This window comes from Micromonospora sp. NPDC048169 (assembly GCF_040652815.1).
Taxonomy (GTDB): domain Bacteria; phylum Actinomycetota; class Actinomycetes; order Mycobacteriales; family Micromonosporaceae; genus Micromonospora.
This window is the reverse complement of sequence record NZ_JBEZMS010000005.1, coordinates 171,211-226,986: the sequence shown is the minus strand read 5'-3', so window position 1 is coordinate 226,986 and position 55,776 is coordinate 171,211. Positions and strand designations below refer to the sequence as shown.

The following is a 55,776-nucleotide window of genomic DNA, read 5'->3' as shown; positions in this document are numbered from 1 at the left end:
TGCGCTCCCGCGCGCCAAGCGCCTCCCACCGCTTCAGGTGCGAGCCGAGCCGCCGCCGGAGACTGCGTTCGTAGTGCGGATGCCAGCCGCGTTCGGCGTCGATGCCGGTGCCGGAGACGTAGATCAGGTGACTGACCCGCTCCGGGTGCTCGATCGCGTACCGCAGCGCCAGGTGCGCGCCCCACGAGTGGCCCAGCACCGCCGTTCGCGGTCCGGCCAGGTGTTCGCGTACCGCGTCGAGGTCGGCGACGAAACGGCCGATCGAGTACGGGCCACGCCGCTCGGAGCGCCCGCAACCACGCTGGTCCCACCGGATGACACGGGCGTGCTCGCCGAGCAGCCGGGCGACCGGGCCGAGGTGGTCCCAGACGCCGGGGCCGCCGTGACAGAGCACCAGCGGCGACCCGGCGCCGACCTGGTCGGCCCACAGGCGACAACCGTCTTCGGTACGCACGTCAGCAGTCATCGCCGCCAGTATGGCGAGTCGCGCGCCGACCGAGGCGGGCTTGCTGGGCTGACGCCGGTTACGGCTCTCTCATCCAGGTCTCCGGGTCGGTCACGAAGATGCCCTTGCCCTGGTGGCGCCGAATAACGCCGAGCGCCTCCAGGCGGACATAGACCATCTGGATGGTCGAGGTACCGACCTTGTAGTCCGCTGCCATCTGGGCGATCGACGGCAGCTTATCCTCTGGCTTGAGCCGCTTGCTCCGAACAGCAGCGATGATGTCGTCGGAGATGCGGATGTAGTCGGGTGTCGTAGGCATGGCGCTCCTTGCGTGGCACGCCAATTCGATCACGAAACGCCCACAGGCCACAACAATCAGTGGTTGACTTAAACGGCTAAGCCGTTAGTGTTGCTGTCGGGCCGTTCCTCGCGTGGCAACGGGTTCGGCTCATCCCCCTGTCGGGGCGGGTGCGCGTACCCGTCCCGACCCTCCGGACTGCTCCGCCTCCGTACCGCCGATCCGGGCTGCGGGGGCGGAGCGGGCGGGCCGTCCGCAGCCGGCGTGCGGACGGCCCGCCCTTCCACACCTGTCCCCCGCTCATGGAAGGACCGAAGTGACGTTGCACCGACCCGGCCGGCTCTACCTGACCGGCCTACCTTCCCGGCTCACCCCGCACGAGGTGCGCACCCACGCCTTCGACGCCCGCAGGCAGGGCGTCGACCCCGAGCAGGTACGCGAGTTCCAGGCCCTGGTCGCCGACGAGCTGACCGAACTGCACCGCCGGGTACGCCTGCTCGCGCAGGAGAACGACAGGCTGAAGCGCGCCCTGCGGGACTGGCAGACCATGCACGCCCGGGAGTGCCGCCCGCCCAACGACGGCCACTGGTAGCGGTGCGCCCGCAACCCGGCCACCTCCTGCAGGTCGACGGCCGCGCGTCGGTGCAGTTCGGCGGCGACCGGGCGCTGACGTTCCGGGTCGTGTCGGTCGGCCCCGAGGTGCCGCACACCGGCTGGATCTGGCTGACCGGCTACGTCCTGAACCGCCGTGGCGTCGTCACCGCGAAGCGGGAGATATTTGTGCAGCTCTCCGGACTGCGCCGAGCCGGCGAACCGTTGCTGCGCGATCAGTCCTGGGTGCCGGCGAACAGGGTCCAGGCGTCGATCTCGGTCGGTGCCAACGGTCGCGCCGGCAGATAGGAGGCCAGGTCGCGGAAGTCAGCGGTGGCGTTGTGGACGCACACCGCCAGCGAGAAGTGGAGCAGTTCCCGCACGACGTGCGCGTCGGGCGCGGTCACGTCGTCGAGCAGCGGGCTGCGCACGTCGAGCGCGAACACCACGTGGCAGGCACTCTGGTCGGCCTTCACGACGCAGTAGTAGCGCCCGGCCTCGGCCAGCCGGTTGCGGATGTTCGCCCACGCCATCGCCCCGGAGATGTCCGGCACGTCGGCGCCGGCCGCGCACGCCATCCGGAAGAACCAGCGGGCCGGGTCGTCTGGTGACACCGCGCCGTAGACAAGCACCAGGCCCCCACGGTGGAAGACGGCGAAGCCCTGCACGTCGGGGGTGAGGTCCAGGAAGTCCGGGGTCCAGACCCGGTCGTACTGCCGCTCGGCCAGGGAACGAACGAACTGCACGGTCCGGCCGGCGGCGTCGCGAGCGTCTACGCCCATGTGGTGTGGTCCTCCCCGGCGGATGGCGGATCCTCACGCTACGAAGCGCGACGGAGCCCGATCAAGGCGTGATCATCGAGTCTGGATGGTTGGTCCCGTGAACGGGACCGAAACCGCTCCGAGTCCCACGGATAGGACTACGGGACGGCTCGTCCGATCGGTCAGCATCCGGCCCCGCACCCGCCGGAGCGGGCGGCACCGGCCGAACGCGCCGTGCGCGCGGCTGCGCGCGTACACCGGTCGGGGTTGTTAGCGTGGATCGCGGACCGCCACGGCGGTCCGGCCACCCCTCGCCCGACGGCCCGCGCGTCCCGACGCCGCGGGACACGGTGCCGCGATCCGGCATGGAGGGGGTGCGATGACCGCGGTGCCGGAGGGGCCCGAACCGGCCGGCGGCCCGCCGGAGCCCGGCGTGCCGGCGGACGGCCGACGGCGGTGGGCCGGGCGGGCGCGGGCGTTCGGCGAGGCGGCGCGCGTACGGGCCCGGCGTTTCTGGGACGGCGCGCAGCCGACGCTGCGGCAGCTCTGGTGGACCGAGGAGCCGGTGACGCCGGTGACCACAGTCGACCGGCGCGTCCCGGAGCCGCTCGCGGTGCCGGCCCAGGGCGAGGTGTACGTGTTCCTGGTCCGGGCCACCTACACCTGGTCGTCGGACTCGGCGCGGCCGGAGCTGTTCGGCTGGTACGTGGACTACTTCCAGCGGCAGGCCACGCAGCGCCTGCACCGGCTCGCGGTCCGGTACGCGGTGGACGTGCCGCCGCACCGCCCGCGCGACCTGCACGCCGCGTTGACCGCCGCGCTCGCCGACGACGACCCGCCGCCCTGGACGTACGCGCACGGCGAGGTGACGTTCACCTGCGAGCCGGACGTCACAGTGCACCTGGACGAGCGGGTACGCCGGCTGCTCCAGCCGTACTGGGAGCAGCGCATCGCACTGGAGTGCGAGCGCGACCTGGCCCGCCGTCGCGCCGGGTACGCCGAGGAGCACGACCGGCGCGACCAGCGCGACCGGGCGGCGGACGCGCGCGGGACGCCCGGCGGGGCGGGCACCGGCCCGGGGCAGGGGCGGCGTGGCGCACAGCCGGACGGTCCGGTCGAGTCGTTCACCCCGCTGGAGCCGCTGCTCCCCCCGCCCGCGCCGCGTCCGGCCCCGGGACAGCGGTCGCGGGCGGACGGCCCGGAGCCGCCGGCGGTCTGAGCCCGCCAGTCAGGCCGGGACGGCGGCGTCGGATCGGGTCCCGGCGCCGGTCAGCAGGCGTTGGTGCTGGTCTGGTTGCGCTTGAGCCCGTCGGACCAGGTGACGCCCTGGACGACGGCCACCACGACGCTGCCGTCGTGGATCTGCTCGTAGTGCAGGTGCGGGCTGAGGTCGTACTTCGCCGAGGTCGCGCCGACCCGCCCGATGACGTCGCCGCGCTTGACGGTGTCGCCCTTCTCCACGGCCCGGGAGTTGAGGTGGGCGTACCGGGTGCGCCAGCCGTCGCCGTGCCCGATCACGATGGTGTTCCCGTAGCCGGAGGTGGTGGAGTAGTACGACTCCAGCACGGTGCCGGCGGCACTGGCGACCGTCCGGCGGTTGAGGTCGTCGGGGCTGCCGCTGGCGTCGTAGTGGTTCCAGTCGATGGCGTGGGCCGGGCTGTGCCCGTTCCAGTTGTTGCCCTGCCAGGTCTGGCCGCACAGGAACGGCATCCGGAAGCCCGGCCGGGCGGCCTGCGCGGGCTGCACGCCGAGCATCGCACCGGCGACGACGGCGACAGTGAGCACTGCGGGCACGCGCATCCGGGCCGCGGTGAACGTCAGGGACATCGACCTCTCCTCTTCATCGACAACGATGTAAATCGATGCTAGGGCAGCCGTCCCGCCGGGTAAATAGCTACAGAGATGAATGTCTTGGCAAAGGTTTCCTACATTCCGTCGCCCGGCGGCGTCGTTCGGCGGTGGCCGGGCCGGGAGCACGTACGGCACAATCGCGGGCGATGGAGGCGGCCGAGATCCTCACCGCGCTCGCCGACCTGGCCCCGGCCGGCGCCGAGCGGGCCTTCGACGTCTCCGGCGCCGGCCGGCCGCTCATCTGGCTGCCCGGGCCCGACCGCGCGCCGCGCGACGCCCGGCTGGACCGGCTGGCCGCCCTCGACGCGCTGCACCGCGACCAGCGGATCCTGCGCCGGGGTCTGGCCTTCGTCGTCGGCGGCGCCGACCTCGACGGCAGCCACCGGCGGGTCCGCGTGCCGTTACTGGCCCAGCCGGTACGCCTGGAGCGCACCAGCCGGACCTACCGGATCGTGCCGGCCGGTGACCTGGAACTGACCACGCTGATCGAGGATCGGGACCTCGCCGGCCGGCTGGAGGCCGCCCCCGGGCTGGCCGGATCCGGCTGGCTCGGTGCGCCCGGCACCAGGGCGTGGATCACCGCCGCCGCCGAGGCCGCCGGCCTGAAGCTCGCGACGGTGCAGGCGCGACCGCCCCGCCGCGTCGACGACGAGACACTTGTCGGCGTCGCCGCCGCCGCGCTCTTCACCACCCGCGACGTGCTGGGCGGCCGGCTACGCGACACGCTGCTCGCCTGGGCGGTCCGGCCCGGGCTGGCGGACACGGCCCTGAGTCGCCTCTACACCGGCCAGGGCGGCGAGACCGTCCCAGTCGGCGGCAACGTCCGAGGCGGCCGCCGCGGACGGCGCGCGGACGGCAGACGGCGCGCGGACGCCGGTGGCGTGGCCGGCGAGGCGGAGGTGCTGTCGCCGTTGCCGTTGAGTCCTGCCCAGCGTGACGTGGTGCGGCGTACCCGCGTCGAACCGGTGGTGGTCGTCTCGGGCGCACCGGGCAACGGCAAGAGCCACGCCCTGGTCGCCGCCGCGCTGGACGCCGTGGACCGGGGTGGGTCGGTGCTCGTGGCCACCCAGTCGGTGCACGCCGCCGACGTGCTCGGTGAACTGCTGCGCCGGCACAGCGGCCCCGCACCGGTGCTGTTCGGCGACGCCGAGCGCCGGGAGACGATCGCCGCCGATCTGGCCGGCGGCGCGGGCGCCGGGACCGACGACGCCACACTGCGGACCGCCGAGGCCGCCGTGGCGTCCGCCGCCGACCGGGTACGCGCCCTGTCGGACGCGATCACCGCCGCCCTCGACCAGGAACACCGGGCCGCCACGCTGCCCGACTGGCAGCCGCTGCTGCCCGCCCTGAGCCGGGACCTCCCCCACCTGTTCGACCCGGACACCGACCTGGACGCGGTCCACACCACGCTGGTGGCGTCGACGGCACCCGGTGACGGCTGGTGGCGGCGCTGGCGGCGGTCGCGGGCCGGGACACGGCTGCGCCGGCTCAGCGGCGGCGACGTACCCGCGGAACGGTTGCGAACAGCGGTGGAGGCGGCGGGCGCGGTACGGGCGGCGGCGCGGCTGGCGGCCACCGGCGGTACCGACCTGGCCGGCTCCTGGCGTGCCCTGGCCACCGCCGAGGCGGCGCTCGCCGAGGCCGTCGGCACGGCGATGCGCCACCGGGCGACGAGCGCCCACCGGTGGAGCGACGCGGCGCGGCGTGCCACGGGTGGCCTGGCCGCCGCGCTGCGGGCCGGACGCAACCGCCGCCGCGAACTGCTCGCCGGGCTGGACGCCCGGGCGCTGGTACGGGCGCTGCCGCTGTGGGTCGGCACGGTCACCGACGTCGAGGACCTGCTGCCCCCGATGCCGGGGATGTTCGACCTGGTGGTGCTCGACGAGGCCGCGCACATCGACCAGTTGCGGGCCGCGCCGGCGTTGGCCCGGGCCCGGCGGGCGCTGGTGGCCGGCGACCCCCGGCAGCTGCGGTTCGTGTCGTTCGTGGCCGACGTGGACGTGGCCGCCACCCTGCGCCGGCACGGTCTGGAACGCTTCGGCGACCGGCTCGACGTACGCCGGTCCAGCGCTTTCGACGTGGCCACCGGCGCCGCCCCGGTCACCTGGCTGGGCGAGCACCATCGGTCCGTGCCGCACCTGATCGGGTTCTCCGCGCGCCGGTTCTACGGCGACCGGCTGGAACTGGTCACCCGGCATCCGCGCAACGAGCGCGCCGACGTCATCGACGTGGTGACCGTCGAGGGTGCGAGCGTTGTCGACGGCGTCAACCAGGCCGAGGTCACCGCCGTCCTCGACCTGGTACGGCGACTCGCCGCCGATCCCCCGCCGGGCGGCATCGCGGTGGTCACCCCGTTCCGCGCGCAGGCGGACGCGGTGGAGGCGGCGCTGCTGGCCGCGTACGACGTCGACGAGATCGAGCGCCTCGGCCTGCGCTCGGGCACGGTGCACGCGTTCCAGGGCAGCGAGGCGGACGTGGTGATCGCCTCACTCGGGCTGGTGGACGGCGACCCGCCGGCACGGCACCGGTTCGCCGCCGGGCCGAACCTGTTCAACGTGCTCGTCACCCGGGCCCGGAGGCGGCTGACAGTGGTCACCTCGCTGCGTTCGCCGGAGGGCCTGGTGGGTGACTTCCTGGCCTACGCGGACCGGCCACCCGTCGCGCCGGAGGCGGTGCCGGTGACCGGCTGGACCGCCGAGCTGGCCGAGGAGCTGAGCCGGCTCGGGCTGCCGGTGCGGCCCGGATATCCGGTGGGCCGGTGGCGCGTCGACCTCTGCGTGGGCGGGGACGCCGACGCCGTCGGGGTGATCTGCGGGGTGCACCCGGACGGTGCGGCGGCGCACCTGGAACGGCAGCGCACGCTGATCCGGGCCGGGTGGCGGCTGCACGAGGCGTTCGCCAGCCGCTGGGCGGGCGACCCGATCCGGGCCGCCCTGGAGCTGGCGTCGGGCATCGGCGCCGCCGGGCCGGGCAGCGAAAGCGGCCCCGACGGGCCCGACGGGCCGGGCAGCGAAAGCGGCCCCGACGAGCCCGCCGGGCCCGGCACCGGCGGCACCGCGCGGGCCGGTGCTCAGCCGACCAGGGCGGCGTAGCGGCCGCGCCGGTCCAGCAGCGCGTCGTGGGTGCCGGATTCGACGATCCGGCCGTGGTCGAGGACGGCGATGCGGTCGGCGTCGCGGACGGTGGAGAGCCGGTGCGCGATGGTCACCACGGTGCGGCCCCGGGCCAGCTCGTCCAGCGCCCGCTGGACCGCGCGCTCGGTCTCGGTGTCCAGCGCGCTGGTCGCCTCGTCCAGCACCAGGATCCGCGGGTCGCGCAGCAGGGTCCGGGCGATCGCCAGGCGCTGCTGCTCGCCGCCGGAGAACCGGTGGCCGCGTGAGCCGACCATGGTGTCGTACCCGTCGGGCAGCGCGCTGATGAGGTCGTGGATGCGCGCGGCGCGGGCGGCGGCCTCGATGTCGGCGTCGGTGGCGTCGGGGCGGGCGTACCGGAGGTTGTGCCGCACGGTGCCGTGCAGCAGGTACGTCTCCTGGCTGACCACGCCCACGACGGCGGCCAGGTCGGCCGGGCGCAGGTCGCGCAGGTCGATCCCGTCGATGGTGACGCGGCCGGCGTCCGGGTCGTGCAGCCGGCTGATCAGCGCGGCGAGTGTGCTCTTGCCGGAGCCGGTCTCCCCCACCAGGGCGAGGCTGGTGCCGGCGGGGACGTCCAGGCTGACGCCGGCCAGGGCGGCGGTGTCGCTGCCCGGGTAGCTGAAGGTGACGTCCTCGACGCGCAGGTGGCCACGGGCGGTGGCCGGGTCCAGCGGGACCGGGCGATCCGGCTCGGCGACCTCGACGGGCAGGTCGAGGTATTCGAAGATGCGGGCGAACAGGGCCAGGGACGCGGTGAGCGTGACGCCGACGTTGAGCAGGCCCATCAGCGGCCGGAACAGGTTGCCCTGCAGCGCGGTGAACGCGACGAGCGTGCCGATGGTGAGCGTGCCGGCGGTGCCGGGCAGGCCGGCGCCCAGGTAGATCACCGCCGGGATGGCGGCGAAGACGATGCTCATGGCGGCCATCCGCCAGCGTCCGGCCAGCTCCGAGCGCAGTTCCAGGTCGACCAGGCGGGCCGAGGAGGTGGTGAACCGGTCGACCAGGGCGGGGCCGGTGCCGAGCGTCTTGGCCAGCCGCACGCCGCTTACCGACAGCCCCTCCTCGATGGTCACCGTGAGGTCGGCCAGTTCCCGCTGGCGCTGGGCGGTGATCTCCCGGCGCAGCCGGGCGACCCGGCGGGTGAGCCAGAGCGCGGGCGGCAGCACGACCGCCGAGACGAGCGTGAGGCGCCAGCTCAGCGCCAGCATCGCGATGGTGGTGGCGACCACCGTGGTGAGGTTGGCGGCGATCGAGGTGGCGGTGGAGGTGACCACCGACTGCATGCCGCCGATGTCGTTGGTGATGCGCGACTGGACCTCGCCGGTGCGGGTGCGCACGAAGAAGCCGATCGACTGCCGCTGGAGGTGGGCGAAGACGTCGGTGCGCAGCCGGTGCATGACCTCCTGGCCGACGCGGGTGGAGATCCAGGTCTGGACGACGCCGAGCACGGCGGTCACGGCGGCGACCGCGACCATGCCCGCGACCAGCCAGGCCAGCAGCGTCAGGTCACGCTCCGGCAGGGCCCTGTCGATCACGGTACGCAGCAGGAAAGGCGTCGCCATCGCGATGATCGAGGACGCCACGATGATCGCCACCACGGTGGCGAGCGGGCCTCGGTGGGCGGTGAACAGGCCGCCGATGCGGCGCAGGGACACGTCGCGGGCCTGGGCCTTCTCGGCCGGGGAGACGGTTCGGCCGTCGCGGCGGCCGTCGGGGATGCGATCCAAGGGTGCTCCTCGTGTGGGGGACGATGCTGCCACCAACAATGCTGAGGTTACCTCAACATGAGGGAACAACACGAAAGCCTGTTACCGTATTCCCCGTGAGCGGCAGCGACGAGAGCCTGGCCGAGACGTTCTGGGCGGTGACCCGCCGGCTGCGGCACCAGACCAAGCGCGCGCTGGAACCGTGGGAGATCAGCCCCGGGCAGGCGCGGGCACTCGGCGTGCTGATGCGCCACGGCGCGCTACGGCCCGGCGCGCTCGCCGAGCACCTGCGCATCGCCCCGCGTTCGGCCACCGAGGTGATCGACGGGTTGCAGGAACGTGGCCTGGTGCGGCGGCGGCCCGACCCGGGTGACAGGCGGGCCACGCTCGTCGAGCCGACCGCCGAGGGCGAGCGGGTGGGCGCGGCGATCCGGCAGGCGCGGGCCACCGAGGCGGAACGGTTCTTCGGCGCGCTCGCACCGGAGGACCGGGCCGAGCTGGCCCGCATCCTGCGCCTGCTGCGCGAGGAATAGATCCGCCGTTTTTCACCCGTTCCGGGTGAGACGACGGGCCCCGTTGCGGGGAATAGCGCCATCGGAAGGAGGGCCGATGGTCGACGCCACCGAAGAGTTCTTCCGGAGCCTGGGGCAGCGCAGGCAGCGCGGGCCGACAGCGCTGCACGAGGGCACCGTCCGGTTCGACATCGCCGGCGACGGCTCGGTCGACCACTGGCTGGTCTCCGTCGCCCGGGGCGAGGTCACGGCGACGCGGCAGGCCACCGGCGGAGACGCGGTCGTCCGGGCGGACCGGGCCGTCTTCGACCGGATCGCGCGAGGCGAGGCGTACTTCCTGACCACCGTCCTGCGCGGCGAGGCCGAGGTGGAGGGCAGCCCGCGGCTGTTCGCGACCGTACGCCGGCTGTTCCCCTCCCCGCCCGGCTCGCGCCCGGCACGACACCGGGGAGACGACGATGGGTGACGACCACGTCGGCATCTTCGACGGGACGACCTTCCTGGTCTGCGACCGGGCGGGCGACATCGTCCCGGCGGCCGACGCCACCCACGGCCTGTTCGCCCACGACACCCGTCTGCTGTCCCGGTGGCAGCTCACCATCGACGGCGAGCGGCTCAGCACGCTGTCCATCGACGACATCCAGTACTTCGAGAACCGGTTCTACCTGGTTCCGGGCAGTCAGGACGTCTACGTCAACAGCACGCTCGAGGTGCGCCGGACCCACCGGCTGGACAGCGGACTCCAGGAGGACCTGCTCCTGGTCAACAACGACCGGCGGCCCGTCGACCTGACCGTGCGGATCGAGGTGGACGCGGACTTCGCGGACCTCTTCGCGGTCAAGGAGGGCACGACGAACCGCGAGGGGCGGCACTACCGTCGGGTCGACGGCCCGCGACTCGTCCTGGGTTACCAGCGCGAACGCTACCGCCGCGAGACGATCGTGTCCGCGACGGCTCCGGCGGAGGTGGACGAGAACGGCCTGACGCTGCGCGTGCACATCGAACCGCACGGCCGGTGGCAGACCCGGCTGACGGCCGAGCCGGACCTCCCCCTGCCCCGCGGGCTGGAGCGGCTGCGCCTGCCGGGACGGGCCGCCGGCGCCGAGCGGAACAAGGCAGGCGAACTACGGGAGTGGCTGGACCGGGCGCCGCGCCTGGAGACCAGCTGGGGGCCGTTGCAGAACACCTACCGGCAGAGCCTCATCGACCTGGCCGCGCTGCGGTTCAGCCCGTTCCTCGCCGGGACCGGGTGCGTGCTGGCGGCCGGGTTGCCCTGGTTCATGTGCCTGTTCGGCCGGGACAGCATCCTCACCAGCCTCCAGGCGCTGCCGTTCGCGCCCGAACTCGCCGCCACCACGCTCACCGTGCTCGCCTTCCGTCAGGGCAGCCGGATCGACGACTTCCGGGAGGAGGAGCCGGGCCGGATCCTGCACGAGATGCGCTACGGCGAGCTGACCGTCTTCGACGAGACACCGCACAGCCCCTACTTCGGCAGCGCGGACGTCACTCCCCTGTTCCTCGTGCTGCTCGACGAGTACGAGCGGTGGACCGGCGACGCCGCCCTCGTACGCGCGGTGGAGCAGGAGGCACGGGCAGCGATCGACTGGATCGACCACTATGCCGACCGGGCCGGCAACGGGTACGTCTCCTACGAGCGTCGCAACACGGTGAACGGCCTGGAGAACCAGTGCTGGAAGGACTCGTGGGACAGCATCTCCTACCGCGACGGCCGGCTGCCGGGCTTCCCCCGCGCCACCTGCGAACTCCAGGGGTACGCGTACGACGCGAAGGTGCGCACCGCCCGGCTGGCCCGCGAGATCTGGCACGACCCGGCGTACGCGGACCGGCTGGAACGTGAGGCCGCCGACCTCAAGCGCCGCTTCAACCAGGACTTCTGGATCGACGACGGCGAGTACATGGCGCTGGCGCTGGACGGCGACGGCCGCCGGGTGGACGCCCTGTCGTCGAACATCGGCCACCTGCTGTGGAGCGGCATCGTCGAGGAGCCGAAGGCCGAGGCTCTGGTACGGCACCTGATGTCACCGGCGATGTTCAGCGGCTGGGGTGTCCGCACGCTGGCCGAGGGCGAGGCCCGCTACAACCCGGTCGGTTACCACGTCGGGACCATCTGGCCGTTCGACAACTCGTTCATCGCCTGGGGTCTGCGGCGCTACGGGTACGCCGACGAGGCGGCCCGCATCGCGGCCGGCATCCTGGACGCGGCGGCCTTCTACGACGGCCGGCTGCCGGAGGCGTTCGCCGGGCACGCCCGCTCGGAGACCCGGTATCCGATCCGGTATCCGACCGCGTGCAGCCCGCAGGCGTGGTCGGCCGGCGCGCCGCTGCTGCTCCTGCGGACGATGCTCGGCCTCCGGCCGGTCGGCGACGATCTCGTGGCCCGGCCCGCCCTGCCTGCTAACCTCGAGTACGTGGCGTTGCTCGACGTCCCCGGCCGCTGGGGACGCCTGGACGCCTTCGGCAGGAGCACCCCCGCCGGCGGCCTGAGCCGCTACGAGCTGGCGCCGCAGCAGCTCTCCGCACCGTGACGGGATCCCCATGCAGCGCATCGACTGGGCACACACAGCGGTCGTGGGCGTCCACTGGCAACACGAGGTGGTCAGCCCGGACGGCGTCTTCGGCCCGTTCTTCGCCGGCCAGGTGGCCCGGCACGGCGTGGCGGCGAACGCGGCCCGGGTCGCCGCCGCCGCGCGGGCGGCGGGCGGCCTGGTGGTCTTCACCCGCGTCGCCTACCGGCCCGGCCATCCGGACCTGATCACCAACACCCCGAGCTTCGCCATGATCGCCGAACGCGGGGCGTTCCTGGAGGGCGACCCGAAGACCCGGATCGTTGACGAGGTCGCGCGACAGCCCGGCGACATCGTGGTCACCGGCACCCGGCTCGGCGGATTCTCCGGCACCGAACTGGACCTGATCCTGCGCGCCCGGGGCGTGCGGACCGTGGTGTTCACCGGCGTCGCGACGAACCTGGCCGTCGCCGCCACCGCCTACCAGGCGGTCGACAACGGGTACCGCATCGTCACCGTCTCCGACGCGTGCACGGCGGCCACCGACGAGCTGCACGACACCTACCTGAGCACGCTGGGCCAGCTCGGCGAGGTGGCCACCACCGGCGAGATCGCCTGACCGGGAGCCGGGACCGTCAGCGCAGGCCGGCGCGAGCGCTCAGCGCAGGCCGGCGGCGATCGCGTCGACCAGCAGCGCGCCGAGCGTACGGGCCATCACGGCGCGGGCGGCGTCGACGTCGAGCCCCATCGAGTCGCGCATCATCGACCAGGCCGACCAGGTGCCGGCCACGGTGAGCGCGTCGAGCAACTGTTCCCGGCCCGGCCCGGCCTGCGCCAGCTCGGGGGCGAACACCGACTCGATCTCCTGCCGGACGCGGGCGACGGCCGCCTCCCGGTTGCGGCGCAACTGCGGGGAGAACGGCTCCCGCAGCGCCGACGCGCGGGCCGAGGGCGCCAGCACCTCCAGCAGCCGGGCGCGCTGGTCGCAGAACGCGGCGATCCGGGCGGTCAGCGGCAGCTCCGGCGGCACCGGCCGCCAGAGTGCGGCCTGCCGCTCGCCGACCCGCCGCCCGGTCGCGGCGAACAGCGTCTCCATGTCCTTGAAGTTGGTCCAGAGCGTGCGCAGCGACACCCCGGCCCGCTCGGCGATCCGTTCCCCGGTGGGCCGCAGGTCACCGGAGTCGATCAGGGCCAGGTGCGCCTCCACGATCGCCGCCCGGGTGCGCTCGGCCCGCGCCGCGCGGCCGTCCACCCGCTCCGGCGGGTCGGCCTCCACCTCGATCATGGGTACGGATCTCCTGTGCTCGGGTACCGGCGGCCACTCTACGTGCGTGCCGCCGGGCGACCGGCACCCGGCCGCCCGGCGGTACGCCTCACGCGGTGGGCACCGCGTCGGCGGGCGGAGCGGTCGGCGGTTCGGTGAACTCGGTGACCGCCCCGGCACCGTCGTCCGTGGTGTAGGCGGGACCGAAGTACTCCTGCACACCGTTGCTCACCTTGGTGAGCCGGACACCGCCGTAGCCGGCGTGCACGCCGTCGGCGTACCGGAAGGGGACCAGGCCGGGGCCGCGGAAGCCGCCCTTGCGCACGGCCTCGACCAGCTTCTCCCGGGTGGGGTCGGGCCCGGCGGCCAGCATCGCCTGGACGAACGTGTACGCCATCGAGTAGCCGTAGATCGCGTTGCCGTCGACCGGGTTACCCGCGTTGTACCTCTGGTGGATCTTGGTGAACTCCTGGATCCACGGGTTGGCGGTGTCGGCCACGTTCGGCAGGTAGTTGTCGGCGACCATGCCCTCGAGGATCACCTTCTTGTCGCCGAGCTGGGCGGCCAGCGTGGTGTAGTCGGCGCCCACGTTGGAGACCACCCACTGCGCCTTGAAGCCCTGCCCGGCGGCCTGGCCCATGGCGAGCGCGGTGAAGCCGGGGATGGTCGCCGCGATCACCACCTGGCAGCCGGCCGCGCGCAGCGCCCCGATGGCCGGGCCGACCTGCTGGTTGGTGGTGGTGTACGTCTGCTTCGCCGTCACCGGGCCGAGGATCTGCTCCACCCCGACGAGCGAGTCCCGCCCGAAGTCGTCGTTCTGCCCGAAGTGGCAGACCTTCGCGCCGGGGAACTCGCGCTTGACGTAGGCGGCGAGGATCTTGCCCTCGACCGTGTAGTCGGGCTGCCAGCCGAACGTCGTCGGATACTTGTCCGGCTGGTTCCAGTTGCGGCTGCCGGAGGCGACGAACAGGTCCGGCACCTTCTGCGTCTTGACGAACTCCAGCACGTTCGTGTGCGTCGGCGTGCCCAGGCCGCCGAGCAGCGCGAAGACCTTGTCGTCGAGCACCAGCTTGCGGACGACGTTCTCGGTGCTGGCCGGGTTGTAGCCGTCGTCCATGACCTTGTAGACGATCTTCCGGCCGTGCACCCCGCCCTTGCTGTTGACGTGCTCGAAGTACGCCTTGGTGGCGGCGGAGATCTTCGAGTAGCCGGGCGCGGCCGGTCCGGTGAGCGGTTGGTGGGTGCCGATGACGACCTCGGTGTCGGTGACGCCGGGGACGTTCTCGGCGGCCTGCTTCTCGTCGTCGGCGCAGGCGGGCAACGCGGCCAGCAGGGCCAGGCCTGCGGCGGCCGCGAGAACGCGACGGGTGGTGGGGCGCATGGTTCTCCAATCCGGTGCGGCGGTGCGAACGGTGGGTGGAACCGGTGAGGTCAGCGGTCCGGCGACCGGTGGGGGGCCCGGCGGCGGCGCAGCGCGGCGCGCAGCCGGGCGCGGGCGGCGCGGACGCCACCGGCGATGCCGCCCGGCGCGGCGAGCATGACGACGATGAGGACCAGGCCGAACACTGCGAGCGCGAGGTTGCCCTCCAGCCGCTGGGCCAGGCCGGCGGAGAGGCTGAGATGTTCGGTGAGCAGGCCGGGCAGATCCTGGAGCGCGACCAGCAGCACCGCTCCCCAGACCGCGCCGGCCAGGCTGCCCAGCCCGCCGATCACGATGGCCATGAGCAGGAAGAGCGAGAGGTCCAGCGGGAACTTGCCGGGCGCTACGGTGGCGGTGATCATGGCGTACGCGCCGCCGCCCAGACCGGCGCAGGCGGCGCTGACCACGAACGCGAGCACCTGCGTGCGGGCCACCGGGATGCCGGCGAGCCGGGCCGCGACCTCGTCGTCGCGTACCGCCCGCAGGGACCGGCCGAAGCGGCTGCGCACCAGGTTGGCCAGCAGCAGCATGGTGAGCAGCGCGGCGGCCAGCGCGATCCAGGCCAGCCAGCGTTCCGGCTGGAAGTAGGCGCCGAGCGCCGCCGGTGGCGTCTGCGCCGGGAACGGCAGGCCCTGTTCGCCGTTGAACACGCCGGTGAAGATCGTGGTGACCGCCGGGACGAGCGTCGCCACGGCCAGCGTGACGCCGGCCAGGTAGGGGCCGCGCAGCCGGGCCGCGGCCAGCCCGATCACCAGCCCGCCGAGCGCGGTCACCGCGACGGCCACGAGCAGCGACGCGGGCAGCGTCCACCAGCCGGACACGGCCCGCTCGTCCAGGGCCCGCTGGGTCAGCGCCACCGTGTAGGCGCCGGTGGCCATCAGCGCGCCGTGCCCGAGCGAGAGCTGGCCGTTGAGCCCGACCAGCACGGTGTGCCCGGCGGTGACGCAGAGGAACGCGCAGACGCGCGCCACCTGGAGGTTCTGGTACGGCGCGAGCTGGTTGGTGACCAGCACGACGAGCGTGCCGGCGAACACGGCCAGCGCCAGGTGACGCAGCAGCGTGGAGCCGCGCGCCTCGCGTCCGGCCGGTGCGCCGGGGAGCAGCCGCCGCAGCGGGGACGGTGCCGCGGGCGCGATCTCGGTGGGGGTGGTCGTCACACGTGCCTCGCTCTCGCCGCGGAGAAGAGCCCGCCGGGGCGGACCAGCAGGACTGCCAGCAGCAGCACCAGGACGGCCAGCGGGGTGGTGTCCGGTCCGAGGTAGCCGGTGACGTAGGACAGGATCAGCCCGACCAGCAGGCCGCCGACCACCGCGCCGACCGGGCTGTCCAGGCCGCCGACCACGGCGGCGGTGAACGCGACCACGAAGACCAGGTCCATGGCGTGCGAGTGCAGTCCGAGTCCGGTGGGGACGACGAGCATGCCGGCCAGCGCGCCCACCCCGGCCGCGAGCGCCCAGCCGAGCGTGAGCATCCGGCCGACGCTGACGCCGAGCAGCCGGGACACCTCGGGCGCGAACGCGGCGGCCCGCATCCGCAACCCGACCGGGGTACGGGTGAACAGCAGCGCGAGCGACGCCACCACCGTCAACGCCGCGCCGAGCACCCACAGGTCGTACGGGGACAGCGCGGCCACCCCGCCGATGGTGAGCGCGTCGGTGTCGAAGGGCGCCGGGGCGGGCCGGTAGTCGTTGCCGAAGACCATGCCGAGTACCGCCTGGATGACCAGCACCAGCCCGAGCGCGACGATCACCTGGTTCAGTGGCCCGCCCGGCCCGGCGAACCGCATCAGCAGCCGCTCCACCAGCGCGCCCAGGGCCAGCCCGGACAGGATCGCCGCGGCCAGGCCCAGCCAGTACGAGCCGGTGGCGGAGACGACCGCGTACCCGATGTAGGCGGTGGCCACCGCCATCGCGCCCTGGGCGAAGTTGACCACCCGGGCGGCCCGCCAGATGAGCACCAGCGCGAGCGCGAACGCCGCGTAGACCGCCCCGGTGGCGAGCCCGTCGAAGGTGAGGAACCAGAACCGCTGCATCCGCCACCCCTTCCTAGAATCCGAGGTACGCGTGCCGGAGCTGGTCGTCGTCGCGCAGCCGGGCGGCCGGCGCGGCAGTCACCACCCGCCCGAGCGACATCACGATGCCCTGGTCGGCGACGGACAGCGCGGAACGCACGTTCTGCTCGACGAGCAGCACGGTGAGCCCGCGTTCGTCGCGCAGCCGCCGTAGCAGCGCCATGATCTGCGCGGTGACCTTCGGCGCCAGCCCGAGCGACGGCTCGTCGAGCAGCAGCAGCCGGGGTCGCGCGATCAGCGCCCGGCCGATCGCGAGCATCTGCCGTTCCCCGCCGGAGAGCTGGTGCCCGGCGTGGTCGCGGCGGCGGGCCAGGGCGGGGAACAGCTCGTACACCTCGTCCTGCGCGCGCCGGGCGTCGGCCCGGTCGCGCCGCCACAGCCCGCCGAGGCGCAGGTTCTCCGCCACTGTGAGCTCGGTGACGACGCCGCGTCCCTCCGGCACGTGCGCCAGGCCGCGCCGGACCAGGTGTTCCACCCGGACACCACGCAGGTCCTCCCCCGCGTACCGGACCCGGCCGCCGGTGGGCCGCAGCAGACCCGAGAGGGTACGCAGCAACGTGGTCTTGCCCGCGCCGTTGGCGCCCAGCACGGCGGTGACCGTGCCGGCCGGAACGGCGAACGCCACGTCGCGCAGCACCGGCACCGGGCCGTAGCCGCAGCTGAGCGCCTCCACCTCCAGCACGGCGGTCACGTCGTGCTCCCCTCGGCCGGCACGTCGGCCCCGAGGTACGCCTCGGTGACCCGCGGGTCGTCGCGGATGCTCTCCGGGTCACCGGCGGCGATCACCTTGCCGAAGTCGAGCACCACCAGCTCGTGGCAGACGGACATGACCAGGTCCATGTGGTGCTCGACGAGCAGCACGGCACAGCCGTCGTCGCGTCCGGGCAGCGCGCGGACCAGGTCGGCCAGTTCGGCCACGTCGTCGGCGCCGAGGCCGCCGGCCGGTTCGTCGAGCAGCAGCAGCCGGGGCCGGGCGATCAGCGCGCGGGCCAGCGCGACGCGCTTGCGCACCGGGTACGGCAGGGTGGCCGGGGCGGCGTCGGCGTACTTCTCGATGCCCAGCTCGGCGAGCAGGTCCATGGCCAGGGCGCGCAGCCGGCGCTCGTCCCGGTCGCTGCGAGGCAGGCCGAACAGGGCGGCGGCGAACCCGGCGCGGGCGGTGTGGCTGGCTCCGGCGACCACGTTCTCCAGCACGGTCAGGCCGGCGAACAGGCCGACGCCCTGGAGTGTGCGGGCGATGCCGAGGCGGGTGAGGGCGTGCGGGCGGGGCCGGAACGGCCTGCCGTCCAGTGTGAGCGATCCGCCGGTCGGCCGGACGAACCCGCAGACCACGTTGAACAGCGTGGTCTTGCCGGCGCCGTTGGGCCCGATCACGCCGACGACCCGGCCGGGCGGCACCCGCAGCGAGACGTCGTCGAGGGCGGTCAGGCCGCCGAAGCGGACGCCGACGCGGTGCAGCGCCAGGCCCTGATCGTCGGTGGCTGTGCCCGGTGGGCTCATCGTCACCTCGTGGCGGTCGACGGAGCGCGGAAAACTAATTACACCGGGAGTGTACTTTTCTCTGCCGCCGCGTCAATGCCTTGATGATCACGGGCCTCACGTGCCCACTTCGCGCCTCCTACGTGCACTGTCGGTGCGATCATCCCGCCATGCGGTCGCGGGCACGCCGCAGGAACGTCTGTTCCGCCGCGTTGCCGGTGCCGGCGATCGCCGCGTCGTACGCGGCCCGCGCCCGCGCCGGACGGTCCAGCCGGCGCAGCAGGTCGGCCCGGATCGCGTGCCACACGTGGTAGCCGGCCAGGTCCAGGCGTTCCACTTCGGCCAGTCCGGCCGCCGCCCCGCGTACCTCGGCCAGCGCGACCGCCCGGTTCAGCGCCACCACCGGCCCGGGCGCGACGGCGGCCAGCTGGTCGTAGAGCGCGAGGATCTGCCGCCAGTCGGTGTCGGCGGCGGCGGGCGCGTCGGCGTGCACGGCGCCGATCGCGGCCTGGATCTGGTACGGGCCGGGCCGGTTCCGGCGCAGGCAGCGGCGGACCAGCTCCTGCCCTTCGGCGATCAGCTCCCGGTCCCACCGGCCGCGCTCCTGCTCGGCCAGCGACACCGGCACGCCGTCCGGGCCGGTCCGGGCGTCGCGGCGGGCCTCGGTGAGCAGCATCAGCGCGAGCAGGCCGAGCGCCTCCGGCTCGTCCGGCATGAGCGTGACCAGCAGCCGGCCCAGCCGGATCGCCTCGGCACCCAGCTCGGCGCGGCCCAGACGGTCCCCCGCGCTCGCCGTGTGCCCCTCGTTGAAGATCAGGTACACCACCGCGAGCACCCCGCGCAGCCGGTCCGGCAGGTCCGCGTCGCGCGGCACCCGGTACGGGATGCCGGCGTCGCGGATCTTCGCCTTGGCCCGGACCAGGCGCTGGGCCATCGTCGGCTCCGGCACCAGGAAGGCCCGCGCGATCTCGGCGGTGCTCAGGCCGCCGAGCAGGCGCAGCGTCAACGCCACCCGGGCGCCGGTGCCGAGCGCCGGGTGACAGCAGGTGAAGATCAGGCGCAGGCGGTCGTCGGGCACGGGCCCCTCCTCGGCGGGCGGGTCGGCGGCGTGCAACAGGGCGGCCTCGGCGTGCCGGGCGGCCCGGGTCGCCTCACGGCGCAACCTGTCGATCGCCCGGTTCCGGGCGGTGGTGATGATCCAGCCGGCCGGGCTGGCCGGCGGGCCGTCGGCGGCCCAGCGCGTCACCGCGATGGTGAACGCCTCCTGGACCGCCTCCTCGGCGAGGTCGATGTCGCCGAGGAGGCGGACCAGGACGGCTACCGCGCGGCCGTACTCGGCCCGGAAGACCCGTTCGACAGCGGTCATCCCTCGCCCTGGAACGGGCGGACCTCGATCGGCAGCGTGGTGGCGAGGGCGTAGCGGCGGCCCCAGTCCAGCGCGGCGTCCAGGTCGGGCGCCCGGATGATGGTGACGCCGCCCAGGTACTCCTTGCCCTCGGCGAACGGCCCGTCGGTCACCAGCACCTCGTCACCGGCCGGGCGCAGCACGGTGGCGGTCTGCGGGTCGTGCAGGCCGTTGCCGAACACCCAGCAGCCCGCCTCCCGCAGGTCCCGGCCGATGGCCTCGACCTCGCGCATCACCCCGGCCAGGAACTCCGGGTCCGGACGGCCCTGGCCGGCCGGCTGGTACATGCTGATCAGGTACTGCTTCATCGGTGTCTCCTCACCGCCGGGGACGGCCCCGCGCCGCCCCTTCACCCTCCACACGAACGGTGGGCGCCGGTTTCGACACGCCGGGCCGGGTGAATCCGGCCGGGAGCGGGGTACGCCGTCGCGTGCGCCGCCACCGGGTCGTCGTCGTGGGCGCCGGGTTCTCCGGCCTGGCCTGCGCGCTCGCCCTGGACGCCGCAGGCGCCGAGGTACGGGTGCTGGAGGCCCGGGACCGGGTGGGCGGACGGACGCTCAGCCGCCCGCTGCCCGGCGGCGGCTGGCTGGATCTCGGCGCGCAGTGGATCGGCCCGACCCAGGAGCGGATGTACGCGCTCGTCGCCGCGTACGGCCTGACCACGTTCCCCTCCCCCACGCGGGGCGCGGCGACGCTGCTGCTCGGCGGACGCCCGGCCACCGGCGAGCCACCGGGGCTGTCCGCGCTGCTTGACACGCTCGACGAGATGGCGGCCGGGCTCGACCCGGCCGCGCCGTGGCGGGCGGACGAGGCGGCCCGGTGGGACCGGATCACGTTCGGCGGCTGGCTCGACGCGAGCGCGGCCGACCCGGCCACCGCCGGGTACGCCGCACGGATGCTCGCCGGTGGGCTGCTGGCCGCCTCGGCGGACGAGGTCTCGCTGCTGCACATGCTGTTCTACCTGCGCAGCGGCGGCGGCACCCGTTCACTGTTGCGCATGGCCGGTGGCGCCCAGCAGGACCGCGTGGCAGGTGGTCCGGCCGCGCTGGCCGAGCGGATGGCCGCCGCGCTGCCGCCGGGGAGCCTGTGCCTGCGCGCCCCGGTGGACGGCGTCGCGCAGGACGGCGACGGCGTGCGGGTGCGCTCCGGCGGCGAGACTCACCGCGGCGACGCCGTGGTGGTCGCGCTGGCACCGACGCTGGCCGGGCGCATCCGGTACGACCCGCCGGTGCCGCCGCTGCGCGACGGGCTGACCCAGCGGATGCCGATGGGCGTGGCGCTCAAGGTGCACGCGCTCTACCCGGAGCCGTTCTGGCGGGCCGACGGCCGATCCGGCGTGTCCAGCACCGACACCGGGCCGCTCACCGAGACGGTGGACAACTCGCTGCCGGGAGCGCCGGGCGGGGTGCTCACCGCGTTCAGCTACGGCGCACAGGCCCGGGCGCTGCGCCGGCTAGCTGAGGACGCGCGCCGGGACGCGCTGTGCGACGCGCTCGCCGCGATCTTCGGCCCGGCCGCCGCGCGCCCCGACGACCTCGTCGAGTACGACTGGTCGGCAGACGAGTGGACGCGCGGCTGCTTCTGCGGCGTCCTGCCACCCGGCGCGTGGTGCGCGTACGGCCCGGAACTGCGCACGCCCGTGGGCCGGGTGCACTGGGCCGGCACCGAGACCGCGACCCGGTGGAGCGGCTACCTGGAGGGCGCGGTGACCGCCGGCGAGCGCGCCGCCACCGAGGCGCTCGCCCAGCTCGGCTGAGCGCCCTATTCAGTGAAATTCTTCGATGCAATCTATTGAAAAGTTTCTCCGCCCTGTGCCCTAATGACGACAGTTCCCTTCGTCATACTCCCGCCGCCGGAGCGCGGCAACCCCCAGGGAGGACAGATGCACAGATCGATCCGATCGGCGCTGCGCGTGGCCGGAGCCGCGCTGCTCGCCACCGTCACCGTCGCCGCGGCGGCCCTGTCCGGGACGGCTCCCGCCTCCGCCGCCCCGGCCGGACTACCCGGCATGGACGTCTCCAGCTACCAGGGCAACGTGAACTGGTCCGGGGCGTGGGCCAACGGCGCCCGGTTCGCCTACGTCAAGGCGACCGAGGGCACGTACTACACCAACCCGTACTTCGCCCAGCAGTACAACGGCTCGTACAACGTCGGGATGATCCGCGGCTCGTACCACTTCGCCCGCCCCGACACCACCAGCGGCGCCACCCAGGCCAACTACTTCGTCGACCACGGCGGCGGCTGGTCGAAGGACGGCCGGACGCTGCCCGGCGCGCTGGACATCGAGTACAACCCCTACGGCGCGACCTGCTACGGCCTGAGCCAGGCGTCGATGCGCAGCTGGATCGCCTCGTTCGTCAACCAGTACTACGCCCGCACCGGCCGGTGGGCCACCATCTACACGACCACCGACTGGTGGAGCACCTGCACCGGCAACACCTCGCAGTTCGCCGCAAACAACCCACTGTGGATCGCCCGCTACGCAAGCAGCGTCGGCACGCTGCCGGCGGGCTGGGGCACGTACTCGTTCTGGCAGTGGTCCTCCTCCGGGATCTTCCCCGGTGACCAGAACGTCTGGAACGGCTCACTCGACCGGCTGCGCGTGCTGGCCTGCAACGGACCCTGCTGAGCCCGGCCCGGGCGTGGCGGGCGGTGCCGGTCCCGCCACGCCCGGCGTACCGGAAGATCCGGCGCTCCCCTTCCGCGAGGAGGTTGCGATGTCCGTTCCCGTACCCCGGCGGACCGTGCTGCGCGGCGCGGTCCTGCTCGGCGCCGCCGCCGGCGTCGGCGCGCTGACCCAGATCGGCGCCGGTCCCGGCGCGCGGGCCGCCGCCACCCGGGTCGACCAGCCGACCATCGCCAACTGCGCGACCTGGGGCGCCCGCCCGCCCTCGTCGCCGGTGAGCGTGGTGTCGAGCCGGCCCAACAAGATCATCGTCCATCACACGGCGTTCCCGAACACCACCGACTACAGCCTGGCGCAGGCGTACCGGAACTCCCGCGACATCCAGGACCTGCACATGGACGGCAACGGCTGGCTCGACTCCGGGCAGCACTTCACAAACAGCCGGGGCGGCTACCTGACCGAGGGCCGGCACGGCAGCCTCTACGCGCTGCTGCACGGCCAGACCATGGTGCAGGGCGCGCACTGCGTCGGGCAGAACAGCCAGGCCATCGGCATCGAGAACGACGGCATCTACGTGGACGTGCAGCCGCCGCAGGCGCTCTGGAACAGCCTCGTCACGTTCTGCGCGTTCACCTGCCAGCAGTACGGCATCGCGCCCACCGAGATCTACGGGCACAAGGACTTCAACAACACGCAGTGCCCGGGGCTGCTGCACGACCGCCTCCCCGAGCTGCGCCGTACCGTCGCCGCTCGTCTCGGCGGCTGACCACGGGGGTACGCGGGGCGCCCGGGTGCGACGGGCGCCCCGCGTAGCCTGCTGCGTCAGTCCTGGCTTATATAAGCCTCTCCTGATATACATGGGTCGTGCACGCCTTCGACGTCCTCGGCGACCCGGTCCGCCGCCGGATCCTGGAGCTGCTCGCCGACGGCGAACAGCCCGCCGGCACGCTCGGCGAGACCGTGCGGCGCGAGTTCGGCATCAGCCAGCCCGCCGTCTCCCAGCACCTCAAGGTGCTGCGCGAACACGGCTTCACCACAGTGCGCGCCGAGGGCACCCGCCGCCTCTACGCCGTGGACCCCGCCCCGCTGCGCGACATCGACGCGTGGCTGGACGGGTTCCGCCGCTTCTGGACGCCGCCGCTGACGGCGCTCGCCACCGAGCTGGCCCGGGGCCGCCGCGAACGACGGCTGCGCGAGGACACCACCGACGAGAGGACCGACCCATGATGGACGTGACCGGACAGATCAGCGCCGTCGAGCGCCGCATCGGCGACCGTACGCTGCCCGCCGGGCAGGCGCGGGTGCTCACCATCGCCCAGACGTACGACGCACCGGTGGCCGACGTCTTCGACGCCTGCACCAATCCGGAACGGATACCCCGCTGGTTCCTGCCGATCTCCGGCGACCTGAGCCTCGGCGGCCGGTACCAGCTGGAGGGCAACGCCGGTGGCGTCGTCGAACGCTGCGACCCGCCGCACGGCTTCGCCGCCACCTGGGAGTTCGGCGGCGAGGTGAGCTGGATCGAGGTACGGCTGCGCGAAGCCGGCCCGGGGCGTACCCGGTTCGAGTTGGAACACGTCGCGCACGTCGACGACGACCGGTGGGCCGAGTACGGTCCGGGCGCGGTTGGCATCGGCTGGGACCTGGCGCTGCTCGGCCTGGCCTCCCACTTCGCCGCCGACGGCACGGGCGTCGACCCGGCCGCCGCGGCCGAGTGGATGGCCTCGCCCGACGGCCTGCGTTTCATCGCCGAGTCCAGCAGCGGCTGGACAGCGGCAAGCGTCGAGGCCGGTACCCCGGCCGAGGAGGCCCGAGCCGCGGCCGCCCGGGTCCAGGCCTTCTACACCGGCACCCCCACTCCCTGACGCCCTCCGGGTCACCCCCTCCTCGCCGATCTTGCACTTTGAGCCCTTTCGGTGTCCGCTCCGCGCGGATTGCCGGGCACCAAAGTGCAAGATCGGCGGAGGTGGTGGGGAGTTGGTGTTCACCCCGGGGCTCGGGCTGTTCGGGTCCGGCTTGCTGAGGTCGGCGGCCTCTCCGGTGGCACCGGTCGCGTCCCGCTGACCGAGTGCGCTCGCCCCAGTCCGGCGTGCTCGGCTCGTTGCCCCACCGCATTCGCGTCCCATGACACGCTTCACCGGTCGCCCTCGCCGGGGTTTTTAAGATCTTGGTAGGAAACGGCCCCCATAAGGGCCCTTTCCTGCCAAGATCTACCCGCGTCCCGGGATGCGGAACGGGCTTCTCTCGATGTGGAGTGTCGCGCTCCACAGGGGCAGGAAGCGGGGCTCCGGGCCAGCCGTGGCGACGGGCGACGCGCGCGGCGAGCCAGCGAGCCAGCGAGGCCGGTGCGGTGCGGCCGGTGCGGCGAGGGTGCCTGCGGTGGAGTCGGCCAGCGGTGACATCCACGGTGGCGGACTTGCGGCAACCTGCTCGGGTTCGCCCTGATGGAGGCACGCGCCCAGCTCGCCGGTCGAGGGGGCGAGGCCTGACCTCCGGGGGCGGGTGCGGGTAACGTGCTGCGGCGTGACCGCGTACTCGCACTGCTCGTTCTGCGGCGCGGCCTACCCGGCGGGCGCCGGGTGGCCGCGCGTCTGTCCGTCCTGCGGCGAGACGGTGTGGCGCAATCCGCTGCCGGTGGCGGTGGCGGTGCTGCCGGTACGCACGCCGGACGGGCTCGGCGTGGTGGTGGTACGCCGCGACATCGAACCGGCGCGTGGGCAGCTCGCGCTGCCGGGCGGCTTCATCGAGTACGGCGAGGAGTGGTCCGAGGCGCTCGTGCGTGAGCTGCGGGAGGAGACCGGGCTGCTGGCCGAGGCCGGCGAGGCGCGGCTGTTCGCGGTGCACGGCGCACCGGCGGGCGGCGCCATGATGGTCTTCGGCGTGCTGCCCGAACGGCCGGCCGGCGACCTGCCGCCGTCCGCGCCCACCGAGGAGGCCACCGAGTGGCTGGTGCTGACCGAGCCGGTCGAGCTGGCCTTCTCCACGCACACCCGGGTGCTGGCCGACTTCCTCGCCGGTCAACGCCCGCTCTGACCGGAACCCGGGCCGCCGGACGGACCGGCGGCCACCCTGGCGCGGTCAGCCGCGGGCCGGGACCGGCTGGGGTGAGAACGGCACGGCGGCCGGCACCTCGATCTCCGGCTCACCGGCCGGGTGCCGCCACAGCCCGCGCCGCCGCAGGATCGGCAGCACGCCCTCGCCGAACCAGTACGCCTCCTCCAGGTGCGGGTGGCCGGAGAGGATGAACTCGTCCAGGCCGAGCGCGTGGTACTCGGCGATCCGGTCGGCGACCTCGGTGTGACTGCCGACGAGTGCGGTGCCCGCGCCGCCGCGGACCAGCCCGAATCCGGCCCACAGGTTCGGCGAGACCTCCAGCCCGTCGCGGGAGCCGCCGTGCAGGTCGAGCATCCGCCGCTGCCCCTCGGACTCGCTGCGCCGCAGCCCCTCCTGCACCGCGCGCACGTCGGCCTCGGGGATGCCGTCGAGCAGCTTGCGCGCCTGGGCCCACGCCTCCTCGGCGGTGTCGCGGCTGATCACGTGCAGCCGGATGCCGTACCGCAGTTCGCGACCGGCCTCGGCGGCGAGCCCGCGGATCCAGTCCAGCTTGCCGGCCACCTGCGCGGGCGGTTCGCCCCAGGTCAGGTACACGTCGCTGTGCCGTACCGCCACCGGCCCGGCCGCGCCGGACGACCCGCCGAAGTAGACGGGCGGCACCGGGTCGGGCACCCGGCTGAGCCGGGCGCCCTCGACCCGCACGTGGGCGCCGTCGTGGTCGACCGTCTCACCGCGCCACAGCGCGCGCACCACGTGCAGGGACTCGTCGGTACGCGCGTAGCGGGCGTCCTTGTCCAGGAAGTCGCCGTACGCGCGCTGCTCGGCGGACTCGCCGCCGGTGACCACGTTGAGCAGCAGCCGCCCGCCGGACAGGCGCTGGAAGGTGGACGCCATCTGCGCGGCGAGGGTGGGTGAGAGCAGGCCGGGCCGGAACGCGACGAGGAACTTCAGCCGCTCGGTCACCTCGGTGAGCATGGCGGTGGTCAGCCAGGCGTCCTCGCACCAGGCGCCGGTGGGGGTGAGCGCCCCGGCGAAGCCGAGCTGCTCGGCGGTGCGGGCGATCTGCCCCAGGTACGCGACGCTCGCGGGTCGCGCGCCGCCGGCGGTGCCGACCGGTACGCCGTGGCCGCCGCCCACGATGTCCCGGCTGTCGCCGTAGGTCGGCAGGAACCAGTGGAAGCTGAGCGACATGGTGTACCTCCGGTGCGCGGGTCGGACGGGCCCCTCCTGAGTGGTGGGACGACCACGCCGACACCCTACCCATAAAACCTATCGGGTTGGTAGGTTGCTGTCGCCCGCCGACGGCCGGGTTCACCCTCCCCGAGGAGTCGCCATGCGTACCCCCAGATCGCGCCGCCGCCCGATGGCCGCGCTGCTCACCACCCTCGCGCTGCTCGCCGCGACGGCGCTGACGGCCTGCGGCGGCGAGGCGGCCGACGCCAGCGGCGGCGGCGACCGCCCACTGCGGATCGGCTACCAGCGCTTCGGCGGGCTCAGCCTGGTCAAGGCGCGCGGCGACGCGAAGAACGTCACCTGGTCGCTGTTCGAGAGCGGCCCGGCGCTGACCGAGGCGCTCAAGGCCGGCTCGATCGACATCGGTCAGGTCGGCGAGGCGCCGCCGGTGTTCGCCGCCGCCGGGAAGATCCCGTTCTCCGTGGTCGGCACCTCCGAGCCGATCCCGCAGGGCGAGGCGATTCTGGTCAAGGCGGACAGCCCGTATCGTGGATTCGCCGACCTACGCGGGCGCACCGTCGCGCTGAACAAGGGCTCCAACGTGCACTGGCTGCTGGTGAAGCTGCTGGAGGCCAACAAGATGACGCTCGCCGACATCAACGTCAAGTACCTCAAGCCCGCCGAGGGGCGGCCCGCGTTCGACAACGGGCAGGTCGACGCGTGGATCATCTGGGACCCCTACTTCGCGCTGGCCGAGCGACCGGGGGTACGGGTCCTCGCCGACGCCACCGGGCTGGCCGGCAACCGCGAGTATGTGCTGGCCGCGCCGGACGCGGTGCAGAACCGCACCGACGACGTGCGGGCGTTCCTGAACACGTACCGGCAGACCACCGACTGGGGCATCGCCCACCCGACCGAACGCGCCGCCGTCCTCGCCCCCGAGCTGAAGATCCCACTCGACGTGACCACCCGGGCGCTGGCCCGCAGCGCCAAGCCGCTCGCCCCGGTCACCCCGGAGATCGGCGCCGAGTTGCAGGCCATCGCGGACAGCTTCGTGGAGCTGAAGCTGGTACCCGGACCGGTCGACATCGCCGGGCGGGTGGACGGCCGGTTCAACGAGGCGTTCCAGTGAGCGGTCCGGCGCTGGCCGAGGCGACCGCTCCCGTCGTACCCGATCGGGCGACGCCGCGGCGGTCGCGGGCCCGCGCCTCGCGGCGGTGGCGGCGCGCGGTGAGCCCGGTCGTGCTTGTGCTCGCCTGGGAGGTCGCCGCGCGGACCGGGCTGCTCGCCCCGGAGAAGCTGCCCGCGCCGAGCGCGGTGCTGGCCACCGGCGCTCGGCTGGCCCGCGACGGGACGCTCGGCGTGCACCTGCTCGACTCGCTCACCCGCGCCGCGCTCGGCCTGCTCATCGGCGGCGGCCTGGCGCTGGTGCTCGGCGCGGCGGCGGGACTGCTGCGCCTCGGCGACGACCTGGTCGACCCGCCGGTGCAGATGGCCCGGATGCTGCCGCACCTGGGCCTGGTCCCGCTGCTGATCATCTGGGTGGGCATCGGCGAGTCGCTGAAGGTCACGCTCGTCGCGCTCGGCGCGTTCTTCCCGATCTACTTCAACACGTACGCCGGCATCCGCGACATCGACGAGCGGCTGGTGGAGGCGGCGCGTACCTGCGGCCTCGGCGCGGCGGCCCGGCTGCGGCACGTGGTGCTGCCCGGCGCACTGCCGGCGCTGTTCCTCGGGTTGCGGCTGGCCATCGGCGCGGCCTGGCTCAGCCTGGTCGTCGGCGAGCAGGTGAACGCGCAGACCGGCGTCGGGTTCCTGATGATGGAGGCGCGCGAGTTCAGCCAGACCGACGTGGTGGTGCTCGGCCTGCTCATCTACGCGCTGCTGGGCCTCGCCTCCGACCTGCTCATCCGGTACGCGGAGAGGAGGACGCTGGCGTGGCGACGCGGACTGCGCGCGACCTGACCGGGCCGGTGCTCACCGCACGGGCGGTGACCCGGTCCTTCGGCCCGGCGGTGGTGCTGGCCGGGGTGGACCTGACCATCGCCGCCGGGGAGACGGTGGCACTGCTCGGCGGCAGCGGCTCCGGCAAGAGCACGCTGCTGCGCGTGCTCGCCGGGCTCGACGGCGACGCGGGCGGCGAGCACGTGCTGCACGGCACCGCCGCCGTCGTGTTCCAGGAGCACCGGCTGCTGCCGTGGAAGCGGGTCGCCGGCAACGTGGCGCTCGGCCTGGCCGGGCCGGACGTGGGCGACCGGGTCGGCCACGCGCTGGCCGAGGTGGGCCTCGCCGACCGGGGCCGGGCCTGGCCGGCCGAGCTGTCCGGCGGGCAGGCGCAGCGGGTCGCGGTGGCGCGCGCGCTGGTCCGCGAACCCGACCTGCTGCTGCTGGACGAGCCGTTCGGCGCACTCGACGCGCTGACCCGGCTGCGCATGCAGGGGCTGCTGCGGCGGCTGCGCGCCCAGCACGGCTTCGCCGCGCTGCTGGTCACCCACGACGTGGAGGAGGCGCTGCTCCTGGCCGACCGTGTCCTGCTCCTCGACGACGGCGTGATCGCCGAGGAGATGCCGGTACGCCTCGGCCCGTCCCCGAGCCCCGACGACCCGGCCCTCGGCGCGCTGCGCCGCCACCTGCTCGACCGCCTCGGCGTACCCGCCGGCTGACCGCGATGGAGAACCGATGACCCGCTGGACGCCCGACCCCACCTTCTACCCCTCCCCCGCGCTCGCCGCCACCGCGCCGGCCGAGAAGCTCGCGTACGTCGCCGCGTTCGATCGCGCCGGGCAGCGCCCCGACGCCATCGCGGTGCTCGACACCGACCCGGACTCCGACTCGTACGGCCGGGTGGTGGGCTGGACCGAGCTGCCGAACACCGGCGACGAGCTGCACCACTTCGGCTGGAACGCGTGCAGCAGCGCGCTCTGTCCGACCGCTCCGCACCCACACGTGGAACGCCGCTACCTGATCGTGCCGGGCCTGCGCTCGTCCCGGATCCACGTGCTGGACACCAAACCCGACCCGCGCCGGCCGAACCTGGTCAAGGTGATCGAGGCGAAGGAACTCGGCGAGCGCGCCGGGTACTCCCGGCCGCACACCGTGCACTGCGGGCCGGACGGCATCTACGTCTCCGCGCTGGGCGGCGCGGACGGGCAGGAGGGGCCGGGCGGCATCGCCGTGCTCGACCACACCACGTTCGAGGTGCGCGGCGCGTGGGAGGCCGACCGGGGGCCGCAGTTCCTGGCGTACGACTTCTGGTGGCACTACACCCAGGACGTGCTGGTCACCAGCGAGTGGGGCACCCCGTCGATGATCGAGGACGGCATCGTCGGTGAACTGCTGTTGGGCCGCCGGTACGGGCACGCGATCCACTTCTGGGACCTGGCGAAGCGCCGGCACGTGCAGCGCGTCGACCTCGGCGACCAGTACCAGATGCCGCTGGAGCTGCGCCCCGCGCACGACCCGACGAAGTCGTACGGCTTCGTCGGCGTGGTGATCAGCGTCGAGGACCTGTCCGCCTCGATCTGGCTGTGGCACCGCGACGGCGACGCCTGGGCGGTGACCAAGGTGATCGACATCCCGGCCGAGCCCGCCGACCCGGCCGACCTGCCGGACCTGCTCAAGCCGTTCGGTGCGGTACCGCCGCTGGTCACCGACATCGACCTGTCGGTGGACGACAGATTCCTGCACGTCTCCTGCTGGGGCACCGGCGAACTGATCCGCTACGACGTCAGCGACCCGTTCCACCCGGTACGCGTCGGCTCGGTGCGCCTGGGCGGCATCGTCAACCGCACCCCGCACCCGGCGTTCCCGGACGAGCCGCTGGCCGGCGGCCCGCAGATGGTGGAGATCAGCCGCGACGGCCGCCGCGTCTACGTCAGCAACTCGCTCTACGGCGCCTGGGACGACCAGTTCTACCCCGACGGGGTGGGCGCCTGGGTGGCGAAGCTCGACGTCGACCCGGAGCACGGCGGCCTCGTGCCGGACCCGCGGTTCTTCCCGCGTGGGGAGGAGTTCCGCGGCCTGCGGGTGCACCAGACCCGGTTGCAGGGCGGCGACGCCTCGTCCGACTCGTACTGCTTCCCGTGACCGGCGCGACCTGGGCGGCGCTGGCCGGCCTCGGCGCGTTCCACGGCCTGAACCCGGCGATGGGGTGGCTGTTCGCGGTGGCCCGGGGCCTCCAGGAGCGCCGCCGGGCGGCGCTGCTTGCGGCCCTGCCGCCGATCGCCGCCGGGCACCTGGCCTCGGTGGCGGTGGTCGCCGCCCTGGTCAGCGCGACCCGGTCGGTGACGGCCAGCACTGCGGTCGCGGTGGCCGGCGGGGTGCTGCTGGTCGGGTTCGGGCTGTGGCGGCTGCTGTCCGACCGGCACTTCCGGTGGGCCGGGATGCGGCTGTCCGCGGCGCAGCTCACCGCCTGGTCGTTCCTGATGTCGGCGGCGCACGGCGCGGGCCTGATGCTGCTGCCGGTGCTGCTCGCCGAACCGGCGGCCGGCGGAGGCCCGCACGCCGGGCACCTCGCCGCCGCGCCGGCCGGAGCGCTGACCGGCCTGCTCGCCGCCGCCGTGCACACGGTCGCCATGCTCGCCGTCGCGCTGGTCGTGGCAGTGCTGGTGTACGAGGTGCTCGGCGTCGGTGTGCTGCGCCGGGCCTGGTTCAACGTCGACCGGCTCTGGGCCGGTGTGCTGGTGGCGGCCGGGGTGGTGACGCTGATCGCCGCGGCGTGACCCGGCAGTGGTTCGCCGGGCAGACGCACGGGCCTGGCGTCGACCGCGAGCGGCTGCTGGAGGCGGGCGCGCGCAGGACGGCCCCGCCGTCACCCGTCCTTCGGACGGCCTGGGCAGGAGGTGGCAGCCGGGTATGCCTCGACGAAGACGTGGAGGGGCATGTCGCCTCCTGCCTTCGGTCCGCGGTAGATCGAGAGGCTGGACCAGTGACCACTGATCTTCTGGCAGTAGACGGCGTAGGCGCTGCCGTCTCCCTGGCTGTCATCCCAGCTGCCGTTGGCCTGCCAGCCGTCAGCGACGGCTCGTGCGCCGAAGGTGGTGAGCAGTTGCGCTGCGGTCATCGCGTTCGTGGTGGTGTAGTCGTTCTCGACGGCGGCCACCCGCTTCGCCGGCGGCAACGCACCGTGCGACTCGGGCCAGTCGGTGGTACAGGCCGCCGAGAACACCTTGCTCCCCGCGCTCCTGGTGCCGTCGGGCACGTAGCCGGTGAGGGCTTTGCCGCGCAAGTCCGCCAGGAGGGTCCTCTGGTCCGCCGGCACCTGGCACCCGGAGGACGGTGGGGTGGCATCTGCGCCGTCTCCGCCCTTCGATCCGCAGGCCGTTGTGCAGAGGGCGATGCCGATAAGGGCGGCCATCCCGCCGAGCCGCAGAAGAGCTGGTGCGGATCTCATCGGATCCTCCTTCGACGTCGGGAGCCGGGCGCGCCCGATGCGGCGCGCCCGGCAGGAGTGGCTATGACGTGTGGACGTTGAACGTATAGCCACTCTGGGTCTTGGCGAGCGAGAACGCGTTGCTGATCGGCGTGTATCTGCTGTATTCGCGGCCGGCGGGGTTGGTCGGGCACTTACCGGAGCCATCGGTTCCGTCGGTGAGGATCCCGTACGCCTTGCTGTCCGCCTCGCTGAAGAGCGGCCCCCCGCTGTCGCCCGGCCGCATGCAGAGGTTGGTCCTGATACCGCCGTCCTTCGCGGTGACGCCGCCGCACCTGGTGCCGTTGTAGTAGCCGATGTTCGAGTGGTAGCCCGAGGTCGAGCTCGCGTCCGCGCTACCGCTGCCGCACACCACCCAGCCGATGTCGATGGACCCGTATCCGTAGTAGCCGGTGATGCCGAAGGTGCCCTCGGTGCAGGCATTGGTGCCCTCGGAGGACCAGCAGTACGAGTTCACCAGGTTCCGGGAGTATCCGCTGAGCCAGGTCTCGGCGTAGTTGGTCGTGCTCGTCGTGACGTAGGGCTGCAGGGCGAAGTCCCACGGGTACGACGAGGCGCCGTCCACGTTGGCGTTCTCCCAGTCACCGAGTTCGTAACCGACCGGAGTACGACCGGTCTCGTAGCTCGAGAAGGTGCGGGTGTCGCCGGTCTTGTTCGGGCCGACGGTGCAGTGACCGGCCGTGAGGATGAACGACCAGCCGCGGCTGTCCTTGATGTTGAAGCCGTTCGTGCACTGGCCCCACGTGGCGTTCAACGCCTCACCGTTCGGATAGACGGGCGATGGCGAGTTACGCCGGACGTCGAGCCGCTGCCCACCTCGCATCGGCTTCCCGCAATACTCGGGGATGCAGCTCGGGGTGCTGACCAGCCCGGTCACGACCGGGCCGGAGGAGACCTTCATCTTCTCCTTGCCGCCGATCATCTGCCGGATCTTGACGCGGTCCCCGTGCCGGACCGCCGCCCGGGCGATCCGCGTGTCCACCGACGCCGGCGACTCGCTCTCCAGCCGCTTGCGCTCGGCTGCGGTCGCTCTCGCTGCCTGCTGCTCACCGGCGTGCTGATAGACCACCACAGCGTTCTGCTGGACGTCGGCCACCGCCTCGGCCACACGCTGCTTTCCCCCATGGGTGTTGAGCTCGGCGTCCAGCTGCCCGGCCACCTCGTGCAACTCCTTCAGTGAGTACTTGGCACCCACCACCCGGATGTGCTCGACATCGCGCACCTCACGAACCGCCTGAGCGATGGCCCGGGTATCCGTCGCATGGATGAGCAGCAACCCACCAGCGGCCTGATCGATCTCCGCCCCCGCGAAGGTGTCCGGGTAGTTCAGGGCGAGTTGCTCGTCGAGCACGGCGTTCATCCGCTGAAGGTCGAGCCGGCGCAGCGCCTCGGACTCCGACACCCCGTACTCCGACTGGAGGTAGGCGATCGAACCCCGTACCTGAGCTGCCGTAAGCGGTGAAGGCGTGTCCACCGCGAGCGCCGGCTCCGACATCACCAGGACACCACCCAAGGCGCTCAGCGACATGGCGCCGAGCGCAGCGAGTAGTCTTGTACTCGTCCTCATCTTGGTCTCCATCCAAATAGGACAATTTGGCCGTCCCGACGTGTGCAGCGTCGGGACGGCCATGCTTCTCAGGCAGGTTGACTGGGTGTGTCACTCCGGTCGCCCTGCGCGGGTCGTCGCAGCGTATAACGACGATCACCGATCCTGCTGTCCCGCCGACGCGGCGGATATGCGACCATGCCGGTGATCAGGTTCTTCCGCTCGCGCGCCAGGCGACGTCGCCGGGTTCCGCGATCACGAGCGCATCGCCGTGCCACGCTCCCCGCTCGGAGTCCCCATGGAGCAGACAGATCCCGCGGCCTCCCCGCGCGGCGCCCGCCCCCCGTCCCACGACCGTGGTCCGGATTCCGCGTCGCGACGGCGCCGACTCGTTGTCCGCGTCCTCGTGGTCGCGGTGCTGCTGACGCTGGCGACGCTGAGCGTCCGGGCCACCAGATGGTGGGGCTGCGCCTTTCCCCCCGACGACCAGACCGCTGCGGTGGCGGCGTACCAGAGAGATCCCGCCTTCTCCGTGACCCCGCCCCACGGGCGCCTGCTCACCGAACAGGCATCGACGCACGCCTGTGACTACCGACCAGCCTCGCGGGAGCGGGAGGAGTCGGCGGGACCCCAGTTCGCGACGGTCTGGCGCCGGTACACCGCGGATCGAAGTCTCTCAGCCGACGAACTGGCCGCCCTCATCGGGCCGGAGGCCCGCGGGGCCGGGTGGCGTCTCGTCAACCATCAGGGTGACGCCGGCGGCGGCCTCCTGCGGTACTGCAGAATGATCAACAGCAGGGCGGCGTGGCTGGAGATCAGCAGCACTGCTGACGGCACGCCTGACCACGCCGCCACCGTCACCGTTCTCATCGAGGGACGCCCGGACGAAGCCGGCTGCTGACGTCAGCGCGGGGACTCCTCCCCACGCCCGCGCCGGCGTGCTGCGCCGGGCCTGGTTCGACGTCGACCGGCTCCGGGCCGGTGTGCTGGTGGCGGCCGGGGTGGTGACGCGGGTCGGCGCGGCGTGTGCCGCCGCCCCACCTGCGATAGATCGACGAAAACTCCTACTGATTGAATAGGAAAGGCAGCGTCGCCTATCCCGGAGGTCAGTCGTGAGTCAGTCCCCGTCCCCCGCCGAAGCCGTCCACGACGCCGACCGGAGCCGGCAGTGGCTCACCGGGCAGGCGCACGGGCCGGGCGTCGACCGCGAGCGGCTGCTGGAGGTGGGCGCGGCGATGGCCGCGGTGACCGCCGCCGCGGCGGAGCGCGAGCCGGTGGCTGTGGCGTCCGCGCCGGTCGGCGTCGACCCCGGGGCGCCGATCGTCAAGCCGCTGCCGGCGGAGCTGCTGCGCCCGTTGGACACCAACGCCGAGATGCGCTGGCCGGCGATGGCCGGCCAGGGGTACGTGGTCCCGATCGACCGCTTCTTCGTCCGCAACCACACCGTCACCCCGTACCTGGACGCGGCAACCTGGCGGCTGCGGCTGTTCGGCGACGGCCTTCGCGGCGCGCCGAGCCGGGACAACGCGGTCGAGTTCGACCTCGACGAGCTGCGCCGGCTGCCCGCCGAGGAGCACGCGGCGCTGCTGGAGTGCGCCGGCAACGGGCGGCGCTACTTCGCCGAGCAGCAGGACGAGCCGGCCCCGGGCGTGGCGTGGGGGCTCGGCAGCGTCGGCGTGGCCCGGTGGCGGGGCGTCCGGCTCGGCACCGTGCTGCGCCTGGCCGGGCTGCGCGACGAGGCGGTCGACGTGATGCCCGAAGGACTCGACCCGGACTACGTCAGCGGCGGGGTCAACCTCGGCCGGGTACGCCGCCCGATGCCGGTCGCCAAGGCGCTCGACGACGTGCTGCTGGCGTACGAGATGAACGGCGAGCCGCTGCCCGCCGACCACGGCTTCCCGGTGCGCGTCGTGGTGCCCGGCTGGGTCGGCATCTCCTCGATCAAGTGGGTGGGCGCGATCGAGGTCTCCACCACTCCCCTGTTCTCGCCGTGGAACACGCAGTTCTACCGGATGTTCGGCCCCGGCCACCCGGCCGACGGCACAGTGCTCACCGCCCAGCCGGTACGCAGCGCGTTCGAGCTGCCCTGGGACGCCCGGGTGCCGGCCGGCGAGGAGGTGCTGCTCACCGGCCGTTCCTGGTCCGGCAACGGCCCGATCGCGCACGTCGAGGTGGACACCGGCGACGGATGGCGCCCGGCAGACCTGGTCGCCGCCGACCGGGGCGGCGCCTGGCAGCGCTGGACAGTCCGCTGGCGCCCGCCGGCCGCCGGCCGGCACGTCCTGCGCGTCCGCGCCACCGACAGCACCGGCGCGGTTCAGCCCGACCGGGCCGCGCCGAACGACCTCGCGTACCTGTTCGACGCCGTGGTGGCCCACCCGGTGACCGCCTGCTGATCGCCGCTTCAGGTGGTGCTGAGGTAGGGCGGCGGCACGGTGTCGGTGAGCCACACCCCGTTCGCGGAGCGGTAGAACAGGTACCCGGCCTCGGCCATCGCCGCCGCGTCCACCGTCAGCACCACCACCGCGCCGCCCCGGCGCGCACCGACGCGCCGGGCCGTCGCCACATCAGGCGACAGGTGTACGTGGTGCCGCCCGCCCCGGCGCAGCCCCTGCGCCCGGATCGCGTCCAGCACGGCCTTGCCGGTGCCGTGGAACAGCCGGGGCGGCGGCGCGGCCGGGGTCAGGCCGAGGTCGACCGGGACGGAGTGCCCCTGGTTGGCGCGGATCCGGTCGGCCCCGTCCGGGCCCGCCTCGACGGCGAAGCGCTGCTTGTCGTTGCCCGCGACCACGGCGTCCAGCTGGGCGCGGCTGATTTTCAGCCCGGCGAGCACGTCGGCGACCGGCACCCAGCCGGCCCGGTCGAGCCGCAGCCCGAACGCCTCAGGCCGGTGCCGCAGCCCCAGCGACAGCCGCTTGCTCACCCGAACAAGATCGCGATGTTCCACCCGCCCAGTCTGGAGCCGCGCCCCTCCCCTGTCGACGCGATTCCCCACTCACCCGCCCCCTCGCCTCCCGTTCCCGCCTCGCCTCGCCTCGCCTCGCCTCGCCGCGCCGCGCCGCGCCTCGCCTCGTCGATCTTGCGGTTTCGGCCCCTCGGGTGCCCGTTTCGCGCGTTTTGCTGGGGCAGAAACCCCGTGATCGACGAGCCGGGGAACTGAGGGTGGGACGGAGGCGGGACGGGCGAGGGTCAGGCTGCGGCTCGGTCTGGGAGGGGGCGGCGGCGGTGGGACGGGTCGGTCAGGGCGGGCGGGGACCAGGCGCCGTCGGGCTGGTAGAGGTTCGTGCCGGGCGGGACGATCTCGTCGATACGGTCCAGCACCGCGTCGTCGAGCGTCAGCTCCGCCCCGGCCAGCAGCGCGTCCAACTGGTCCATCGTGCGCGGTCCGATGATGGTCGAGGTGACCGCCGGGTGCGCGGCGGTGAACGCCACGGCGAGCTGCGGCAGCGTGCAGCCCACCTCGCCGGCGAGCGCGACCAGTTCCTCCACGGCGGCGTACTTGGCGGTGTTGCCCGGTAGCGCCGGGTCGAACCGGGCCGGGGTGAGCGCCGGGCGGCCCGCGCCGAGGTCGACGGGCCGGCCCTGCCGGTACCGGCCGGACAGGAACCCGGAGGCCAGCGGGCTCCACACCAGCACGCCCATCCGGTAGCGGCGGCAGACCGGCAGCACCGACGTCTCGATGCCGCGCGCGAGGATCGAGTACGGCGGCTGCTCGGTACGGAAACGGCCGAGCGCCCGCCGTTCGGCGACGTGGTGCGCCTCCACGATCTCCTCCGCCGGGAAGGTCGAGCAGCCGAACGCGCGGATCTTCCCGGCCCGGACCAGGTCGGTGAGCGCGCCGAGCGTCTCCTCGACATCGGTGCTGTGGTCGGGACGGTGCACCTGGTAGAGGTCGATCCAGTCGGTGCCCAGCCGGCGCAGGCTGTCCTCGACCGCCCGGACGATCCAGCGGCGCGAGTTGCCGCCCCGGTTGGGCCCCTCACCCATCGGGAAGTGGACCTTCGTGGCGAGCACCACGTCGTCGCGGCGGCCGCGCAGGGCCTTGCCGACGATCTCCTCCGACTCGCCGGCCGAGTACATGTCGGCGGTGTCCACGACGTTGATCCCGTGGTCGAGTGCCGCGTGCACGATCCGGGCACAGTCGTCGTGGTCGGGGTTGCCGACCGCGCCGAACATCATGGTGCCGAGACAGTGGACGCTGGCCTCGATGCCGGTGCCGCCGAGGACGCGATAGCGCATGTGAGACTCCCTGGGTCGCACCGCGCCGGCCGGGTGGCGCGCGGTCCGGTCACGGTAGGAGTTCGAGTGCGCTGGAGGTCAACCGTCGGCGGGTTCCGCGCTGCCGGCGAGGTAACCGGCGGCCTGCAACTCGAACAGCTCGCGGTAGAGCCCGCCCCGGGCCATCAGCGTGTCGTGGTCGCCCGACTGCACGAGCCGGCCGTGGTCCATCACGAAGATCCGGTCGGCGTGCCGGACGTTCGCCAGCCGGTGGGTGATCAGCACGACGGCCCGGTCCGGGTGCCGCCGCAGGTGCTGGAAGAGGGCGTGTTCGGCACGCGCGTCCAGCGCGGCGGACGGCTCGTCGCAGATCAGCAGCCGGGCGTCGCGGTAGAGGCCGCGCGCGGCCACCAGCCGCTGCCACTGCCCGCCGGACAGGTCCTGCCCGTCCTTGAACTGCCGGTCCAGCAGCGTGTCGTACCCGAACGGCAGCTCGCTGATCATGTCGTGCGCGGCGGCGTCCCGGGCGGCGGTCTCCACGCTGGGGCCGGGCCCGCCGGCGCGGTCGTGGCGGCCGACCCGGATGTTCTGCCGGGCGGTGAACGGGAACCTCCACCAGTCCTGGCTCATCACCGCGACCTGGGCGGCGGTCTGCCGGGGATCCAGCTCGGCGGCGTCCACACCGTCCCAGCGGATCGTGCCGCCGGTCGGACGGTAGAGGCCGGCGATCAACTTGGCGAGCGTGGTCTTGCCGGAGCCGTTCTCCCCCACCAGCGCGATCACCTCGCCGCGCCGGACCGTGAGGCTGACCTCGTCGACCGCGGCGGCGTCGGTGTCCGGGTAGCGCAGGCTGACCCGTTCGAGGTCGATGCGCGCGAAGCCGTCGACAGGCAGGTGCCCGCCGGCCGGGATCCGCCGGGTCGCCCGGTCGAGGAAGTCGCGGTAGTCCTGGTAGTAGAGGGCGTCCTCGTAGAGCGAGTTGGTGGCGAAGATGGCCGTGCGCAGGCTCGTACGCGCGGACTGGAGGGCGAGCAGCGCGGTGGCCGCCGCCGCGAGCGCCACCACGCCCCCGACGAGCAACGCGCCCAGCACCACGTAGAGCCCGAACGTGGCGATGCCGGTGATGGACAGGCCGATCGCCCGGGTCACCGTCTGCGCGCGGGCCAGGCGCAGCTCGGCGCGGGTCTCCAGCCGCGTCATGAGGTGGTACTCGGAGAGCAGGAAGTCGCGCATCTGGTACGCGCGGATCTCGGCCGCGGTGTGCCGGTTGGCCATCAGGTCGCCCAGCATCCACTTGCGTCGCCGCCGGGTGATCCGGGCGAGCCAGTCGACGTGCTGGCGGCGGGCCATCCGCACCGCCGTCACCGCCTCCGGGGCCGCGGCGACGACCAGGCAGGGCAGCAGCAGCGGGTGGATGATCGTCACCGCGGTGGCCGTGGCGATCACGCCGACCACGCCGGTGACCAGGTTGACCGTGTCGTTGACCAGGGACCCCGCCTCGACCAGTCCGCGGTCGCGGGCGCGGTCCATCTCCTCGGCGAAGCCGGCGTCGTCGAAGGCCGCCAGCTCCACGGCGGACGTCGTCTCGAACAGCCGCCGCTCCACCGTGAAGTTGATCTGCGGCACGAGCCGGGCCTGCGCCCAACCGGCGGCGATGGTCAGCGCGCCGCGCCCGGCGACGGCGGCCGCCGCGAGCGCCAGGGCGGGCAGCGCCGCCCGGATGCGTTCCGGTGTCGGGCCGGCCGCGAACAACTGGTGGAGCACCCCGGTGGTGGCGAGCAGCCCCAGCGTGGTGAGCACGCCGGCGGCGACGTTGAGACCCAGCGAGGCGGCGGTGTCCCGGCGGCTGGTCGCCCAGGCGAGGCTGATCGCCTCGCGGATCAGGGCGGGCAACCGGCGGGCCACCGACCAGAAGCCGGTGTGGGCCAGCTCGGTGGCCCGGTGCATCCAGTGCGGATCGACGAGCTCGGGCAGGGTCGTCTCCCCGGCCGGCTCCTCCCGCGGGTCGGACGGTGGACGAGGGTGGACCACCCCGGCCATGGCACCCCCTCGACGCGATCGGGCAGCAACGCTGGATACTACGTTCAGCTATCGACCACTGTCACTCAGTGATCGGCGTGTCGTACAGGCGTCCCAACTGGCGTGTCCGGGCCGGCGGACGGAAAGAACCGTCCGCACGGTGATCGCCGCCGGGTCGCGTCGCGCGCGACCGCTCCGGGTGGCAGGCTTGTGGGGTTCGCCGGCGCGGGCCGGCCGACCGCCCGTCGTGAAGGAGAAGATCGACCTGATGGCTGTGGACGTCACCACCACTGACGAATGGCAGGCGCTGCGCAAGCATGCCGAGGCGATGCGCGGCACGCACCTGCGCGACCTGTTCGCCGCCGACGGGCAGCGGGGTGAGCGGCTCACCGGCGAGGTCGCCGACCTGCACGTTGACTACAGCAAGAACCTCGTCACCGACGAGACCATCGCACTGCTCGGCGCGCTCGCCGAGCGGGTCGGGCTGGCCGACCGGATCGCGGCCATGTTCGCCGGCCGGCACGTCAACACCACCGAGGACCGGGCGGTGTTGCACACCGCGCTGCGCCTGCCCGCCGACGCCTCCCTCACCGTGGACGGCCAGGACGTGGTCGCCGACGTGCACGCGGTGCTGGAGCGCATGTCGGCGTTCGCGCAGCGGGTGCGCTCCGGCTCGTGGCGCGGTCACACCGGCGAGCGGATCACCACAGTGGTGAACATCGGCATCGGCGGCTCCGACCTCGGGCCGGTGATGGCGTACGAGGCGCTCAAGGCGTACCGGGACGCGGGCATCAGCTGCCGGTTCGTGTCGAACATCGACCCGACCGACATCCACGACAAGACCGCCGACCTGGACCCGGCGAGCACGCTGTTCGTGGTGGTCTCGAAGACGTTCTCCACCCAGGAGACGCTCGCCAACGCCGACCAGGCGCGGCGCTGGCTGCTCGCCGGGCTGGACGCGGACGACGACGCGGTCGCCCGGCACTTCGTCGCGGTCAGCACGAACGAGCAGCGGGTCCGGGACTTCGGCATCGACCCGGAGAACATGTTCGGCTTCTGGAACTGGGTGGGCGGACGCTACTCGCTGCCGTCGGCGGTCGGCCTGTCGGTGATGCTGGCGATCGGGCCGGACCGGTTCCGCGAGATGCTGGCCGGCTACCACGCTGTCGACGAGCACTTCCGGTCCGCGCCGGTGGAGCGCAACGTGCCGGCGCTGCTCGGCCTGCTCAACGTCTGGTACACCGACTTCCTCGGCGCGGAGACCCACGCGGTGCTGCCCTACTCGCAGTACCTGCACCGGTTCCCCGCCTACCTCCAGCAGCTCACCATGGAGAGCAACGGCAAGTCGGTACGCGCCGACGGCACGCCGGTGACGTACCCGACCGGGGAGATCTTCTGGGGCGAGCCGGGCACCAACGGCCAGCACGCGTTCTATCAGCTCATCCACCAGGGCACCCGGCTGATCCCGGCGGACTTCATCGCGTTCAGCCGGCCCAACCACGACCTGGGTGACATGCACGACCTGTTCATGTCGAACTTCTTCGCCCAGACCGCCGCGCTGGCGTTCGGGCGGACCCGGGAGCAGGTGGAGGCCGAGGGCGCCGCGCCCGAGGTGGTGGCGCACCGGGTGATGGCGGGCAACCACCCGACCACGTCGATCCTCGCGCCGAAGCTCACCCCGGCGACGCTGGGTCAGCTCGTCGCGCTCTACGAGCACATCGTGTTCACCGAGGCCGCGGTCTGGGACATCAACGCCTTCGACCAGTGGGGTGTGGAGCTGGGCAAGGTGATGGCCAACCAGCTCGCGCCGAAGCTCACCGGGCCGGACCCGGACCTGGCCGACGTGGACACGTCGACCGCCGAGCTGATCCGCCGCTACCGGGCCGAACGCGGCCGGAGCTGACCGCATGCCCGTGGCGTCCCGCGCAGACCGGTCCGGGACGCCACGGGTCAGCGGCGCAGCAGGTCGGCGTGCGCGGCGCGCAACCGGGTCAGCGCCGGGTCGCCGGCCGGGGCGCGGCGGTCCAGCTCGGCCCATGCCTCGGCGAGCGCGTCGGCGAGAGACCGCAGCTCGGCGGCGTGCCGCCGGGCCGACTGCCGGTGCAGTTCCTCCAGGCGGCGGGCCCAGCCGGCGCTGATCGCGGCGACGCGTTCGGCGTCGGCGCGGGCCTGGGCGCCGGTGCGGGCGGCGGACGCGGGCACGATCGCGGCCACCGGCCGGGGATCGCCGTCGCGGGTGACGAGCGTGACGGTGTCGGTCAGCTCGGCCAGGGAGACGAGTTGGGTGAGCCGGGTGCGGACCTCGCGCAGCGGCAGGGCGCGCGGCTGGGGGGACCGGTCGGCCAGTGCGGGGACAGCCATGGACACATGTTCACGTCCGGGTACGACACTTTCGGCGGTCAGGCGGTCCACTCCGGTGCCAGCACCGACCAGACCTCCAGGTCGGCGCGGCCGTCGGGCGTCGGTGCCGCAGCGCGCAGGACGCCGTCGCGGCGCATGCCGAGCCGCCGCGCGACGGCGACGCTGCGCTCGTTGCCGGCCTTCGTGATCCACTCGACCCGGTGGATGCCGCGCTCCCGCACCGCCCAGTCGATGATCACGCGTGCGGCGCGGGTGACCAGGCCCTGCCCTTCGGCGCCCGGCTCCAGCCAGCAGCCGGCCTCGCACACCCCACGCGTGGTGCTCAGCGACACGAGCAGCACGCCGCCGACGAGCGTACCGCGCTGCCAGATGCCCCAGATGCCGCCGTCGTCACGGGCCCAGCGGTCGGCGTACGCCTGGAGGACCTTGCCCGCCGACTCGGCGTCGGTGGCGACGAAGGACGCGCCGACCCAGGGCGCGATGTGGTCCCGGCAGCGGTCGAGGTTGGCCAGGAACTCCTCGGCGTGCCAGGGCGACAGTGGACGCAACTCGGCGTCGTCGGTGAGCGCGTGGGCGAACATCCGAGGAAGCTAGCAGGACCGTCGCGTTTTTGTCGGTCGGTCGCTCTACGGTCTGCGCCGTGAACGCCGTCCAGACGTACCGATATCTTCAGCCGTCCGCGCTGCGCGCCGCCGGTCTCGATCTGCAGACCTGCGGCGGCCCGGCGGCCAACCCGCGCTTCTTCGCCGGGTTCCTCACCGCCCCGGCCGCGGCGGCGGCCGGGCTGCTCGCCGTCGCCGAGGTGGCACGCACCCGTTACCACCAGCCGGTCAACCCGGCCAGCCTGGATCCGGTGGTCACCGGCAGCCGGGGCCGCCTGCGGTTCGAGTCGTTCTCCGGCTGCTGCGGGGTGTACGCGCGGATGGACGTGCTGCCGGCCGGGCTGGACGGGGAGATCAGCGGCCACGGCACCACGAACGTGGACGTCAACCCGCCGCTGCGGGAGGCGCTGGCCCGGGTCGGCGGCATCGAGCCGCTGCACGTGGCGGTCGGCCCGGACGACCTGACCGTCTCCACGATGGATGGGGCGGTGGTCGAGCGGAAGGTGCCGCTGCCCGGCCGCTGGCTGCGCGGCTTTGCCGAGGTGCACATGCTCACCGCCGGCTTCGAGCCGCGCGCCGAGATCCCGGCGGCGGAGGCGGCGGCGTTCCTGCGCCGGCTGCCGGCCGCGAACGACCGGAGCGTGCTGTGGGCGGTGCCCGCCGGGCGTACGCTGCGGCTGACCTCCCGCCCGGTGCCGGGCGCTGTCTGCCTGGCCGGCGCGGGCCGGCTCGCGGCGCTGCGCGGCGTGCTGCGGCACGCGCGCTCCCTGCGGGTGTACGGCCCGGCGGTGCGCGCCGGGTCGCCGGCCGCGCCGAGCACGTGGGAGCTGGACACCGGGGCGCTGCGGGTGTCGCTGACGTTGTCCCCCGAGCCGTACCGGGGGTTCTCCGGTGAGGGCGCGGCCCTGGCGGCGCTCGCCGGCGACGACGTGGTCGACGACGCGGAGCTGGTGGGCGCGCTGCTCAACTGGGATCCGGCGATCGACGTGGCAGCGCTGGCCGACGCCGCCGCGCTGCCCGACGAGCGGGTGCGGGCCGCGCTCGCCCAGCTGGGCACCGCCGGGCGGGTCGGGTACGACGTGGCGGACGGGGCGTACTTCCACCGGGTCATGCCCTACGACGCGGGCCGCGCGGAGCGGGACAACCCTCGGCTGGTCGGCGCGCGGGCGCTCGTCGAGCGTGGCGCCGTCGAGCGCGACGGCGAGAACGCGACGGTACGCACCGACGACGAGGTCTACCGGGTACGCCGCCACCCGGACGGCGCGTACTCGTGTTCCTGCCGCTGGTGGGCGCGGCACCGGGGGCAGCGGGGGCCGTGCCGGCACGCGCTGGCCGTGTCGATGGTCGCGGCACCGGTGGGGGCGCTGTCGTGAGGGAGTTCTTCAAGCCGCTGGTAAGCGGACGGCCGTCGCGGGTCCGGTCGGCGCTGGCCGAGCTGGACGAGCCGGTCCGCCGGGCGCTCGGCGAGGCCCTGGTCGCCCACGTCCGGCAGCGGCGGGATGCCTGGTGGTGGAATGCCGAGGCGACCGCGCTGGCGGTGGCCGCCGTCGGCACGCTCAGCACCCCGGCAAAGGTGGCCGCGTTGCTGGGCCGCCGGTCGGTCTGGCTCGACGACGCCGATCCGGCGCCGGTGGTCGAGGCCGCCCGGGAACGCGGGGTGACCTGGCTGGCCGACGTGGCGTACAAGCTGGCCGACCGGCTCCCCCGGGACCGGATGCTCGCGGGCTGGCGGTTCGTCGCCGGTCTCCTGCTGGCGGAGAAGGCGCCGCCGCCGACCGGGGACGACTTCGTGCGTGGCTGGGCCGCCGCGCAGGGCTCGCCGGGCCCGCGCGGGACGCGCCCACCGACTGTGGACCGGCTGCGCGCGGACCCGTTCCTCGACGCACTGCTGCCGCGCCTGTTCGAGGTGGACGGTGTGGGCACCGAGCTGGCCCGCGGCGACGGCGCGGGCACGGACGCGGAGGCGCTGCCCCGGGCTCTGGCGGCGCTGGCCGCGGAGGGCCGGCTCGACCGGGCGGTCCTGCTCAACGGCGTCCTCGGCCGGCTGCTGCGCGGCGACCGGCCGGGCGCGCTGCGCCCGTTCCTGGTCCTGCACGACCTGCTGGCGCCGGCCCCGGACGAGGTGGCGACGCGGTCGAGCGCCTATCTGCGGCTGCTCACCGACGGGCCGGGACCGGTGGCCCGCCTCGCTCAGCGGACGCTCCGGCAGGCCGGCGACGCCGCCGAGCCGGAGGCGCTGTGGGAGGCCGCGCGGACGGTGCTGGCCCGGCCGGAGAAGGCACTGGTCCGGGCGCAGGTGTCCTGGCTCGACCGGCTGGCCCGGCAGCACCCGGATCAGGCCGCGGAGATCGGCGCGGTGCTCGCCGTCGCGGCCGATCATCCGGACGCCGGCCTGCGCGAGCGCGCGCTGACGCTGGCGCAGCGGCACGGCCACCGGCCGGTCGCCGTCACCACGGTTGCCGAGGCCCGCGACGACCTGCCGCCGCCGCTGCCGGCGGCGGACGCGCCGCCGCCGATCGACGACGTGGACGAGCTGGTGGAGGAGGTCGCGGCGTCGCTCGGCCGGCGCTGGCCCGCGCTGACCACGGAACGCGTCATGGACGGACTGGTCCGGCTCGGCACCGCCGACCGCGAACGGCTCGCGGCGGCTCTCCTGCCTGTGGTGCGCCGCGAGCGGGTCGGCGCGTACGACCATCCCTGGTCGGTGTTCAAAATCTCGGCCCAGATGCACGGGCTGCTGCTTGCCGTCTGCGACGAGGCCGAGGCGGCGACCCGCCGCGACAAGTGGAGCACGCTGCTGGCCGAGTCCCGCCCGCGCGCGCCGTTCCCGTTCCGCGGTGGTGCGCCGGTTCCGGCCACACGCCGGCCCGCGCCCGTCCAGCTCGCCTGCACCCGCCTGGCCGAGATCGGGCAGCGGCTGGACGGCCGCGACGACCCGGGCCTGCTGTCCGCGCCGACCTCGGTCACCGGGGCGATCGAGCCGGTGGCGCTCTACGAACGGATCGCGGCGCTGGGTGACCGTCCGGTGTGGCGCTGGGATCTCGCGCAGGCCCTGCTGCGCCTGCCGGCCGGCGTCGACGGGCCGCTGGGCGAGCGTGCCGCGACGCTGCACACGCCGGCCGGCGACGAGCTGGCCCGCTGGCTGCGCGGCGACGCCGTGCCGGCCCCGGCGCAGCGGGTGGTGACGGTGGGCCGGCGGGCGCGGTCGGCCGGGTACGACTGGGGCTACGACCAGCTGCCCGAGGGCCGGACGCTCGTCGCGCTCACCCCGCCGGACGACGTCGAGGACCGGCTCGGCCTGCTCACCCTGACGCCCAGGCCGATCGGCCGGTGGACCGACAGCTGGGGTGACGTCTGGCCGGCCGTCCTGCCCGGGCACCGGGGTGTGGTCGCCGCCCACCTGCTGCCCGAGGTGGCCGGCGCGGCGCAGGAGGACAGCCTCGGGCACGCCGCGGCCCTGCCGGTGCTGGCCGAGTGCACCGGCGCGGGCGGACCGGCCCTCGATCTGGCGCTGGCCTACGGGTTGTGCGCCCGCCACGAGGCGGACCGGGTGGCCGCGCTCGACGCGGTGCTGATCCTGGCCGCCGCGGGTGACCTGGACGCGCCGGCGACCGGCGGGCACCTCGGCGCGCTGGCGGCCGGCGGGCAGGTGACGCTGACGCGGGCGGTCACGCCGCTGCGCGACGCGGTGGCGGCGGGCGCCCCGCTGAGCGTGTGGCTGCTGCTCGCCGCGGCGTTGCCGCCGCTGCTGGCCGAGCCGGCACCGCCCCGGGGTACGCCCGACCTGCTGGCGCTGGCGGCGGAGACGGCGACCGCGACGGGCGTGCGGATCGAGATACCGAGGCTGGCCGACGTGGTGGCCCGGGGCGGCGGCAGCCGGCTGGTCGCCGAGGCCCGCCGGCTCACCGCCGCCCTGGCCGCCTGAGCCGGCACGTCGACAGCGGGGGGCACAAACGCACCGGGCGGACCGGGCGGACCGGTCAGGCGCGCCCGTCCCGGGGCAGGTAGCCGCGAAGCGCGTCGAACTGGCCCACTGTCAGGTAGGACGGGTTCGCCGCCTGCGGCTGCCGGAGCACCTCCGCGCCGGCCAGCCGTGGGTCGGCGCGCAGCAGGTCGCGGCGTACCCGCAGCGGCTCGTCCAGGATCGTCAGGTCCAGCTGCGCGGTCCACGTCTCGCCCGGTGCCCCGGGCACGGCAGGGGCGGCGAGCCGGCCGACGCCCCAGACGCCGTACGGCGCGCGGCCCCGGCTGCCGCTGGCCCAGAACACCACCGGCTGGCCGGCGCGCATGAGGCGTACCCGGTAGCCGGGGCGGACGCACCAGCCGGTCACGCGCGGGTCGGCGGCGAAGCGGGCCGCCAGGTCCACCGCGTCCGCGTTGCCCTTGATCAACCAGGCGCCGAGGTCGTCGAGAGTCACGCGCCGGTCGGTCATCCGCCCATTCTGCGGCCCACCCGGCAGTCCCGCCGGACAGCCCGCACGGCCACGACGGCAGCGGTCAGATGATCAGGTGGGTCCAGTAGGTGAGCCACACCGCGAACAACGCGCCCTGCACCAGCGCCAGCACGGCGGTGAGCCAGCCGTCGAGGCCGCGTCGCCGCGCCCAGCGGGCCAGCACGAACGCCACTGGGAAGGCGGCGAGCAGGTAGCGCAGCAGGCTCTTGTACACCGGCGGCCCCATCGACAGCGGCACCAGCACCATGACGAGCGTGTAGACCAGGTACGGCCAGTCGGCGCGGCGGCGCAGCCCGACGACCGCCACCGCCACCGTCGCCACGGCGATCCAGACCCGCAGCGCGTCGGCCGAGTTGCCGCCGGTCAGCGCGGACGCGGCGGTCGTGATCGGGTTCTGCAGCCGGATCCCCCAGCCGGTCTCCTGGGCGTGCTGGTAGGCGAACCAGTCGCCGCTCTGCCACCGGCAGAACGCCATGAACGTCAGCCAGCCCGCCGGGACCAGCAGCAGCGGCCAGCCCTGCCGCACCAGGCGCGGCCACCGCCGGGGACCGGCCCGCCACCCGTGCTCGCGCAGCAGCACCAGCGCCAGCGGCACCACCACGAGGAAACCGACCGAGCGGCTCATCGCCAGGAAGTAGCCGACGACGCCGACGAGCAGCCAGCGGCCTCGCTCGGCGTACCAGAAGGCGGCCAGCGCCAGGCAGACGAACAGCGACTCGGTGAGCGCCGCCTGGAACAGGAACGCCGTCGGCAGGAGCAGCAGGTACCGGACCGCCTGCCGCCCGCCGGCCGGTCCCGCGCCGCCGAGCAGCCGGCCCCCCAGCCGGTACGCGTAGTAGAGCTGGACCACCAGCGCCACGTTGCTCACCAGCAGCAGCGCCCAGGCGGTGTGCCCGCCGAGCAGCGGCGCGAGCGGCCGGGCCAGGAACGGGTAGAGCAGCGGGAAGCCGAAGTCCGGCCACGGCCGGTCCAGCGGCAGGCGGGCCAGGTGCTCGTAGAGGAACGAGTCCCAGGCGAACCAGAGCGAGAACCAGCGGTGGGACGAGATCGCGTCCTGCTGGGCACGCATCGCGGTCTCGGCGGGCGGTGGCGCGCCCGGCACCCCGTCCCACGCGGCGAGCACCAGCACGCCGATCAGACTGAGCACGAGCTTCGACCCGGCGAAGACGGCGAGCACGAACCCCCACGGCTCCGGCAGCCGGCGGGAGACTGCCGCTGCCCGCGACCACCATCGGGTACGCCCGGCGCGTGTGCCGCCACCGGCCGCGCGGTCGGGCCCGACGTCGGCGCGTGCCGAGACGCCGGGGTCGGCCGCTCGGTCCGGCCGGGCTGTGCCGCCGGGCCGGGCCGGGCCGCCGGGGTCGGCGGCGCGATCGGGTCCGGCCGTGCCGCCGGGCTCGGCCCGCCCTTCGTCCGCCATCGCGCTCCCGCCGTCCGGCCCTCGGGCCGGCTCGCCCGGCCGCAAAACCCGGTGCGCGTTCCCCGTCCGGACCGGCTCACACCCCCGCAGCCGTCGCGGACCGGCGGGAACCGGCAGGTGAGGACGCCGCCAGGGCGGGTAAGCGCGCTGCCGCATCGGCGGGCGAGGGGGCGCGTACGGCATGGGCGACGGCGACGGGACCGTGATCATCGGGGCGGGGCCGGCCGGGCTGACCGCCGCGTACGAGCTGCTGCGGCACGGCGAGCCGGTCCGGGTCTACGAGGCCGACGACGTGGTGGGCGGGATCAGCCGGACGGTGGAGCGTGACGGCTGGCGCTTCGACATCGGCGGGCACCGCTTCTTCACCAAGGTGTCCCGGGTCGAGGACTTCTGGCACGAGATCCTGCCCGACGAGGACTTCCTGCTCCGGCCGCGGATGAGCCGGATCTACTACCGGGGCGCGCTGTTCGACTACCCGCTCAGCGCCGGCAACGCGCTGCGCAACCTCGGCCTGCTGGAGGCGGTGCGCTGTCTGGGCTCGTACGGCCGGGCCCGGCTGCGCCCGCCGAAGGACCAGTCGCACTTCGAGGGGTGGGTGTCGGCGCGGTTCGGCTGGCGGCTCTACTCGATCTTCTTCAAGACGTACACGGAGAAGGTCTGGGGAATGCCGGCGGACCGGTTGCAGGCCGACTGGGCCGCCCAGCGGATCAAGAACCTGTCGCTGGCCACGGCGATGCGCAACGCGCTGCTGCCCCGCCGCAACCGCACAGACGTGACAAGCCTGATCGAGGAGTTCCAGTACCCGAAGCACGGCCCGGGGATGATGTGGGAGCGCTGCGCCGAGGAGGTCGCCCGGCGGGGCGGCACCGTGCGTACCGGTGCCTGGGTGACCGAGGTGCACCGGGATCCGGCCGCGCGGCGGGCCACCGCCGTGACGGTGGCCGGCGCGGGCGGGGAGCGCACCGAACCGGCGGCGCACGTGATCTCCTCGATGCCGATCTCCGCGCTGGTGCGGGCGATGCGCCCGGAGGCGCCGCCCGAGGTGCGGGCCGCCGCCGACGACCTGCGGTACCGGGACTTCCTGACCGTGGCGCTCGTGGTGCCCGAGGAGTTCTCGTTCCCGGACAACTGGATCTACGTGCACGACCCGGCCGCCCGGGTGGGCCGGATCCAGAACTTCGGCTCGTGGTCGCCGTACCTGGTCAAGGACGGGCGGACCTGCCTGGGGCTGGAGTACTTCGTCTTCGAGGGCGACGAGATGTGGCGGACGCCGGACGCGGAGCTGGTCGCGTTCGCCACCGCCGAGCTGGAACGCCTCGGCCTGGTGAAGTCCGGGTGCGTCGAGGCGGGCCACGTGGTCCGGATGCCGAAGGCGTACCCGGTCTACGACGAGCGGTACCAGCGCAACGTCGACGTGATCCGGGACTGGCTGGCCGCGAACGTGCCGAACGTGCACCCGGTCGGGCGCAACGGCATGCACCGGTACAACAACGCCGACCACTCGATGCTGACGGCGATGCTGACCGCGGAGAACATCGCGCACGGCGCGGGCCACGACGTCTGGACCGTCAACGTCGAGCAGGACTACCACGAGCAGCGCAGCCCGTCGCGGCACGGTACCGGCCGGGACGCGCCGGTCGTCCCGGCCCGGCGGTGAGGCCCGGCGCGTGAGGGTGGTCATAACCCCTGGACGAGCGCCGCTGCGGTGCTGCTAGCCTTCTGGGCAGGTCATGAGCGCCAGCGCGAAGCCCCGGCTCGCTGGCCGGCAACCCTCCTCCGCGGTGGGGTGCCCCGGGTGAAGACCAGGCACCGGCAGCCGCCGGTGCAAGCGTGGCCTGGCACCCAGGTCAGCAACAGACCAGGGAGACCGATGTCCGCACCACCCTCCACCCCATCCGGCGACGTCGCCGCGTACCCGGCCCGCTTCGCGCTGGTCAAGCGCCGCCACGTCGACCTGATGCGGGTGTGCAGCGACGGCTGTCGCCTCGCGCGCTGAGCGAGCGCCACCCTCCTTTCCCCGATCCACCCTTCTCCGGCCCGGCCGTCCGTCCGGCGGGCCGGCGTCGACGCGCACCCCGCGCGTCCGTCCACTCTGGAGAGAAATCGTGCGTTTCCGTACCGTCCTGACCCGTGCCGCCGCCGTCGGCGCGGCCGCCCTGCTCGCCGTCACCGCGCTCACCGCCTGCGGCGGCGACGACACCGACGCGGCCGACAACCCGTACGGCCTGCTCCAGCCCGGCGTGATCCGCGCCGGCACGCTCACCGACGCCCCGCCGAACGTCTTTCTGAAGGACGGCGAGTTCACCGGCTTCGACAACGAACTGCTGCGCGCCGTGGCCGCCAAGATCGGCCTGAGGGTGGAGTTCGTCGGCACCGACTTCTCCGGCCTGCTCGCGCAGGTCAACAGCGGCAAGTTCGACGTGGGAAGCTCCTCGATCACGATCACCGAGGCGCGGAAGAAGACCGTCGACTTCGGCAACGGCTACGACTTCGGCTACTTCGGCCTGGACGTGCCCGCCGGCTCCCCGATCACCGGCTTCGACCAGCTCGCCGGCAAGCGGGTGGTGGTGGTCCAGGGCACCGTGCAGGACGACTACGCCACCAAGCAGAACCTCGACCCGGTGCGGGTGCCCGACTACAACAGCGCGATCAACCAGCTCAAGGCCGGCACCGCTGACGCCTGGATCGCCCCGGCCGAGATCGGCGACAAGTCCGCCGCCGACAGCAACGGCAAGATCAAGGTCGCGGCGAAGCAGCTCAGCCCCACCCCGACCGCGTACGCGGTGGCGAAGGGCGACGACAAGCTGCGCGAGGCGCTCAACAAGGGCCTGGACGAGGTGATCGCCGACGGCACGTGGAGCCGCCTGCAGGCCGAGTACTACCCGGGGCGGCCGGTGCCGGCCGACTTCAAGCCGGGCAGCGGGTCGGTGGCGGTGCCGTCGCCGACGGCCGCCTCCTGAACCGGTAACCGAGCACGAGCAGGGCGGACGGAGCGGACATGGATCCACTGAGCACGCTGTGGGAGACGTTCTTCGACTGGGACTCGATGCGCGAGGCGCTGCCCGAGATGCTCACCGTCGGGCTGCCCAACACGCTCACCCTGGCGGTCTCCGCCGCCCTGCTCGGCTCGGTGCTGGGCATGCTGCTGGCCGTCGCCGGCATCTCGCGTACCCGATGGTTGCGGTGGCCGGCGCGGATCTACACCGACGTGTTCCGCGGCCTGCCGGCCGCGGCGACCATCCTGCTCATCGGCGTGGGCCTGGCGCCGCTCGGCATGCGGGTGTGGGGCCCGAACCCCTATCCGCTGGGCGTGCTGGCGCTGTCGCTGATCGCCTCGGCCTACCTGGGCGAGATCTTCCGGGCCGGCATCCTGAGCGTGGAGGCCGCCCAGTTGGAGGGCGCGCGGGCGCTCGGCTTCTCCTGGGGCGAGGCGATGCGCCTGGTGATCATCCCGCAGGGCGTACGCCGGGTCCTGCCCGCCTGGGTCAACCAGCTCATCGCCCTGATCAAGGACTCCAGCCTGGTCTACTTCCTCGGCCTGCTGGCCAGCCAGCGGGAGCTGTTCCGGATCGGGCAGGACTACGCGGCGAACACCGGCAACCAGTCCGCGCTGCTGCTGGCCGGTCTGTTCTACCTGGTGCTGACCGTGCCGCTGACCCACGCGGTCAACTGGCTGGACCGGCGCCTGCGGCAGGGCCGCCCGGCCGCGCCGCCCGAGCCGGAGCCCGACGCCGAGCCGGCCGACCTGACCCCGTCCGGAAAGGACCCGCGATGACCACCGCCACCACGACCTCGGTCAGCCTGGCCGTCCGCGACGTGCACCTGGCCTTCGGCGCGCACCGGGTGCTGCGCGGCGCGGACCTGGACGTGGCCCGGGGCCGGGCGGCCTGCGTGATCGGCCCGTCCGGCTCCGGCAAGTCGACGCTGCTGCGCACCATCAACCGGCTGATCGAGCCGGACCGGGGCGACGTGCTGCTGGACGGGCGCAGCGTGCTGCGCGACGACCCGGACGCGCTGCGCCAGCGCATCGGCATGGTGTTCCAGCAGTTCAACCTGTTCCCGCACCTGAGCGTGCTGCGCAACATCACGCTGGCGCTGCGCAAGCTCAAGAAGCTGAGCGAGGACGAGGCGGTGGCGCTCGCCCGCGCCCAGCTCGACCTGGTCGGCCTGGCCGGCAAGGCGGACGCACGGCCGGCGCAGCTCTCCGGCGGCCAGCAGCAGCGCGTCGCCATCGCGCGGGCGCTGGCGCTGCGCCCGCAGGTGATGCTCTTCGACGAGGCGACCAGCGCGCTGGACCCGGAACTGGTGAAGGGCGTGCTCGCGGTGATGGCGGACCTGGCCGCCGCCGGGATGACCATGGTCGTGGTGACGCACGAGATGGGGTTCGCGCGCAGCGTCGCCGACACTGTGGCGTTCATGGACGCGGGAGTGGTGCTGGAGGCCGGGCCGCCGGAGGCGGTGTTCGACGCGCCGGAGCACCCCCGGCTGCGGCGCTTCCTGTCCCAGGTGCTCTGACATCCCCGGTGCGGTGCGCCGCGCCCGGACGCGCCCTCAGCCCTTCACCGCGCCGATCAGCACGCCCTTGACGAAGTGCCGCTGGATGAACGGATAGACGGCGACGATCGGCGCGACGGTCAGCACCACCACCGCCATCTTGACCGCCTCGGTCGGTGGCATGGTCACCCCGCTGCTCCCACCGGAGGTGTGCGGAGCCTGCCCGGCCAGCAGGTAGCTCTGCAGCACCCGCTGGATCGGGTACATGTCGTTGCTGTCGATGAACAGCAGCGCGTCGAACCAGACGTTCCAGTAGCTGACCGCGTAGAACAGGCCGACCACGGCGATCACCGCGCGGGACAGCGGCAGCACGATGCGCGCGAGCGTCCGGAAGTCGCTCGCGCCGTCGATGCGGGCGCTGTCCAGCAGCTCCGACGGGATGCCCTGGAAGAACCCGCGCACCACGACCAGGTTGAACACGCTGATCGCCGGCGGCAGGACCAGCGCCCAGATGGTGTCCTTCAGCCCCAGCCCGGTGACCACCAGGTAGCGCGGCACCAGCGGCGGGTAGACCAGGAACGGGATCAGGAAGTACGCCAGCAGCCAGCGGTGGCCCAGCGAGCCCGGCCGGGACAGCCCGTACGCGGCGAGCACTGTGACGGTCAGCGCGATGGCGGTGCCGAAGACGGTGACCAGCGTACTGATCCACAGGGCCCGGGTGACAGCGCCGCCGGCGAAGATCGTCTCGTACGCGGACGTGTCGACGCCCCTGGGCACGACCACCAGTCCGCCGGCCCGCGCGATGGTCTCCCGGGAGGAGAGGCTGGTCACCAGGATCACCCAGAGCGGGAACAGCACGCCCGCCACCAGCAGGGTGAGCATGACGGCCTTGAGCCCCTGGCCGAGGGGGGTGGGCGGTTCCTGCCACACCGGCCGGCGCTGTCGGTCGCCGGCGACCCGGCGGATGAGCGTGGTCACTTCGAGTAGATCCCTCGTTCGCCGAGCATGTGCGCCACGCGGTTGGCGGCCAGGATCAGCACCAGCCCGATGACGGCCTTGAACAGTCCGGCCGCCGCGCCGTAGCCGTAGTTCCCGGTGGCGATGGAGAAGTGGTAGACGAAGGTGTCGAGCACCTCGGCAGCCTGCCGGCCGACGGCGTCGCGTTGCAGGAGGAACTGCTCGAAGCCGACGGAGAGCGCGTCACCCAGGCGCAGGATGAGCAGCAGCACGATCACCGGCCGCAGGCCGGGCAGCGTGATGTGCCACAGCCGCCGCCACCGGCCGGCACCGTCCGCGGCGGCGGCCTCGTAGAGGTTCTGGTCGATGGTGGACAGCGCGGCCAGGAAGACGATCGTGCCCCAGCCGACGTCCTTCCACACCGCCTCGACGGTGACCAGGACGATGAACGTGTCCGGGTTGGTCATCACGTTCCACGGCTGCGTCCCGGCCTCGCGCATGGTCTGCGCGAGCAGCCCGGCGCCGCCGAGCATCGCCACGAAGAACGTCACCACCAGCACCCAGCTGAAGAAGTGCGGCAGGTAGACGATGGTCTGGATCAGTCCGCGCAGCCGGCTGGACAGCAGGTTGTGCAGCGCGATCGCCAGCAGGATCGGCAGCGGGAAGAAGAACACCAGCTGGAACGCGGTGATCGCCAGCGTGTTGCGGAACGCGTCCCAGAACGCCGGGTCGTCGAAGAGCAGCTGGAACTGCCCGAAGCCGATCCAGTCGCTGTGCAGGAACGCCTGCCACGGGTTGTCGCCCAGGTAGGGGTTGTAGTCCTGGAAGGCGATCACGTTGCCGGCGATCGGCAGGTAGCTGAAGATCAGCAGGATTCCGAAGCCGGGCGCCACCATGGCGAGCAGTTGCCAGTCCCGGCGCAGCCGGGTGCGCAGCGGCACCCGGCGGCGGGACGGGCGGCGACGGGGCGGGCGGCCCGGTGGGGCCGGCGCGTCCGGCCGGGCCCGCTCGGGCCCGGCCAGGACGGCCGGCTCGTTCACCGGCCCTCCTTCGGCAGCGAGTCGGCGAGCAGCTTTCGGGCCTCCTCGCCGCCGTTCGCCTTCCACTCCTTGACGATGGCGTCCACGTCGCTGAGCGGTCGGCGGCCGCGCAGCACGTCGGTGAACTTGTCCTCGGTGGGCACCTGGTTGGCCTTGTAAGCGGCCGGCATCTCCAGCTTCACGCCCGCCCAGGGGTTGGGCTCCATGTGCTTGACCATCTCGTTGGAGTACGCGAGCACGTCCGGCACGAAGCGCGGGGTGTCCGGGAACGGCCCGATGGTGGGGTTGCGGCCGCTGATGAAGAAGTACTGGTTGGCGATCTCCTTGAACGCCAGGTCGGTCTTGACCGGGCCGTTCGGCGACGGGGTGTGGTGCTTGCCCGCGACCCCGAAGTCCCGCAGCTGGGCCTCCTGGCTGCCCAGTGGCGCGGAGCACCAGTTGATGATCCGCAGCAGCTCCTGGACCCGGTCCTTGCCGAGGCCCTTCTTGACGAACGTGTAGGAGATCGGCTCGTCGTCGCCCCAGACCAACGGGTCGCCGCCGGTGGCGGAGAAGATCGGCACCGCCTGGATGTTGAGCTTGGGGTTGGTCTTCTGGTGCTCGGCCTGGGCGCCCTGCCAGAAGCCGACGCCGTCCTGGAGGAACACGATCGCGCCGTTCTTGGCGAACAACTGCTTGGCGTCCGCGCCCTTGCTGGCCACGACGTCCGGGTGGACCAGGCCGTCCGCGTAGATCTTGGCCATGACCTCCAGCGCGCGGCGGAACTCCTCGGTCTCGTACTTGAACTCGGGCGTGCCGTCAGACTTGACCCGCCACCCGCCCTTGTGGCCCGGCACCTTGTGGAACATCTGGATCATGGCGAAGACGTCGTTGAACGCCCACACCTTGCGCGCCGGGTCGGTGACCTGCTTGGCCGCGG

General features: G+C 73.6%; 55 protein-coding genes and 1 riboswitch (2 of these 56 cut by a window edge). Of the genes, 29 read left to right on the top strand and 26 right to left on the bottom strand.

Annotation, left to right across the window (positions count from 1 at the left end):
* Nucleotides 1-466: the 5' portion of an alpha/beta hydrolase gene (locus tag AB0D28_RS07250; RefSeq protein WP_357383188.1), read on the bottom strand. It extends 380 nt beyond the left edge of the window; only the first 466 of its 846 coding nucleotides appear in the window; it begins with the start codon at nt 464-466; its stop codon lies beyond the left edge, outside the window.
* A gap of 58 nt (nt 467-524) precedes the next feature.
* Nucleotides 525-764: a winged helix-turn-helix domain-containing protein gene (locus AB0D28_RS07245; protein WP_357383186.1), complete on the bottom strand. Its 240-nt coding sequence runs from the start codon at nt 762-764 to the stop codon at nt 525-527.
* 295 nt (nt 765-1,059) lie between these two features.
* On the opposite strand from AB0D28_RS07245, the gene AB0D28_RS07240 reads away from it, so the two are divergent.
* Together AB0D28_RS07240 and AB0D28_RS07235 are read left to right on the top strand one after the other, a co-directional pair.
* Complete coding sequence (locus AB0D28_RS07240; protein ID WP_357383184.1) at nt 1,060-1,335, top strand: DivIVA domain-containing protein; 276 nt, start codon at nt 1,060-1,062, stop codon at nt 1,333-1,335.
* A 2-nt stretch (nt 1,336-1,337) separates the two neighbouring features.
* Entirely contained in the window at nt 1,338-1,643 is a 306-nt protein-coding gene (locus tag AB0D28_RS07235) for a hypothetical protein (RefSeq protein ID WP_357383182.1), read from the top strand.
* On the opposite strand, the gene AB0D28_RS07230 is transcribed toward AB0D28_RS07235, so the two are convergent.
* Nucleotides 1,571-2,116 carry a hypothetical protein gene (locus AB0D28_RS07230; RefSeq protein ID WP_357383180.1) on the bottom strand — a complete coding sequence of 182 codons (546 nt, stop codon included), beginning with the start codon at nt 2,114-2,116 and terminating at the stop codon, nt 1,571-1,573. The two genes, AB0D28_RS07235 and AB0D28_RS07230, sit on opposite strands and share 73 nt — an antisense overlap.
* 358 nt (nt 2,117-2,474) lie before the next feature.
* On the opposite strand from AB0D28_RS07230, the gene AB0D28_RS07225 reads away from it, so the two are divergent.
* Nucleotides 2,475-3,314 (top strand): hypothetical protein, encoded by an 840-nt coding sequence (locus AB0D28_RS07225; protein ID WP_357383178.1) that lies wholly within the window; start codon nt 2,475-2,477, stop codon nt 3,312-3,314.
* A gap of 50 nt (nt 3,315-3,364) precedes the next feature.
* Here the strand turns inward: AB0D28_RS07225 and AB0D28_RS07220 are convergent, their stop codons facing one another.
* The gene (locus AB0D28_RS07220; protein WP_357383176.1) at nt 3,365-3,922 is read right to left on the bottom strand and encodes a M23 family metallopeptidase; all 558 of its coding nucleotides are present in this window, start codon (nt 3,920-3,922) and stop codon (nt 3,365-3,367) included.
* Nucleotides 3,923-4,092: 170 nt separating this feature from the next.
* Here AB0D28_RS07220 and AB0D28_RS07215 point away from each other — a divergent pair, with 170 nt between their 5' ends.
* On the top strand, nt 4,093-7,038 hold the full coding sequence (locus AB0D28_RS07215) for an AAA domain-containing protein (RefSeq protein WP_357383174.1): 2,946 nt from the start codon (nt 4,093-4,095) through the stop codon (nt 7,036-7,038).
* Here AB0D28_RS07215 and AB0D28_RS07210 read toward each other — a convergent pair.
* Nucleotides 7,017-8,807: an ABC transporter ATP-binding protein gene (locus tag AB0D28_RS07210; RefSeq protein WP_357383172.1), complete on the bottom strand. Its 1,791-nt coding sequence runs from the start codon at nt 8,805-8,807 to the stop codon at nt 7,017-7,019. The two genes, AB0D28_RS07215 and AB0D28_RS07210, sit on opposite strands and share 22 nt — an antisense overlap.
* Before the next feature lie 95 nt (nt 8,808-8,902).
* Here AB0D28_RS07210 and AB0D28_RS07205 point away from each other — a divergent pair, with 95 nt between their 5' ends.
* From AB0D28_RS07205 to AB0D28_RS07190, 4 genes are all read left to right on the top strand, one after another.
* Nucleotides 8,903-9,319, top strand: coding sequence for a MarR family transcriptional regulator (locus tag AB0D28_RS07205; protein WP_357383170.1), 417 nt, complete (start codon nt 8,903-8,905; stop codon nt 9,317-9,319).
* 76 nt (nt 9,320-9,395) lie between these two features.
* A complete protein-coding gene (locus tag AB0D28_RS07200; RefSeq protein ID WP_357383167.1) occupies nt 9,396-9,764 on the top strand; it encodes an SCP2 sterol-binding domain-containing protein in 369 nt (122 codons plus the stop codon).
* Nucleotides 9,757-11,844 carry a glycogen debranching N-terminal domain-containing protein gene (locus AB0D28_RS07195; protein WP_357383165.1) on the top strand — a complete coding sequence of 696 codons (2,088 nt, stop codon included), beginning with the start codon at nt 9,757-9,759 and terminating at the stop codon, nt 11,842-11,844. Before AB0D28_RS07200 ends, AB0D28_RS07195 begins: the two co-directional genes overlap by 8 nt.
* Before the next feature lie 10 nt (nt 11,845-11,854).
* Nucleotides 11,855-12,442, top strand: a complete 588-nt coding sequence (locus AB0D28_RS07190) for a cysteine hydrolase (protein ID WP_357383163.1) — start codon at nt 11,855-11,857, stop codon at nt 12,440-12,442.
* A 39-nt stretch (nt 12,443-12,481) separates the two neighbouring features.
* Here the strand turns inward: AB0D28_RS07190 and AB0D28_RS07185 are convergent, their stop codons facing one another.
* The 8 genes from AB0D28_RS07185 to AB0D28_RS07150 form a co-directional block, all read right to left on the bottom strand.
* Nucleotides 12,482-13,108: a TetR/AcrR family transcriptional regulator gene (locus AB0D28_RS07185; RefSeq protein ID WP_357383161.1), complete on the bottom strand. Its 627-nt coding sequence runs from the start codon at nt 13,106-13,108 to the stop codon at nt 12,482-12,484.
* 88 nt (nt 13,109-13,196) lie between these two features.
* Entirely contained in the window at nt 13,197-14,468 is a 1,272-nt protein-coding gene (locus AB0D28_RS07180; RefSeq protein ID WP_357383159.1) for an ABC transporter substrate-binding protein, read from the bottom strand.
* Between the two features lie 50 nt (nt 14,469-14,518).
* Complete coding sequence (locus tag AB0D28_RS07175; protein ID WP_357383157.1) at nt 14,519-15,664, bottom strand: branched-chain amino acid ABC transporter permease; 1,146 nt, start codon at nt 15,662-15,664, stop codon at nt 14,519-14,521.
* On the bottom strand, nt 15,661-16,539 hold the full coding sequence (locus AB0D28_RS07170) for a branched-chain amino acid ABC transporter permease (protein WP_357383155.1): 879 nt from the start codon (nt 16,537-16,539) through the stop codon (nt 15,661-15,663). Before AB0D28_RS07170 ends, AB0D28_RS07175 begins: the two co-directional genes overlap by 4 nt.
* 13 nt (nt 16,540-16,552) lie before the next feature.
* Entirely contained in the window at nt 16,553-17,269 is a 717-nt protein-coding gene (locus AB0D28_RS07165; protein WP_357383153.1) for an ABC transporter ATP-binding protein, read from the bottom strand.
* Complete coding sequence (locus AB0D28_RS07160; RefSeq protein WP_357383151.1) at nt 17,266-18,078, bottom strand: ABC transporter ATP-binding protein; 813 nt, start codon at nt 18,076-18,078, stop codon at nt 17,266-17,268. The genes AB0D28_RS07165 and AB0D28_RS07160 overlap by 4 nt, the downstream gene beginning before the upstream one ends.
* Before the next feature lie 139 nt (nt 18,079-18,217).
* Nucleotides 18,218-19,423, bottom strand: a complete 1,206-nt coding sequence (locus AB0D28_RS07155; RefSeq protein WP_357383149.1) for a sigma-70 family RNA polymerase sigma factor — start codon at nt 19,421-19,423, stop codon at nt 18,218-18,220.
* The gene (locus AB0D28_RS07150; RefSeq protein WP_064445706.1) at nt 19,420-19,770 is read right to left on the bottom strand and encodes a YciI family protein; all 351 of its coding nucleotides are present in this window, start codon (nt 19,768-19,770) and stop codon (nt 19,420-19,422) included. Before AB0D28_RS07150 ends, AB0D28_RS07155 begins: the two co-directional genes overlap by 4 nt.
* A gap of 59 nt (nt 19,771-19,829) precedes the next feature.
* Between AB0D28_RS07150 and AB0D28_RS07145 the strand changes: the two genes are divergently transcribed.
* The 6 genes from AB0D28_RS07145 (at nt 19,830) to AB0D28_RS07120 (ending at nt 25,121) form a co-directional block, all read left to right on the top strand.
* Complete coding sequence (locus AB0D28_RS07145; RefSeq protein ID WP_357383147.1) at nt 19,830-21,218, top strand: NAD(P)/FAD-dependent oxidoreductase; 1,389 nt, start codon at nt 19,830-19,832, stop codon at nt 21,216-21,218.
* Between the two features lie 126 nt (nt 21,219-21,344).
* On the top strand, nt 21,345-22,091 hold the full coding sequence (locus AB0D28_RS07140) for a lysozyme (protein WP_357383145.1): 747 nt from the start codon (nt 21,345-21,347) through the stop codon (nt 22,089-22,091).
* 88 nt (nt 22,092-22,179) lie between these two features.
* Nucleotides 22,180-22,854, top strand: coding sequence for a peptidoglycan recognition family protein (locus tag AB0D28_RS07135; RefSeq protein ID WP_357383143.1), 675 nt, complete (start codon nt 22,180-22,182; stop codon nt 22,852-22,854).
* Nucleotides 22,855-22,952: 98 nt separating this feature from the next.
* Nucleotides 22,953-23,315, top strand: coding sequence for a metalloregulator ArsR/SmtB family transcription factor (locus AB0D28_RS07130; RefSeq protein ID WP_357383141.1), 363 nt, complete (start codon nt 22,953-22,955; stop codon nt 23,313-23,315).
* Nucleotides 23,312-23,953, top strand: a complete 642-nt coding sequence (locus AB0D28_RS07125) for an SRPBCC family protein (protein ID WP_357383139.1) — start codon at nt 23,312-23,314, stop codon at nt 23,951-23,953. Before AB0D28_RS07130 ends, AB0D28_RS07125 begins: the two co-directional genes overlap by 4 nt.
* A 658-nt stretch (nt 23,954-24,611) precedes the next feature.
* Entirely contained in the window at nt 24,612-25,121 is a 510-nt protein-coding gene (locus tag AB0D28_RS07120; RefSeq protein WP_357383137.1) for an NUDIX domain-containing protein, read from the top strand.
* 45 nt (nt 25,122-25,166) lie between these two features.
* Here the strand turns inward: AB0D28_RS07120 and AB0D28_RS07115 are convergent, their stop codons facing one another.
* Complete coding sequence (locus AB0D28_RS07115) at nt 25,167-26,333, bottom strand: LLM class flavin-dependent oxidoreductase (protein ID WP_357383135.1); 1,167 nt, start codon at nt 26,331-26,333, stop codon at nt 25,167-25,169.
* A 142-nt stretch (nt 26,334-26,475) separates the two neighbouring features.
* Between AB0D28_RS07115 and AB0D28_RS07110 the strand changes: the two genes are divergently transcribed.
* Genes AB0D28_RS07110 through AB0D28_RS07090 form a run of 5 tightly spaced genes read left to right on the top strand, consistent with a single transcriptional unit; the run spans nt 26,476 to nt 31,036 of the window.
* Nucleotides 26,476-27,447, top strand: coding sequence for a sulfonate ABC transporter substrate-binding protein (locus tag AB0D28_RS07110; protein WP_357383133.1), 972 nt, complete (start codon nt 26,476-26,478; stop codon nt 27,445-27,447).
* A complete protein-coding gene (locus tag AB0D28_RS07105) occupies nt 27,444-28,280 on the top strand; it encodes an ABC transporter permease (RefSeq protein WP_357383131.1) in 837 nt (278 codons plus the stop codon). Before AB0D28_RS07110 ends, AB0D28_RS07105 begins: the two co-directional genes overlap by 4 nt.
* On the top strand, nt 28,253-28,978 hold the full coding sequence (locus AB0D28_RS07100) for an ABC transporter ATP-binding protein (protein ID WP_357383129.1): 726 nt from the start codon (nt 28,253-28,255) through the stop codon (nt 28,976-28,978). The genes AB0D28_RS07105 and AB0D28_RS07100 overlap by 28 nt, the downstream gene beginning before the upstream one ends.
* Before the next feature lie 16 nt (nt 28,979-28,994).
* Nucleotides 28,995-30,401 carry a selenium-binding family protein gene (locus AB0D28_RS07095; RefSeq protein ID WP_357383127.1) on the top strand — a complete coding sequence of 469 codons (1,407 nt, stop codon included), beginning with the start codon at nt 28,995-28,997 and terminating at the stop codon, nt 30,399-30,401.
* Nucleotides 30,398-31,036, top strand: a complete 639-nt coding sequence (locus AB0D28_RS07090; protein WP_357383125.1) for a hypothetical protein — start codon at nt 30,398-30,400, stop codon at nt 31,034-31,036. The genes AB0D28_RS07095 and AB0D28_RS07090 overlap by 4 nt, the downstream gene beginning before the upstream one ends.
* 89 nt (nt 31,037-31,125) lie before the next feature.
* Here AB0D28_RS07090 and AB0D28_RS07085 read toward each other — a convergent pair whose 3' ends face one another.
* Both AB0D28_RS07085 and AB0D28_RS07080 read right to left on the bottom strand, forming a co-directional pair.
* Nucleotides 31,126-31,707 carry a hypothetical protein gene (locus tag AB0D28_RS07085; protein ID WP_357383123.1) on the bottom strand — a complete coding sequence of 194 codons (582 nt, stop codon included), beginning with the start codon at nt 31,705-31,707 and terminating at the stop codon, nt 31,126-31,128.
* 61 nt (nt 31,708-31,768) lie between these two features.
* Complete coding sequence (locus AB0D28_RS07080) at nt 31,769-33,325, bottom strand: hypothetical protein (protein WP_357383121.1); 1,557 nt, start codon at nt 33,323-33,325, stop codon at nt 31,769-31,771.
* Nucleotides 33,326-33,707: 382 nt separating this feature from the next.
* Between AB0D28_RS07080 and AB0D28_RS07075 the strand changes: the two genes are divergently transcribed.
* Both AB0D28_RS07075 and AB0D28_RS07070 read left to right on the top strand, forming a co-directional pair.
* Nucleotides 33,708-34,193, top strand: coding sequence for a hypothetical protein (locus tag AB0D28_RS07075; RefSeq protein WP_357383119.1), 486 nt, complete (start codon nt 33,708-33,710; stop codon nt 34,191-34,193).
* Between the two features lie 211 nt (nt 34,194-34,404).
* Nucleotides 34,405-35,688: a sulfite oxidase gene (locus AB0D28_RS07070; protein WP_357383117.1), complete on the top strand. Its 1,284-nt coding sequence runs from the start codon at nt 34,405-34,407 to the stop codon at nt 35,686-35,688.
* Between the two features lie 8 nt (nt 35,689-35,696).
* On the opposite strand, the gene AB0D28_RS07065 is transcribed toward AB0D28_RS07070, so the two are convergent.
* The 3 genes from AB0D28_RS07065 to AB0D28_RS07055 all read right to left on the bottom strand — a co-directional run bounded on the left by AB0D28_RS07065 (nt 35,697) and on the right by AB0D28_RS07055 (nt 39,550).
* Nucleotides 35,697-36,239, bottom strand: coding sequence for an RNA 2'-phosphotransferase (locus AB0D28_RS07065; protein ID WP_357383115.1), 543 nt, complete (start codon nt 36,237-36,239; stop codon nt 35,697-35,699).
* Nucleotides 36,240-36,481: 242 nt separating this feature from the next.
* Nucleotides 36,482-37,531: an aldo/keto reductase gene (locus tag AB0D28_RS07060; RefSeq protein WP_357383113.1), complete on the bottom strand. Its 1,050-nt coding sequence runs from the start codon at nt 37,529-37,531 to the stop codon at nt 36,482-36,484.
* 78 nt (nt 37,532-37,609) lie between these two features.
* Nucleotides 37,610-39,550 (bottom strand): ABC transporter ATP-binding protein, encoded by a 1,941-nt coding sequence (locus AB0D28_RS07055; RefSeq protein WP_357383111.1) that lies wholly within the window; start codon nt 39,548-39,550, stop codon nt 37,610-37,612.
* Between the two features lie 247 nt (nt 39,551-39,797).
* Between AB0D28_RS07055 and pgi the strand changes: the two genes are divergently transcribed.
* Nucleotides 39,798-41,432 carry a glucose-6-phosphate isomerase gene (gene pgi, locus AB0D28_RS07050; protein WP_357383230.1) on the top strand — a complete coding sequence of 545 codons (1,635 nt, stop codon included), beginning with the start codon at nt 39,798-39,800 and terminating at the stop codon, nt 41,430-41,432.
* A 47-nt stretch (nt 41,433-41,479) separates the two neighbouring features.
* Here the strand turns inward: pgi and AB0D28_RS07045 are convergent, their stop codons facing one another.
* Nucleotides 41,480-41,890, bottom strand: a complete 411-nt coding sequence (locus tag AB0D28_RS07045; RefSeq protein ID WP_357383109.1) for a type II toxin-antitoxin system Phd/YefM family antitoxin — start codon at nt 41,888-41,890, stop codon at nt 41,480-41,482.
* 38 nt (nt 41,891-41,928) lie between these two features.
* Nucleotides 41,929-42,471: a GNAT family protein gene (locus tag AB0D28_RS07040; RefSeq protein ID WP_357383107.1), complete on the bottom strand. Its 543-nt coding sequence runs from the start codon at nt 42,469-42,471 to the stop codon at nt 41,929-41,931.
* Between the two features lie 59 nt (nt 42,472-42,530).
* Here AB0D28_RS07040 and AB0D28_RS07035 point away from each other — a divergent pair, with 59 nt between their 5' ends.
* Together AB0D28_RS07035 and AB0D28_RS07030 are read left to right on the top strand one after the other, a co-directional pair.
* Nucleotides 42,531-43,865, top strand: coding sequence for an SWIM zinc finger family protein (locus AB0D28_RS07035; RefSeq protein WP_357383105.1), 1,335 nt, complete (start codon nt 42,531-42,533; stop codon nt 43,863-43,865).
* Nucleotides 43,862-46,417, top strand: a complete 2,556-nt coding sequence (locus tag AB0D28_RS07030; protein ID WP_357383103.1) for a hypothetical protein — start codon at nt 43,862-43,864, stop codon at nt 46,415-46,417. The genes AB0D28_RS07035 and AB0D28_RS07030 overlap by 4 nt, the downstream gene beginning before the upstream one ends.
* Nucleotides 46,418-46,472: 55 nt before the next feature.
* Here the strand turns inward: AB0D28_RS07030 and AB0D28_RS07025 are convergent, their stop codons facing one another.
* The gene (locus AB0D28_RS07025) at nt 46,473-46,925 is read right to left on the bottom strand and encodes a hypothetical protein (RefSeq protein ID WP_357383101.1); all 453 of its coding nucleotides are present in this window, start codon (nt 46,923-46,925) and stop codon (nt 46,473-46,475) included.
* Between the two features lie 64 nt (nt 46,926-46,989).
* Nucleotides 46,990-48,366: a hypothetical protein gene (locus AB0D28_RS07020; protein ID WP_357383099.1), complete on the bottom strand. Its 1,377-nt coding sequence runs from the start codon at nt 48,364-48,366 to the stop codon at nt 46,990-46,992.
* 181 nt (nt 48,367-48,547) lie between these two features.
* On the opposite strand from AB0D28_RS07020, the gene AB0D28_RS07015 reads away from it, so the two are divergent.
* The 5 genes from AB0D28_RS07015 (at nt 48,548) to AB0D28_RS06995 (ending at nt 52,881) form a co-directional block, all read left to right on the top strand.
* Complete coding sequence (locus AB0D28_RS07015) at nt 48,548-50,023, top strand: NAD(P)/FAD-dependent oxidoreductase (protein WP_357383097.1); 1,476 nt, start codon at nt 48,548-48,550, stop codon at nt 50,021-50,023.
* A gap of 69 nt (nt 50,024-50,092) precedes the next feature.
* Nucleotides 50,093-50,203: riboswitch (SAM riboswitch) on the top strand.
* Between the two features lie 33 nt (nt 50,204-50,236).
* Nucleotides 50,237-50,362, top strand: coding sequence for a hypothetical protein (locus AB0D28_RS07010; protein ID WP_357383095.1), 126 nt, complete (start codon nt 50,237-50,239; stop codon nt 50,360-50,362).
* Nucleotides 50,363-50,471: 109 nt separating this feature from the next.
* Complete coding sequence (locus tag AB0D28_RS07005; RefSeq protein ID WP_357383093.1) at nt 50,472-51,326, top strand: ABC transporter substrate-binding protein; 855 nt, start codon at nt 50,472-50,474, stop codon at nt 51,324-51,326.
* A gap of 38 nt (nt 51,327-51,364) precedes the next feature.
* The gene (locus AB0D28_RS07000; protein WP_357383091.1) at nt 51,365-52,141 is read left to right on the top strand and encodes an amino acid ABC transporter permease; all 777 of its coding nucleotides are present in this window, start codon (nt 51,365-51,367) and stop codon (nt 52,139-52,141) included.
* Entirely contained in the window at nt 52,138-52,881 is a 744-nt protein-coding gene (locus tag AB0D28_RS06995) for an amino acid ABC transporter ATP-binding protein (protein ID WP_357383089.1), read from the top strand. The genes AB0D28_RS07000 and AB0D28_RS06995 overlap by 4 nt, the downstream gene beginning before the upstream one ends.
* A 36-nt stretch (nt 52,882-52,917) precedes the next feature.
* Here the strand turns inward: AB0D28_RS06995 and AB0D28_RS06990 are convergent, their stop codons facing one another.
* The 3 genes in view from AB0D28_RS06990 to AB0D28_RS06980 are tightly spaced (each overlapping or abutting the next) and all read right to left on the bottom strand, a layout consistent with a single transcriptional unit that may run on beyond the window.
* Nucleotides 52,918-53,838, bottom strand: coding sequence for a carbohydrate ABC transporter permease (locus AB0D28_RS06990; RefSeq protein ID WP_357383087.1), 921 nt, complete (start codon nt 53,836-53,838; stop codon nt 52,918-52,920).
* Nucleotides 53,835-54,857 carry an ABC transporter permease subunit gene (locus AB0D28_RS06985; RefSeq protein WP_357383085.1) on the bottom strand — a complete coding sequence of 341 codons (1,023 nt, stop codon included), beginning with the start codon at nt 54,855-54,857 and terminating at the stop codon, nt 53,835-53,837. The genes AB0D28_RS06990 and AB0D28_RS06985 overlap by 4 nt, the downstream gene beginning before the upstream one ends.
* A protein-coding gene (locus AB0D28_RS06980; RefSeq protein ID WP_357383083.1) for an extracellular solute-binding protein crosses the window boundary here: on the bottom strand, nt 54,854-55,776 show its 3' portion. It continues 757 nt past the right edge of the window; only the last 923 of its 1,680 coding nucleotides appear in the window; the start codon falls outside the window, past its right edge; its stop codon occupies nt 54,854-54,856. The genes AB0D28_RS06985 and AB0D28_RS06980 overlap by 4 nt, the downstream gene beginning before the upstream one ends.

Bases quoted from the DNA above. Each gene is read 5' to 3' on its own strand.
- AB0D28_RS07020 (WP_357383099.1), bottom strand. From the start codon at position 48,366: ATGGCGGACGAAGGGCGGGCCGAGCCCGGCGGCACGGCCGGACCCGAT.
- AB0D28_RS07225 (WP_357383178.1), top strand. From the start codon at position 2,475: ATGACCGCGGTGCCGGAGGGGCCCGAACCGGCCGGCGGCCCGCCGGAG.
- AB0D28_RS07135 (WP_357383143.1), top strand. From the start codon at position 22,180: ATGTCCGTTCCCGTACCCCGGCGGACCGTGCTGCGCGGCGCGGTCCTG.
- AB0D28_RS07230 (WP_357383180.1), bottom strand. From the start codon at position 2,116: ATGGGCGTAGACGCTCGCGACGCCGCCGGCCGGACCGTGCAGTTCGTT.
- AB0D28_RS06995 (WP_357383089.1), top strand. From the start codon at position 52,138: ATGACCACCGCCACCACGACCTCGGTCAGCCTGGCCGTCCGCGACGTG.
- AB0D28_RS07085 (WP_357383123.1), bottom strand. From the start codon at position 31,707: ATGAGATCCGCACCAGCTCTTCTGCGGCTCGGCGGGATGGCCGCCCTT.
- AB0D28_RS07045 (WP_357383109.1), bottom strand. From the start codon at position 41,890: ATGGCTGTCCCCGCACTGGCCGACCGGTCCCCCCAGCCGCGCGCCCTG.
- AB0D28_RS07125 (WP_357383139.1), top strand. From the start codon at position 23,312: ATGATGGACGTGACCGGACAGATCAGCGCCGTCGAGCGCCGCATCGGC.
- AB0D28_RS07160 (WP_357383151.1), bottom strand. From the start codon at position 18,078: ATGAGCCCACCGGGCACAGCCACCGACGATCAGGGCCTGGCGCTGCAC.
- AB0D28_RS07010 (WP_357383095.1), top strand. From the start codon at position 50,237: ATGTCCGCACCACCCTCCACCCCATCCGGCGACGTCGCCGCGTACCCG.
- AB0D28_RS07155 (WP_357383149.1), bottom strand. From the start codon at position 19,423: ATGACCGCTGTCGAACGGGTCTTCCGGGCCGAGTACGGCCGCGCGGTA.
- AB0D28_RS07190 (WP_357383163.1), top strand. From the start codon at position 11,855: ATGCAGCGCATCGACTGGGCACACACAGCGGTCGTGGGCGTCCACTGG.
- pgi (WP_357383230.1), top strand. From the start codon at position 39,798: ATGGCTGTGGACGTCACCACCACTGACGAATGGCAGGCGCTGCGCAAG.
- AB0D28_RS07185 (WP_357383161.1), bottom strand. From the start codon at position 13,108: ATGATCGAGGTGGAGGCCGACCCGCCGGAGCGGGTGGACGGCCGCGCG.
- AB0D28_RS07245 (WP_357383186.1), bottom strand. From the start codon at position 764: ATGCCTACGACACCCGACTACATCCGCATCTCCGACGACATCATCGCT.
- AB0D28_RS07110 (WP_357383133.1), top strand. From the start codon at position 26,476: ATGCGTACCCCCAGATCGCGCCGCCGCCCGATGGCCGCGCTGCTCACC.
- AB0D28_RS07140 (WP_357383145.1), top strand. From the start codon at position 21,345: ATGCACAGATCGATCCGATCGGCGCTGCGCGTGGCCGGAGCCGCGCTG.
- AB0D28_RS07150 (WP_064445706.1), bottom strand. From the start codon at position 19,770: ATGAAGCAGTACCTGATCAGCATGTACCAGCCGGCCGGCCAGGGCCGT.
- AB0D28_RS07000 (WP_357383091.1), top strand. From the start codon at position 51,365: ATGGATCCACTGAGCACGCTGTGGGAGACGTTCTTCGACTGGGACTCG.
- AB0D28_RS07180 (WP_357383159.1), bottom strand. From the start codon at position 14,468: ATGCGCCCCACCACCCGTCGCGTTCTCGCGGCCGCCGCAGGCCTGGCC.
- AB0D28_RS07170 (WP_357383155.1), bottom strand. From the start codon at position 16,539: ATGCAGCGGTTCTGGTTCCTCACCTTCGACGGGCTCGCCACCGGGGCG.
- AB0D28_RS07080 (WP_357383121.1), bottom strand. From the start codon at position 33,325: ATGGAGACCAAGATGAGGACGAGTACAAGACTACTCGCTGCGCTCGGC.
- AB0D28_RS07015 (WP_357383097.1), top strand. From the start codon at position 48,548: ATGGGCGACGGCGACGGGACCGTGATCATCGGGGCGGGGCCGGCCGGG.
- AB0D28_RS07220 (WP_357383176.1), bottom strand. From the start codon at position 3,922: ATGTCCCTGACGTTCACCGCGGCCCGGATGCGCGTGCCCGCAGTGCTC.
- AB0D28_RS07095 (WP_357383127.1), top strand. From the start codon at position 28,995: ATGACCCGCTGGACGCCCGACCCCACCTTCTACCCCTCCCCCGCGCTC.
- AB0D28_RS07115 (WP_357383135.1), bottom strand. From the start codon at position 26,333: ATGTCGCTCAGCTTCCACTGGTTCCTGCCGACCTACGGCGACAGCCGG.
- AB0D28_RS07025 (WP_357383101.1), bottom strand. From the start codon at position 46,925: ATGACCGACCGGCGCGTGACTCTCGACGACCTCGGCGCCTGGTTGATC.
- AB0D28_RS07215 (WP_357383174.1), top strand. From the start codon at position 4,093: ATGGAGGCGGCCGAGATCCTCACCGCGCTCGCCGACCTGGCCCCGGCC.
- AB0D28_RS07040 (WP_357383107.1), bottom strand. From the start codon at position 42,471: ATGTTCGCCCACGCGCTCACCGACGACGCCGAGTTGCGTCCACTGTCG.
- AB0D28_RS07060 (WP_357383113.1), bottom strand. From the start codon at position 37,531: ATGCGCTATCGCGTCCTCGGCGGCACCGGCATCGAGGCCAGCGTCCAC.
- AB0D28_RS07200 (WP_357383167.1), top strand. From the start codon at position 9,396: ATGGTCGACGCCACCGAAGAGTTCTTCCGGAGCCTGGGGCAGCGCAGG.
- AB0D28_RS07195 (WP_357383165.1), top strand. From the start codon at position 9,757: ATGGGTGACGACCACGTCGGCATCTTCGACGGGACGACCTTCCTGGTC.
- AB0D28_RS07055 (WP_357383111.1), bottom strand. From the start codon at position 39,550: ATGGCCGGGGTGGTCCACCCTCGTCCACCGTCCGACCCGCGGGAGGAG.